Below are 57,671 nucleotides of genomic sequence, written 5' to 3' on the forward strand. Positions count from 1 at the left end.
TGATTCCATTGTAAGCCAAACAAGGGAAATTGTTCGCCCTGGCCGAAAGCATGAAAGAAAAAAACGCCCAAAGAAACTCTACTATATGAATTACAAACCTTTATAGCTTAAGTCAACGACATTGAATCTTATAGATAAAATATATACGTAAATAAATAATGTTTTAATAATAGTTGCTTGGAGTAGGAATAAATTTCAATTTTGGTATACGTTAATATTAACTACTATTTTTTAACCTAAAACTAACAAAACAATGAAAAAACTTTTTGCGATTCTTTTAATCGCTGGTATAGGCAGTTTTGTAATGAACTCCTGCCAGAAGTCTTCGGATGTTAAACTAACTAACAATCAAGAGGTAAGCACTCTTCATTCATTAGGCTGCAACCTTTTACCTGCTGATGAGTATGCCAAAATTCCAGTAGCAAAAGAACCAGATGGTATTGTTATAAAGGCCGCTGTTACCTTAAATATACCTTCAGTAGGTGATCAAGGTAGTGAAGGTTCATGTGTAGCTTGGGGAACAACCTATGCCGGCCGTAGCATTGCTTGGCAAGCAGGACATCCAGCAGCATGGAGTAATAGCGTAAACATTTTCAGCCCAGAGTATGTCTATAACCAAATTAAGGCTAGTAGCTCTTGTGGTTCTGGGTCTTATGTAAAAACTGGCTTGAATCTGCTAAAATCACAAGGTGTTTGCAGATGGTCAGTAATGCCATATACCGATGCTAGCTGTTCAACCTTACCTAATGCAACTCAAATAGCAGATGCTGCAAATTACAAAATTGCTGGTTATAGTGCAGTTACACGTTCTACCTCAGCTATAAAGGCTCAATTGGCAGCTGGTAAGGCAGTTATTGTTGCTGGTCCTGTAAGTAATGGTTTTATGTATTTAGCTAATGGTGCTGTTCTTACTACCTTTGTAGGTGGTTCATTGGGAGGGCATTGCTATTGCGTTGTTGGCTACGATGATACAAAAGGTGCTTTCAAATTTATGAACTCATGGGGAAAAAGTTGGGCATCATCAGGTTTTGGCTGGATTGCATATGGTTATGAAAGAACTTGGTGGTCAGAAGCATATGTGATTAATTAGTATATAGGTAATCATTGATTGAAGGCTCTTCTGTATTGAAGAGCCTTTTTTTATTATACATAAATTATATGGATTATATGGAAAATGAGATTGCGCCTAATTTTTTTACAAAATTACTCAGGACTAAGAGGGAAAAATATGTAGTCAATCTGATATTTATGTAAACATTATATTAATGTGATTAATACATGCAATAAAAATAATTAATATAGATTTATCTGTCATAAAAAAAGTATAATCATAAAAGTATCATAAATACAGCAATAAAAATAATAATATAGATAAAATATATATGAAAATAAAAAATGTTTTAAAAATAGTTGCTTAAAGTTTTAAAAAAAATCAATTTTGATATACGTTAATATTAACTATTATTTTACTTTAACCTAAAACTAACAAAACAATGAAAAAATTTTTTGCGATTCTATTAATCGCTGGAATGGGAAGTTTCGTTATGAACTCCTGCCAGAAATCAGCTGATGTTAAACTCAGCGACGATCAACAAGTTAGCACTCAGTATTCATTAGGTTGTAAACTTTTATCTGCTGAGGAGTATGCTAAAGTTCCATTAGCAAAAGAAGAAACTACTACTGCTCCTTTTAAGGCTGCTCTTACCCTATTTTGCCCTCCAGTAGGTAACCAAGGTGGTGAAGGTTCATGCGTAGCTTGGGGAACAACTTATGCTGCAAGAAGTATACTATGGGAAAAAGATCACCATGCAACTTCTTATAGCTACAGCGTAAACATTTTCAGCCCTGAGTATGTTTACAACCAAATTAAGGTTGGTAGCTGTGCTAGTGGTTCTTATGTAACTGATGCTTTGGCATTGCTTTACAATCAAGGTGCTTGCAGATGGTCATTAATGCCTTATACCGATGTTAGCTGCTCAACATTACCAAACACTACTCAAAAAAATGATGCTAGAATTTATTGGACAAATAGCTATGGTGCTGTTACCCGTTCAACTTCAGCTATTAAGGCTAAGTTAAACGCTGGTATCCCAGTTATCGTTGCTGGTCCAGTAAACAATGCATTTATGTATTTAGCTAATGGTGCAGTTCTTTCTACCTTCAGTGGTTCTTCACTAGGTGGACATTGCTATTGCGTTGTTGGTTATGATGATGCTAAAAATGCTTTCAAATTCATGAACTCATGGGGAACAGGTTGGGCATCAGCAGGTTTTGGCTGGATTAATTACAATAACATAACAACTTGGTGGACAGAAGCTTATGTAATGGGCAACTAATCATTACTAATTATTATAAAAGGGCTCTTCAGTTTTGAAGAGCCTTTTTTATATTCTTAGAGAAATAAACACCGGGGTTATTATGTTAAACTTATTATAATGAATGAACCCCAACCCCTTAAAATGGGATAACAGAGTAGTGCAGTAGTTTCCCCTCCTTTTAAGTTAATGTTATATTAAATGGATGTTTTTTTAGTAAATTATAGAATAGGTTTTGCCATAAAATCACAAAGACACGAAGTTCAGATAAGTTTATTTTTATGATTTTTTGTGGCTTTGAGTCTTAGTGGCGATATTTCTTTATTTTCCCACAACATCTTAAAACAGAACCTATTAAATTGGATTGCTATATTCTTGAATTGTAGTAATTTTTGCTTGGCTATTACCCAATTAAGGGTTTTGTAACTATTGAAATATTGATTTTTTTGATACGTATTATTTCTGCTTTGACAGATTAGCTTAGTACTTGATTTTTCGTGTGTTTTTCGAATCTATCAAAGTCGAATTATTTTAAAATATCTTCAATTACCTAATTAAAAACTAATAGATTATGAAAAACTATTTTGCTATTTTGGCCGTTGTGGTATTTGGATGTCTCTTTATGACTTCCTGCGATAAATCATCGCAAGATGCGATTAATCTTACAACAAACCAACCACAATTATTAAATGAGCATCATTCATTTAATTGTCAGTTTCTACCAGCAGCCGAGTATGCTAAAATTTCAGAGGCTAAAACTTCTAAATTTGATTTAACAAAAGTAATCGTAAACTTAAAAGTACCACCCATTGGGGATCAAGGCATGGGTTCAAGTGTAGCATGGGGAACTACCTATGAGGGGCGTAGTATCGATTGGCAGGCCAATCATCCTGCATCATGGAGTCCCAAAGTTAACATATTTAGCCCCGATTATACTGTTAAACTTAATGGCTGCACAAATCCATTATACGTAACAACTGCTTTAAACTTATTAATATCGCAAGGTGCTTGTGTAATTGCTTTGGTTACAAATCCTGATTGTGCTGTACCACCTACCGCAATTCAAATTGCAAATGCAGCTCAACATAGAATAAATGGGTATAACACTGTTCCTCGTACAACTGCTGCTATTAAGAGTATAATTGCATCTGGTAGACCTGTAATTGTTGCTGGTCCAGTTAATAACGCTTTTTTGTACTACACAAGTGGAGTGCTATCTACCTTTTCAGGTTCTTCACTGGGTGGGCATTGCTACTGTATTGTTGGTTATGATGATACAAAAGGTGCATTTAAATTTATGAACTCGTGGGGAACTACCTGGGGTATTTCAGGTTTTGGTTATATTGCTTATGGGTATGAAACAACTTGGTGGCAAGAGGCTTATGTAATTATTTAATTTATTAGATATTATATAGATTAACGTGAATTCGATGCAGACATAACATATAGATTTTAAATATAATACTAGATTGCTGTTTTGTCATGCTGAACGAAGTGAAATCCGAAGGATTTGCTGAAAGCAATCATTTGTTTTCTAGATAACTAGATCCTTCGCTTCGCTCAGAACCGAACTTGCGAACCGAACGTAGTGAGCTCAGCGGAGTTAATTCGGCAGCCAATGACACCTTACATCGAACTGACGTTAGATTAAGTTGTTTTGAGTTTGGTGAGAGTTCCGAGCTTTTTAAAAAGTTCGGAACTCTAGGATTTAACTTCTTTTCTGAGGGTTAAAGTTTTTGAGTAAACTTTAGGTACAACAGTTGATGCTTAGTCTGAATAAAGTTTATTATATAAAATAATACTTGTAAGTCATTGATCAAATTTTTTATTCACAAATTTAGGCTAAATGCTTGATCGAACGTTTGAAACAGAGACAATTGAAATATAGAAAAAACCCTATAATGAAAATTTGTAAATAAATAATTGGCAAAAAATAATATTAAATGCAAATTGTAATTGCATTAATGCTATATACTTTAATTTAACTTAACCTAAAAACAAAAAGAAATGAAAAAGTTTTTTGCGATTCTGTTAATCGCTGGAATGGGAAGTTTAGTTATGAACTCCTGCCAGAAATCTTCTGATGTTAAACTTACTAACGATCAAGAAGTAAGTGCTATTCATTCATTAGGCTGTAATTTTTTACCCGCTGATGAGTATGCTAAAATTCCAGTGGCTAAAAATCCAGAAGGTGTTGTTTCAAAGGCAGTTGTTAACCTAAATGTACCTCCAGTAGGTGATCAAGGCGGTGAAGGTTCATGCGTAGCTTGGGGAACTACCTATGCTGCTCGCAGCATTTTCTGGCAAGCAGGCCACCCAGCAGCTTGGAGTCAAAGTGTAAATATTTTCAGCCCTGAGTATGTTTACAACCAAATTAAGGTTAGGAAATCATGTGGTTCAGGTGCTTACGTAACAACTGGTTTGAACTTACTAAAAACACAGGGTGTTTGTAGATGGTCTTTAATGCCATATACCGATGTTAGCTGCACAGCAAAGCCTAATGCAACTCAAATCGCTGACGCTGCACTTTATAAAATTGCCAGCTATAGTACAGTTACTCGCACTACTGCTGCTATTAAAGCTCAATTAGATGCTGGTAAGCCAGTTGTTGTTGGTGGCCCTGTAAGTAGTGGATTTATGTATTTAGCTAATGGTGCAGTTCTTACTACCTTTGTTGGAGGTTCATTGGGTGGACATTGCTATTGCGTTGTTGGTTATGATGACACAAAGGGTGCTTTCAAATTCATGAATTCATGGGGAACTGGTTGGGCATCAGCAGGTTTTGGTTGGATTGCTTATGGTTACGAAGCAACTTGGTGGACAGAAGCATATGTTCTAAACTAGAACTATCTTTTTTACTTATATTAAGAAACCCTTCAATTTTGAAGGGTTTCTTTGTATAAAAGACTATTGGTGTGATTAGTATTCATTAATACCCACTAGCTTGTCCATCCTTTCTGGATTCTGATGCGCCAATGTATACCCCGTTCTTGGTATCAAGCATAATGGCTTGATATCCACCATACCCATCGAAGCTATAGCTGATTTTATGCCCTTTAGCAAGCAATTTACGTATTTCATTATAGTCAAAACCTGATTCAAGGAAAACTATTCCACCATCGCTCATCCTTTCATCAGTTGGTTCAGAACTGCCATCATGTTGAATTCTTGGAGCATCACCAGCCTCTTGAAGGTTCATTCCAAAATCAATTAGGTTAACAATTACTTGGGCATGACCTTGTGGCTGCATTGCACCACCCATAACACCAAAGCTAATCCATGGTTTTCCATCCTTTGTAATAAATCCGGGAATAATAGTGTGGAACGGACGTTTCCCCGGTTCAAAAACATTTGGATGACCTTCTATTAATGAAAACATTTCACCTCGATCCTGTAAAACAAAGCCAAGTCCTGTGGGAGTCATACCTGAACCCATTCCCCTATAATTACTCTGGATTAATGAAACCATGTTGCCATCCTTATCGGCTACTGTTAAATAAATTGTATTTCCAGTTTGGAGTTCACCAGCATCGTACTTATTCGCTGCTCGATTTAGGTTAATAAGTTTCATTCTCTCTTTTGCATATTCTTTTGAAATCAATTTTTTATAGGGGATATTTGAAAATGATGGATCTGCATAATAGCGAGCTCTATCCTCAAATGCAAGTTTCTTTGCTTCAATAAAGAGGTGCATATACTCGGCACTCCCAAAACCCATTTTGGCAATATCATAGTTTTCGAGAATATTCAAGATTTGTAGTGTTGCAATACCTTGTCCATTAGGGGGTAATTCCCAGACATCGTAACCTCGGTAAGATGATGAAACAGGTTCAACCCATTCGGATGAATGTGAAGCTAAATCTTCGTACGAAAGAAAACCTCCCTGTTTCTTCATGTAAGCATCAATTGTTTTTGCAATACTTCCTTTATAGAACTCATCTCTGCCATTCATTGCAATTTTCTCTAATGTGTTTGCCAAATATGGGTTCTTAAAGATTTCTCCTTTTGAAGGAGACTTGCCATTTGGCATATAGATTTCGGCAAAACCATCAAAATGTTTCAGCTTTTCAGCGTTACGTTGCCAGTAGTATGAGATTAATTCAGATAGTGGAAAACCTTCGCGAGCGTAGTTAATAGTGGGTTGAAGTATTTCTTCCATTTTTAACTTCCCAAATTTTTTATTTAGTTCAAACCAACCATCAACACAGCCGGGAACCGAAACAGGTAATGGGCCTATTGCAGGGATATGTTTAAGCCCTTTCTCCTTGAAGTAGGCAAGCGTTAACGATTTTGGGGAACGACCACTGGCATTTAAGCCATAGAGTTTCTGAGTTTTTGCATCCCACACAATTGCAAAAAGATCACCTCCAATCCCTGAACCTGTAGGCTCAACAAGTCCGAGCATTGCATCAGCAGCTATTGCTGCATCAACGGCAGATCCACCTTTTTTTAGAATGTCTAACGCAACTTGAGTTGCCAAGGGTTGACTTGTACAAGCCATTCCATTTTTTGCTATTACTTCCGAACGGGTTGCAAAGTTTAATCCAGTCATCCTATCCTGACCGTGGCTAATTAATGGCATAAGAAGGGATATGAATGCTATTATCTTTTTCATTTCTAATTGATTTTGTTAGAAAAGTATTTGTTTGTATGAAAAAGCCTCTTGTTTGGAGAGGCTTTTCTTTAGAAATTATTAGAATCCAAAAATATCTTCAAGTTTCAGTTTTGTAACTGGGCCATAAAGTTGTTCCAATTTTACAAAATCTAAATCAGATTCTTTTCCTAGGATAACATAAGTTTTAGGTTTTCCTTTTATATATTGTTCCTGAAATTTTTTGATATCAGCAAATGTAAAGGTTGGAATCTTTGAATAAAGATCCTTTCGAATATCCGTTTTCCTACCCATTTTCAGAGCATCAATATAGTTCCAGAGAAGATTCATTTTTGTGACTCTTTCGGTACGAATATCAGTTATTAAGGACTCCTTAGCAAGGTTAAAAGCATTGTCTGATTCAGGCATTTGGTTGAAAAGCTCGTTAAAAGCATTAAATGCGTCCACAATCTTATCGTTTTGGGTAGCAATAAAACTTGTGTTCATAAAAGGTTTATCGGGAGCATCAGGGATACTAAATGTAGAACGTGCAGAGTAGGCTAATCCTCGTTTTTCACGTAATTCTTGGAATACGATGGTGTTCATACCTCCGCCAAAGTAATTGTTATACATTTCAGTTATTGGCACTAGTTCTTGATTGTATGGAATGCTTCGAGATACTGTTTGAAGATATGATTGCTTGGCTTCGTAATGGGCAAAAACTATTCTATTGCTTGTTGTTTCTAATTCAGAGAATTTTTTCTCTAACGGATTAGGGTTAAATGTTTTTGGTAATTTATGGTATTGCGATAAAATTTTATTTAGGCTACCCGGTTTAAGTGGTCCATAGTAAACGATTTTGTGAATGTATTTTGACAAGTCTTTAATTTTATTGGTTAAATCCTCTGGCTTTAGATTTTTAAGTTGTTCATCTGTAAGGATGTTTGTAAATGATGAATTGGGGCCAAATGTTGCATAACTTACTAATCCCTCAAAAACAGACCGTTGAGTTAGTTTGCTGTCGTTTCGGGCTTTAAGAACATTTGCGATATAACTATCTAAAACAGCCTTGTCTGGTTTACAATCATTTAGCAGATTCTCCATTAATGAAATGGCTTTTTCAGTATTGTCGCTTAGTCCAGAAACTAAAATTATAGTCTCATCTTTATCAACGTAAATGTTAAATGTACAGGCTAACTTATAAAATTCTTGCCCAATTTCGTCAGCCGATTTTTTTGATGTTCCAAGTAGTTGTAAGTATTGAGTTGCCAAATTAAGAGAAGGATCGCTGTTGCTCCCGAATGGAAAGTAGTATGCAAGGTTAAAGATTTTATTTTCAACATTCTCCTTACTTAGAATTTCGATTTCTTTTGTAATCGATTTCTTTTGAATATCCTTTGTATAATCAATAAATACAGGTTCAACGGGAGTCACCTTGTTTGCTTTTATTCCTTTAAGGAAATCAGATTCTGAATCGCGGTTAATAAAAATAGGTGTTATTGCAGGCTTTTGAACTTTAGCAACATCCTCGGGTTTCCCCTTTCGTTTATAAACAACTACGTAGTTATTGTTTAAATTCTGCTTGGCAAAAGCAACAAGTTGATCTTTGGTAATTTTTTCGAGTTTTGATATATACGAGATGGCATCCTTCCATTCTATTTTGTTTAAATAGCTATTGTACATAGCCCTTGCACGACCTCCATTCGATTCGTACATACTCATTTCGCGAAGTTTAATGTTATTAATAGCCGCTTCTAGCATCCAATCAGGGAATTGTCCATTCTTTAAAAGTTCAATCTGATCGAGAATAAGTTTTTTAACTTCTTCGAGAGTTTGTCCACTTTTATTCCTTCCACTTAGGTTTAACATTGAGTAATCGGTTAACTTTTGATTACTAGCACGTGATCCAAGTGTTAGCTGTTTTTTGTTGATATTTAAATCAATCAAACCTGCTTTCCCATTTGAAAGGATGGCAGCAAGCATATCAACCATAATGACTTCACTTGAATTTGCACCAGGGAAACGGTATGCAATATTAATATTCTCGGCTTCGAGGCCAACCACCTCAAATTCTTTAGGTGACGTGATAGGCTCCTCTGGTTCAAATTTGAGTGTGGGAACATCTGATGGTTTTAATTTACTAAAGTATTTATCAATAACTTTTATTGCAACATCTGGATCGAAATCGCCAGACATTACAACAGCCATATTATTTGGAACGTAGTATTTTTCATAAAATTCTCTGATATTTTTCATCGAAGGATTTTTAAGATGTTCCGCTTCACCAAGAGTAGTTTGTTGTCCGTAGGGGTGGTTTGGAAATAGCCCTTTCATCATCATTTCACCTGCTTTTCTGCCATCGTTGGTTAACGACATGTTTTTTTCTTCATAAACAGTTTCTAACTCAGTATGAAAGATTCGAAGAACGGGTTGAGAGAAACGATCGGCTTCAATTATAGCCCAATTTTCAAGTTCATTGCTAGGGATATTCTCCATGAAGACGGTATAATCGTTGGATGTTCCTGCGTTACTGCCTTGTGAGCCAATTGCTGACATCAATTTGTCATACTCATTTGGAATTGCAAATTTTGAAGCTTTGTATGAAATGCTGTCTATGATATGGTAAATTGCATTACGTTTATCAGGATCGGTTTGAACTCTGTAAATTTCGAAAAGGGAATCAATTTTTTGTATTAGCGGTTTTTCTTGTGACCAATCCAGCGAACCAAAATTAGGAGTTCCTTTAAACATCATATGTTCAAAGTAATGAGCTAGCCCAGTTGTTTGTTTAGGATCGTTTTTACTTCCAACTCTAACGGCAATAAAAGTTTGAATACGTGGTTCTTCCTTGTAAACGGAGAGATAAACTTTTAATCCATTGCTTAAAGTATAAATTCTGGCTTTTAATGGATCTCCAGCAATGGATTCATATTTATAATCCTGGGCTTTTGATACAAGAATAAAAAGCAAAAACATAAAGAATAAAAGTATCCTTTGAAGGTTAATTCTACGCATAATTTTTGAGTTTAGGATTTTATAATTAATTTAGACAATTTAGTTAAAAATAGTTTAAACCAAATACTTATTTTAATATCAAATTTACAAAATAGTATGTAATTAAAACGTCCGAAAATCAATCAGAAAGGTGCGTGTGTTTTATAACTATACTATATGTTTTTTAAATAAGTACACTAAAATGATTGCTATTTTATAAAAATAGTATATGTTTAAAGTCTAAAAACTCTTTACATATGAAGATCAAGCTTAAGATTAGACAGAAAATACTCATTTACATTCTTTCTGTATCTGCTTTGCTTTATGTAGTAGCAATAGGTTATATTGTAATAAGTTCACGTTCAGTTATCTCGCGTGATGCAATTACTAAAGCACAATACTCAACAAGAGTTTCTGCTGATAAAATTGAAAAGGTTTTCGAGAGGGAACTCTCTTTGGTGAGAACCTTATCACAAGCTTTAACGATGTTTAAAGAGCTACCCCATGAGCAGTGGAAAAAACTTTTTCTTGATATGTACCTCCCTATCCTTAGGGAAAACCCTCAAATTTATTCTTTGTGGGATAGCTGGGAGTATAATAGTTATGTTCCCGGTTATGTTAAGGATCATGGTAGATTCGTAATTACAACCTGGCGAGAGAATAATCAGATTAAATTCTTATATGATGAAAGGAGTATGATTGTAGATCCTCCTTTGTATGGAAATTTTAAGAAAAATGGAGTTGAGTCTGTTTGGGAGCCTTATATTGATCAAGTTACCAAGGGTAAGGCTGAAGTTAAACTCATGGTAACATTTGGTTCACCAATTTATGTTGATGGTAAATTTGTTGGAATTATAGCTACTGATGTTGGCCTTGAAAGTTTACAAGATATTGTTTCCAAGGTAAAACCCGTAGAAGGAAGTTATGCCTTTTTAGTTTCAAACAAAGGAATAATTGCGGGTCATTCTAATAAAGAACTTCTTGACAAGAATATTAAAGATATTTTACCGGAAGTTTTTGAATCAGAGAAGATTCTTGATAGAATACAAAAAGGAACAGAATTTTACTTCATTAAAACAGATGAGCTTGGAAATAAACAATTAATGTGCTTTGCTCCAATTGTTGCTGGAAAGACTACAACTCCTTGGTCTCTTGTGTTATCAATACCATTAAACGTTATAACAAAAGAGGCGGATACAACATTATATGTTTCATTGGGGGTGGGTTTAGGAGGTTTACTACTAATAATAATTGTGCTGATTTTTGTGTCCGACAACCTCACAAAACCTATTAAACGTATTACTTCAAGCCTTAAGCGTTTAGCTCAGGGAGAGATATCAGACGATTTAATCATCGATATTAAAACTGGTGATGAGATAGAGGAGATGTCAAATGCTTTGAATATCTCAGTTGAAGGATTGAATAATAAGGCTCTTTCAGCAATAAATATTGGCAAAGGAACCTACGATTCTGAGATTACTCTTCTTAGCGATAAGGATATGTTAGGGAAGTCACTTATTGATATGAGGAATAGTTTGAAAAATGCTCATTTAGAGGAAGAAAAGCGTAAAATAGAAGATCAAAAGCGTACTTGGGCTAACGAGGGTTTTGCTAAGTTTGCAGATATCCTGCGCCAAAACAATAATGATTTTCAGGCTCTTTGCGATAGTGTTATTAGGAATTTGGTTAAATACTTACAGGCCAATCAAGGTGGAATATTTATGTGGAGCGATGAGGATAAAAACGACCCCCACTTTAACCTTGTTACTACCTTTGCTTGGGATCGAAAAAAGTATGTTACCAAACGGCTTGAAAAAGGAGAAGGTTTGGTTGGAGCCTGTGCAATGGAGAAGGAAACAATATACTTAACTGATGTGCCTGAGGATTATGTAGCTATTACATCTGGACTTGGTAGTGCTAACCCCCGATGCGTAATTCTAGTCCCCTTAAAGCATGAGGAGAAAGTTCTTGGAGTTATTGAAATGGCATCGTTTAAGGTGATAGAAAAACACCAAATTGATTTCCTTGAAAAAATAGGGGAGAGTATAGCATCCACTATATCAGCTGTGAGGATAAATGCCCGTACAAAGCAATTGCTTGAGCAGTCGCAGCAACAGGCCGAGGAGATGTTAGCACAGGAAGAAGAGGTGCGGCAGAATATGGAGGAATTAATGGCTACTCAAGAGGAAAATGCTCGTAAAACTAGTGAAATTGAAGGATTGCTTGCATCTCTTAATGCTGGTTCGTATATGGTTGAATATGATCTGAATGGAGTGATAACCAATGCTAATGATGCCTATTTAAGTAGATTAGGAATTTCTAGGAGTCAAATAATAGGTATTCATCATTCTGGAGGCCTAGCAATGACTGAGAGCCAAAAGAAGGAGTATGGCAAATTTTGGGATGATTTAAGGGCAGGCGTTACTAAAAAAGTGAAATCTGTAATGACCTACGAGAATAAAACGGTTTCACTTATAGAAACATACTTCCCTGTTACTGATGGAGAGGGGAATGTCATCAAAATAATGAAGATGTCCCACGAAATTGATGAGTTTAAAGATTAATTATAGTATAGGAAACTCAAATTTCAAGAAATTATATTACAGTTTAAAGGATATTTAAAGGTTTGCTGCAAAGCAAACCTTTAAATATTGTTATGTATTCAATCAACAGTTGGATAAAAGAGAATTTTATATACAACCCCATTTTATTGAGATTTCTACATTACTGGTATTAAGTTATTGCCAATAATTAATACTTAGGGTATCTTTTATTGCCTAAGGTGTCATTCCACGATTACCCGATTGCTTCCTGTTCATTAATATAACGCAAGTTCGATGTAAGTATAACATATTGATCCTAGCATAGTGTCAGATTGTTGCTTTGTCATGCTGAACAAAGTGAAATCCGAAGGATTCGCTGAAAGCAACCATCTGTTTTATAAACAATTAGATCCTTCGCTTCGCTCAGAACCGAGCTTGCGAACCGAACGTAGTGAGCTCAGCTAGTTCGGCGGAGCCAATGACACCTTACATCGAACTGACGTTAATATAGAAAAATCAGTAAAAACGATATTGCAATTCCACAAGTTAGTATCGTTTTATTTATCTAATAAAAAATTATTGAAATTTATTTTACCCTTTTATGATGCTGATTTGAGACTATTTTAATGATATCTTAAAGATTCCATAATCATGCCTGATATTTACAATCATTAGTAATAAATAAGAATGAATTTATTTATATTTCCGTAATATAGGTTGTTGTTTTTTAAAAAATAAAGTACTTTTAAAAGTCAAAAATTTGTGTTATGAAGATTAAATTAAAGATTAGACAAAAAATACTTCTTTATATCTTGTCTGTTTCAGCGTTATTGTACATTGTTGCTATTGGCTATATTGTTTTAGATTCTCGGAAGAATTTGTTGAATGAGTCAATGAATATTTCAAAACTTTCAACGAGACTTGCAGCAAGTGAAATAAAATTATTTTTTGAAAAGGATTTGTCCCTTACAAGAACTCTATCCAATGCTTTTTCAATTTACAGGAATATGCCACCAGAAAAATGGCAGCAGCTTTGGGTAGATATGTATATACCTGTATTAAAGGCCAATCCTCATATATACACTTTATGGGATAGTTGGGAGTATAAAGGATTTGTTCTGGGTTATGATAAGGATTATGGAAGAGTTGCGCATACTGTAACTAGGATATCAAATGAAATTAAAGTTAATAGAGAAAGCAGGAGTATGAATGGAGATCCTGCCTTATATGGTGGTTTTAAGAAGGATGCAATTGAAGCTCTATGGGAACCATATTATGACCAGTTTATTTTTGGTGACATGGAACGTAAATTACTTATTACGCTCGGTTCGCCTGTAAGTATTAATGGCAAATATGTTGGAATGGTTGGCGCTGATGTTGAGTTAGCTACTTTGCAGGAGAATATCTCTAAAATAAGTCCGTTTGAAGGAAGTTTTGCTTTTTTAGTTTCAAATAAAGCAGTGATAACTGCGCACCCTAATAAGAATTATATTTTCAAGAAATTGGAAAATTTGTATAAAAATGATTTTTTTAACGAGAAACTTGGAGATAGGATTGCAAAAGGGGAGGAGTTTTCTTATTACCATACTGATTCACTTGGAAAAGAATACTATGTGTGCTATTCTCCAGTAAAAGTTAGCAATATACCAACTCCTTGGGCTTTAGTAATATCAACTCCTTTAAAGGTATTAACACAAAAGGCAGATAGATCTCTATATGTTTCACTCTTTGTTGGATCTATCGGATTATTAGTTATTGTTATACTCTTAATATTCGTATCCGAAAATATTGCAAAACCTATCCGTAGTATCACCAAAAGCCTTAAACGTTTAGCCACTGGAGAGATATCGGACGATTTGTTAATTGATATTAGAACTGGTGACGAGATTGAAGAGATGTCTGAGGCACTGAATACTTCGGTTCAAGGTTTAAATAATAAGGCTCTATCCGCTATTGATATTGGTAAAGGCTTCTACGAATCCAATATTACTCTGTTAAGCGAAAAGGATATGCTTGGCAAATCACTTATCGATATGAGGGATAGCCTTATGAAGGCTCATCTTGAGGAAGAGAAGCGCAAGGAAGATGATAAAAAGCGAGCGTGGGCTAATGAGGGTTTTGCGAAGTTTGCTGATATTCTGCGTCAGAACAGTAACGATTTTCATGCTCTCTGTGATAGCGTTATCAAAAATTTAGTTAAATACTTAGATGCAAATCAGGGTGGAGTTTTTTTATGGAACGAGGAGGATAAGAACGATCCACACTTTGATCTTGTTTCTACTTTCGCATGGGATCGAAAGAAGTATATTAAAAAACGAATTGAAAAAGGAGAAGGAATGGTTGGGGCTTGTGCTCTGGAGAAAGAAACAATCTTTTTAACGGACGTCCCTGAGGATTATGTGGAAATTACATCAGGGCTTGGTAAAGCTAGCCCCAATTGCGTAATTCTTGTACCATTAATGCATGAGGAGCAAGTCTTAGGTGTTGTTGAGATGGCATCGTTTAGTGTTATTGAAAAGCACCAAATTGATTTCCTTGAGAAGATAGGGGAGAGCATAGCATCTACTATATCCTCTGTTAGGATTAATGTACGTACAAAAGATTTGCTTGAGCAGTCGCAACAGCAAGCCGAGGAGATGTCGGCACAAGAGGAAGAGGTGCGCCAAAACATAGAGGAACTCATGGCTACTCAGGAGGAAGCTACCCGTAAATCGAATGAAATAGAGGGATTGCTTTCTTCTCTTAATTCAGCTTCATACATGGTTGAGTACGACCTAACAGGGGTGATAACCAACGTGAATGATGCTTTTTTACAACAACTGGGGATGACAGAACAACAGATGATTGGAAGACATCATTCTGATAATATCGAGATGACTGAAAGACAGAAAAAAGGATACGGTAAGTTTTGGGAAGATCTTAGATCAGGCATAAGTAAAAAAGTTAAATCAAATATACACTGGGATGGCAAATCGGTAGCATTTATTGAAACGTACTTCCCAGTGAACGATGGTGAGGGTAAAATTAACAAGATAATGAAGATATCTCACCGACTCGAAGAGTTTAAGGAATAGAAAATAATAAAGAAAAGCACTTGAAAGGGTGCTTTTCTTATATCCCAATTAACCGTTTATCCATGTTATTCCCCTCGAAAAGCATTGATTCTGGTTTTTCTATCATTTGCTTCACTTTCAACAGAAAACCAACAGAATCTTTACCATCAATTATACGATGATCGTAGCTAAAGGCAACGTACATAATGGGTCGGATTTCAACCTTACTATTAATGGCAACTGGTCGGTCAACAATATTGTGCATTCCTAAAATACCCGATTGTGGAGGATTGAGTATTGGAGTTGATAGCATCGAGCCAAAAATTCCACCATTAGTAATTGTAAAAGTTCCGCCTGTTAGATCCTCTATTCCAATCCTTCCCGAACGCCCCTTTTCTGCTAGTGCTGCAATACCTTTTTCAATCTCGCCAAAGGTAAGCCTTTCAGCATTTTTTATTACCGGTACCATTAGCCCTTTAGGGGTTTGCACTGCAATACCAATATCAAAGTAGTTTGGGGTTACAATTTCATCTTTGTCTAAGAATGAGTTGACCAATGGATGCTGTTTAAGGGCTTCGACCACTGCTTTTGTGAAGAAAGACATTAATCCTAATTTTACTCCATATTTCTCCTGAAATGCTTGCTGATAGGTTTTTCTGATTTCCATAACCCTACTCATATCTACCTCATTAAAGGTGGTGAGCATTGCTGTTTGGTTTTTTACAGAGACTAGGCGTTCGCTTAATTTCTTTCGGAGTTGTGACATCTTAACCCGTTCCTCAACTCTTTCGCCCGAAATATGAGGTTGTGAGAATAGATTTTGATGCTTTACTAATTCAACCTCATGGGTTGATATTTTTTTCAATCCATTTAGAATATCATCAATTGAAAGATTTTCATCCTTCATCATTTTTTCGGCAAGAGGGGTGATTTTAACTTTTAGATCTTTGTTGTCAATATCTTTTTTCTCATCTATTTGCTTTGGTTTATCTTCCACTTTAACTTTTACAGGAATTTCCTCCTTTTTGGGAGGTATTGTATCAACTTTAGATTTTACTTCGGGTTTAGCACCAGACGTATCGATTGTACAAGCAATTTCATTAATCTTTATTGTTGTTCCTGCCTGAATAGCTATTTTAATTATACCGCTAGCCGCTGCAATTAATGGAAGTGTTGCTTTTTCGGACTCAACCTCAGCAACCTCCTGATCTTTATCTACCCAACTATTATCTTCAACCAGCCAACGTGCTAGTTCTACTTCGGATATTGATTCTCCTGGACTTGGTATACGGATTTCTATAATCATAAAATTATTTATTACAATTTCTAATATTTAGTAAGTTAATAGTGCTTAGAATTTTTAGAGTGCCTAAAGTAATGCTAATGGCAACTTTTTTAACTTTAGGCACTCTAAATACTTTAGTGCACTCTAAGTACTTTAGCACACTTTAAGTACTTTTTCTAATCAAGATACTCATGTTCAGGTTTTCTAGTAAATTTCCTTGAACCCACCATACATTGCAATCCGCAGTAAACATTCTTTAATTCACAATCGCATTTGCGAAATACTTTACCAATAATTTCGTTCTGCTCAATGGTGTGAATTTTACTTAACCCAACAGCGGGGCTTCCGCTAGCAGAGCGGCATACGGGTTCGAGTTTAATCTCATTAATTTGGTCGCGAATAAAATTCCATGCTCCCATATTCTCTGGCTCTTCCTGTACCCATAGCCATTTTATTGTATTCCGATATTTGGAAATAATATCAAGTATCTGTTTTTTAGGGAATGGGTAAAGCTGCTCAATCCTTACCAAAGCAATATCTCTTGCATTATATTCTTCTTTCTTTTGAAGTAAATCGTAGTAGATTTTACCACTACAAAAAACAACTCGCTTAACCTCGTTAACATCAACATTACTATCATCAATAACCTCTTTAAAACCACCTGTGGATAGCTCATTTAAATTGGAAACACACTTTGGATGTCGGAGTAAACTTTTTGGTGTGAAAACAACCAGTGGCACTCTGAAATCACGCTTTTGCTGACGTCGTAGTAGGTGAAAAATATTAGCAGGGGTAGTGCAATTTGATATCTGCATATTATTGTGGGCAGCAAGAGTGAGGAATCGTTCAATCCTAGCACTTGAGTGTTCAGGCCCTTGACCTTCGAATCCATGGGGGAGAAGTAGGGTTAATCCCGAACGTAGCCCCCATTTATCCTCAGCAGAGCTGATATACTGGTCGATAATTACCTGCGCAACATTAAAGAAATCGCCAAATTGAGCCTCCCAAATTGTAAGCCCTTTGGGAAGCGTAATGGAGTATCCATACTCAAAACCCATAACTCCGTACTCTGAAAGGAGGCTATTGTAAACATTAAAGGATGCCTGTTTTTCCGATAAATTCTTTAGTGGGTAATACTTTTCATCCGAATTTTCTACGTTGTATGCGGAGTGTCGATGAGAGAATGTCCCTCTTTCCGAATCCTGACCGCTAATTCGAACGGGATAACCCTCGGTGAGAAGCGAACCGTAAGCTAAAAGTTCAGCCATTGCCCAGTCAACCTGATTGTTTTTAACTATTTCGGTTCTATCCTCTAATAATTTTATTAATTTTTTGAAAAATGGCTTATTGGCTGGTAGCGTATTAATTTTATTGGCAATTTTGATTAACGTGTTCTTCTCCACACCTGTTTCTAGCGAATCATTAAAATCAGCAGGTTTAGAGTATCTCAAACCCTTCCAAGAATCTGCCATAAATCGCTGAACCTTTACACCTTTTTGATCCTTAGCCTCTTCTAACTTAGTATCAAGAAGTTTATCGAACTCTTGTTCTAAATTTTTTACCTCATCCGAAGTTATTATTCCCTGTTCGGTGAGTGTTTTAGAGTATAAATCACGAACATTGGGGTGATTTGCTATTGCATCGTATAGAGTTGGTTGGGTAAAGCGAGGTTCATCGCCCTCATTATGCCCATATCTGCGGTAGCATAATAGATCGATGAAAACATCGGTGTGAAATTTTTGCCGATACTCAACCGCAAGCCTAATGGTATGAATTAATGCTTCAGGATCATCCCCATTTACATGGAAAACAGGCGATAGGGTAACCTTGCCAATATCGGTACAGTAGGTGCTGCTTCTTGCATCGAGGTAGTTGGTTGTAAAACCAACTTGGTTATTTATGACGATGTGTATTGTTCCCCCCGTTTTATACCCTTCGAGCTGCGACATTTGTAGGGTTTCGTAAACAACGCCTTGAGCGGCAATTGCAGCATCGCCATGAATGATTATTGGGGCGAGTTTGTTAAAGTTGTGATTGTAGGTGTGTTCGATTCTTGCTCGTGCTATCCCTTGAGCAACCGGGGCAACGGTTTCCAGATGCGATGGGTTTGGTACAAGGCTTAAGTGTACGGAATGCCCATTATCAGTATTAATCGTGTTGTTGAAACTGAGGTGATACTTAACATCGCCAAGTGCGATATCTTCGGCATATTTTTCACCAATAAATTCACCAAAAATATCTTCATAGGGTTTTCCCATAATGTTCGAGAGTACATTGAGCCTACCCCTATGAGCCATACCTATTACAAACTCCTCGATTCCGAGCAATGCTCCATGTTCAATTATTGAGTCGAGGGCAGGCATTAGCGATTCTGCACCCTCGAGCGAGAATCGTTTTTGACCCACAAATTTTTTATGAATAAACTGCTCGAATCCAACGGCCAGTTTAAGATGGTGTAAGATATGCTTTTTCTGTTCGTTCGAAAAGTTGGTCTTATTTCTTGATCCTTCAATTTTCTCCTCAAGCCAACTTACAATTTCCGGATTACGGATATACATGAATTCAACGCCAATGCTGTGGCAATAAACATCATCAAGGAATTGGATAATATCTTTTAGTGTTGCTGGGCCAATGCCAATGCTTTTTCCAGCCTGAAAAATGGTGTTGAGATCCGATTCTGAAAGACCAAAATTCTCAAGGCTTAAATTTGGTAGATGTTTCCGTCTGGCTCTTACAGGATTTGTTTTGGTAAAAAGATGCCCACGCTTCCTGTAGCCATCAATAAGATTTAGCACTTTAAATTCAATATCCAAAATTCCAGAATCATTGGCGTTGAACTTTGCTCTTGCCAGTTCAAATCCCTCGAAAAATCTTTGCCATTCCTTATCTACTGAATTAGGATCCTTTTGCCAATCCTTAAAGATGGCCTCTAGGGCTTGAGAATCTATATTGCTTAAATATCTATTCATTACTATTATCTGTTTGATATTCGTTTGCTACCCGTAATTTTTTAAACTTTGAACTTTCTTCTTCCAACTTCTGACTTCGGTCTTCCAACTTTCATCTTCCGACTTTGGTCTTCTGACTTCCATCTTCTATCAAAACAAGTTTTTCGGTAAAATGTTGAACAGAGTTTGTTTGGAGGATATCTTTTCAAATTTTAAATCTTCCGTGTAATTAATAATTCGTAACTATTCATACACATAATTTAGTAGATATTCTTTTGAAAATAAACTGGAAGTGTCAATTACACATGCTATTCTCGCATTATAAGTTCTCGCAAAGTCGCCAAGTTCGCGAAGAAGAAAAAACTTTTAGTTTTTTCCCTTTGCGTACAAACCGTAGGATCAATTTGGTATGATCTTATCATAATATTTCAATTGAGTTAAACTTTATTCTTTATCCATCTTATGTTCTTTGCGGCTTAGCGACTTTGCGTGAGATGTTTTTATTGCTGAATAGTTACAATAGTTCTATTATCATTTCCATTGATTTAAATTCTGTATTAACAGGATAATTGGATGTAAAAGAGTTTTTTACTGTTTTGGCAAAATGTTTGTTAGGAAAGTGCTAGTTTTGATTCACGTTTTTTACAATATTTTCGATCTACTTAATAGAATATAGAACAAGTCAAAAAATAGCAATTTAATGTATAAAAAGTTAGCCTTACTATTAATTCCTTTATTCATTTCTAATTTCATTTTAGGACAATCAAAGTATTACGATTCTCTTGTTATTGAATTTGGAAAAAGTAAGATAAATAGTATCAATTTATTTGTAGATACCGTTATTGATGTTCGAAATACAAAACCCAGCTGTTTGGGTGTTTGGGAAAAGAAAAAGTATGTTTTTGTTCCTGTCGATAACTTTTTACAGATTCAAAAACCTTTGGCAACCGAAATCAAAGGGATGTTTCTAATATCTCCCAATACATCAACAAATAGTAAGTATAGATTGCAGATAGATGAGTTTGATGTTTTTGCCAATGAGAAGTTCTTCTCAAAAAACTTTACCTGTAATGCCTCAGTATCAGTATATTCTTTAAAAGAGGATAATAAGTACTACTACTCGGGAACACTTATGTACGAAACAACCTCAAAATCAAGAGTCAAAAAGAAAAATATAGGTTTAGGATACGAAGACATTATAGATAAGTGGAAGATAAATTTTATGCTAGATATTGATAAGATACGTGCTTGTAAAGCAAATGATTCATTGTGTGCGATTCCCAACTATAAAAGGTTTTCATTCCCTATCAAAAAGAATCTGTACACGAATTTGGAGTCGTTTATTGGTCAGAAGTCTTGGCTTATGGATGGGGAGATTATCTTTTCGAGGCCCGAAACGGAAAAGAAATTCTATCGACATGCCTACTGTATCCGCTATAGGAATGATGAGAAATACGAATCGTTTGAGACATCCGTTTACAACACACAGCAGAATATTCGAATATCAAATAAAATGGTTTTAATTCTTAAGAAGAAGCTGTTTTTCGGGTTAAATAGGTGGGTAGAGTCTGAGTATGCAAAGCATGGACTTGAGGATATCTTTCTAGTAGATTTTTCATTAAGCCAGAGTATAACATTTAACCAGTTATCAAAAAAAGGTGTAATTGCTGGTTTTGGTATAATGGGGAATGTTAATTATATATATTCTGAGGGCGCTTTGTTCCAACCATATTTGATTGTTCAACTTGGGATTAAACTTTGAGTAAATGTTTCACGCAAAGGTGCTTTGAGTAAATGCCTCACGCAAAGTCGCTAAGCCGCAAAGAGTATAAGATAGATGAGGAACATTGTTAGAATAGAACTACAGTTTGTGCGCAAAAGGAAAAAACTCAAAGTTTTTTCTTCTTCGCAAACTTTGCGACTTTGCGAGAACCATTAATGCGAGATTAGTATGGGTAATCGATATTTTTATTTTTAAAAGAAATTTATGCGCCTGTTTAGTTGCAATTTTAAAAATATGAGGAAGAAACTATATATTTTCCTACTCTTTCTATTTATATCTGCCACTGGATATTCCCAAACATATACTGTTTCTGGCTATGTAATTGATTCTAAAACTGGAGAAACGCTAATTGGCGTTACCGTAGTTTTAAAAAATACCCAGCAGGGCATTACAACCGATGGGAATGGCTTTTTTAGAATATCGAGTATAAAACCCGGTGAGTATATCTTACAATTCTCATACGTTGGCTATAAAAAGGTTGAGAAAACTGTAAGGGTAATAAATAAAAGCATTCTGCTGAATGAAACAGCGTTAGAGCAGGAGGTAATTGAGCTAAAAGATGTGATTATTACAGCAGCACGACCCGATACGGTAGGCGATAAGGAGATAGAAACCTCGCAGCTAAAACTTTCATCGCACACAATACTCAATATCCCATCGGCAAGTGGGGATATATTTAAGGCTGTGAAATATCTTCCGGGCATTGAGGCAACAGATCCATTCTCACCTTTATACACCGCTCGTGGCAGCGATCCATCTGGTAACCTAGTGCTTCTTGATGGTGTTGCAATTTACAATCCTTACCATTTTGCAAGCGGCGATGGGATTTTTAATATTCAATCCATTAAGAATATCGACCTACTTGTTGGTGGCTTTGGTTCTGAGTTTGGAGGTCGGAACTCATCCATTCTTTATATCACTACAAAAGATGGGAATCGTGATGGTTTGCATGGGGAGTTTGAACCTACTACAACCCATTCAAAGGTATTTGCCGAGTTTCCAGTTGGTAAAAGAGGATCGATGATGGTGGCTGCCCGTTACTTTTACGATATCCCCAGTTATTTTATCTACTCAAGCAGAAGCTATTTCTACGATTTTAATATTTCGTATACAAATAGGTTGAATGAGCGTAACCGAATCACCTTTAAACTTTTCAACTCGAAGGATGATATGAGGTTTGCACCAGACAGGTTGTTTGCATACATTGATAAATCTTTTAGCATGGATGTATATGAAGATACTCAAATGAAGCTTAATAACTCATGGTCAAATAGGGCAGGAACGGCAATTCTTAAAACAGTTATAAGCCCAAGTGTATTCCTTAAAACCCAGATTTATGGCTCATTTCATTCTTCCGATAATTTCTCATCCATGGATCTTACATTTAACCCCGATAGTACAAGCCAAGAGGTAAAACTATATTACAATACCAATTTCCGAAGTAAAATTAATGATCTGTGTGCTAAGTCGGTGCTAAACATTAAATCCGATTCAATAAACACTATTAAAATAGGCGCAGAGTTCAATAACTACTACTTTAGTAATGGTGCTCGGATAAACGATATCGATAAAGGTAATAATACCCGAAGCCCATTGCTTTTTGCTGGCTTTATAGAGGATAAGATAAAGCTAGGTAATTTCATTATCCGCCCCGGATTACGCGCATCCCGATACTCTTTTAGCAATGATTGGCAGTATGAACCTAGGCTCAATCTTAGCGCAAATCTTCCTTTTTATATTAAACTCCGAGCTGCATGGGGTATTTACTACCAGAATATTATCAGCATGAATACTCAGGAGTACGAAATCAACCAGTTTTTGGATTATTACTACCCTTTAAAAAATCGTAAACCAACAAAATCGATACACTATATTTTAGGCTTCGAAAAACCTCTGTTTAAAAACTCAAGCCTCTCCCTCGATATGTATTACATTGATATGCCCGTTACATACACCTTCGACCTTAACCAGAGTGAACTCGAAGCAAGAACATTCTCGGATAAGTTGCAACAAGGTACAGGAAAATCATACGGAATAGAGTTGATGTTTAAAGCTAACTTTGAAAAATTATCGGGTTGGATAAGCTATGGTATAAGCAGAAGTACACGTAGCTATCCTTACATAATGAGTGGGAAATCGTTCCTGTTCGATTTCGACAGAACTCATTCATTTAAGGCAATTGTTAATTATAAAATAGCACCACGGTTAACATACAATTTCAGCCTTATTGCTTTAAGTGGATTACCTAAAACAATAGAAACTACCCTACAAAGCTATTACTACTACGATCCTACAACGGGTTCCATTGGTTTTTACCCATTTGGCATATCCCCAACAAAGAATAATGCCCGTTTACCTGCGGTTATTGAGGTCGATATGGGAATTATTAAAAGGATAAGAGGTGGATTTGGTGCGGAATTGGCTGAGTTTTTAAGAGCCGATGAATCGTACTTTACGTTAACAATTGGTAATATTCTATTCCTTAGGAGAAATGTTATTTGGTATTTTCCCTATGGCGGCGATAAGTATATTCCAATAGGATTTAACTATTTTCCACGCATTACGGCTGGTTATATCATTAAATTTTAGTTTTATGAGATATAAAATACACTTAATTCTGAGTATTGCTTGTATGTTGATTATTACATCATGCAGCAAGGACGATTTTCTCGATTTCCTCATTGGCCCTCAGCCAAAATTTATTGATAATAACCAATTTGTACCCGGATTTAATATCCTAGGGGTAATCAGACCCGATTCCATCGGGAATCAAACCATGTCGATGGTTCATGTTGAGAGGGTACTACCCGCAATTGGTAGTGCGAGTGATTCTTTTGATGTAGCCGATGCCCGGGTAATGATTTATCGTATCGAAGATAATCAGGTTAAAGACTCAACGCAGTTTGATTATGTAAATAACGATAATTCCTATGCAACATATCAACCGTTAGTGTTTAGACCAAAAGCGGGGGAGCACTATAAAATTAAATGTACTGATTCAAGCCTACCTACATTAACTGCCGAAACAATTGTGCCAGATATCCCCGCTATTGTTGATGATAATGTTACTGTAAGTGGAAATACCATCACCCTCTCGATTCTGCATAACACCTCTGCCTCGATGTACGATGTTTACTTGTATACTGGAGGTAAAGTAATCCCTAACCGTATTATGCAACCCGAAAGCGGGGATACTCAAATTGAGATAAAAAACACTGGAACTATCACACCCGATGCAAAGCTGGTAATTTACGCCTACGACAAAAACCTAACAGAATACCTTACCGCATCCAACGTATTTATAAAACCCAATACCTACCGACCACCCTTTACCAACGTTACCAATGGTTACGGATGTTTTGGCTCGTTGAATTTGTTGGTTAGGAAGTTGTAAATTAATAACCGCAAAGTATTATAAGATTTCGCAAAGTTCGCCAAGGGTTTGTAATGTTTTTACTTGGTGTCTTTTGTGTCTCCTTTGAGTTCTTTGTGTTATACCTTCTTTTTTGATACTCACAAATTTTTAATGATAAACAGGAGTAATTAATCTGATTATCGCAAATTGCGATAGTTGAGATGCGGCATTATTTCATTCTAGGGTTTGAGAAAATTACGGTACTCTGTACCTATTCACCTGTATGGTATTGAAATATCTACAAATATTAAGGTGCTACGCACCCAGAGTAGGAGTTCGTAAGATTAAAGGCCTTCCAAGTGGCAGAGCCGCCTAATATTTGTAGCCCAATTATATAATTCTAGAAAAAGAGGTGCATCGCACCGTAATGTTAACCTTTGGTTTGGAGTTTGGAACTCTCTAAACAGTAATTGGCTATCGCAAATTGCGATAATTGAGATGCAGTGGTGTTTCATTCTAATTCAAATCCGCGCTAACGAAGGCTAAGGCTGTAGCCTGATAGAAAAAGTTCGGCCAAGGTAGAACCCATTGCCGAACTTCTTTAAATAGCCTTACCTAGTAGAGGGATGCAATAAATTGAGGTTTAATTATTCGCACCAACACTCCATTACAATTTGCATATTATCATCAACAGTTATCAACTTACTGTTGATACCACAAAAATAATAATCGCTACCATCAATAACGTAAGTACCCTCTTCGAGATAAAAGAAAATACCTTCCTGAGTTTCTTCTGGCATAAAAACCTCGTTTGTTGCAACGTTAATAGCACAAATTTGCCCGTAATAAGTCACTGGGTTGTGAGTATTTTGCTCAACAAATCCGGTTACAACAACTTCCCATTCGTCACCAGGAGAAGGAACTGCATTACATTTTGCAAAATCAGCTGCATTAACAGCAAAAGTTGTAGCAAATACTACAAATAGACTTAAGATTAATTTTTTCATGATAATAAAATTTAAATTTAAGGACGGATGAAACCCGCATGTGAATTATCATCCGTGTTTTTATATTTAACGAACATGCTCGTTTAATTTTAATATGTGTGTATACGCTTACATAACAAAATCTAACCATTTTGCTGTCATTCCTGCGAATGCAGGAACTGACCGAAGGGAACTCAACGGAGTTAATCCCCTTTTTTACATCCAGATTCCGGGACTTCGCCCGGAACCGAGTTTACGAGCTCGGCGGAGCCAATGACAGTTAAACTTGTTTATCGAAATAGTAATCTAAACGGATATTCATATTTAATAATTATTGGCTTAAAATCTTGTTTTTTAATACAATAATAGAACAATGTAACAATTAAAACATATACACAAGTATTGTTTGTTAGCAATATTTGTGTATAAATCTAAAAACAATTCTATAAAATAATGTTAACAGAACATAGAAATTATACTAGGAATAAATTTCACGCTCTCGTTCGGCTTAGGTTGTGTTCAAATCGATGCTATTCTGTTAGGTTGTAGCCTGTAATGATATGTTCAACTAAGATTCATTCTATCTTAGCCGAACTTCTTTAAATAGCATTAGTTTAACAGAGTTTCATGAAGAATACCGAGCCGTAGGGTTTTGTGCTTTGGCAATTCACGCAGGTGGAAAGCAAACTCTGATAGGTTCTTCGAATTCTATCAGGTTATGCTTCTAATCATGACCTTTCAGAGTCGATAGACCTGAAATAGTCTGTAAGATATTGCTAGCTAAACGACATTGTAAATTAATAGATCAAGATTAAAATGCTCGGCTTGGCAAAGTTTAGGCGATAGCCGTAACTTCGACGTTTTTAAATAGCGGTTTTTGACCGCATAAAATTCCTACTTAACGAAAGTCCGATGTAAGATGTCGTCCTGATGAATAGATGGACGGCGGCACAACTTATCCCGATGCTATTTATCGGGAGCCAACTGTCCAACCGAATGATTTTTGATTTGATTACTTACAGCCTCGTCTTAAAGGGGAGTTTGGTTCATTTTTTTTCAAATTGTTGACAATATTGAAAAGCCATTCTGTTTTGTAATAGGACGACTTAAACGCTATATTATTTTATGAAATTAGTATTATTGTACATCTCTTCATTAATTACAAAGGTGTATTTGTGGTAGTTTTCTTTTATCTCAATAAGGTCATAATTATTCTGGTTAAGTATATTAAAAGGGGATTCGGTGTATGGTAGAAAATTCAATATTTTAGTATTATCAAAAATCACTGAAACAGAATCTGCAAGAGCAATAATACCTGTTTTACTCCCAGAATCAAGGTCTATTTTTTGAACCCAAACGCTATCTTTAGGTATATTATAAGTGCTTTTATAATATCCATGGTCTATTCTATTAAACACCTCAATATCTATCTGATACTCGGTCTTGTTTATGAGATTATACTCTTCAATAAACGATCTATCAACTTTTTTACAGGATTGGAAACTACTTAGTATTCCAATAAGTAAAAGCTGCATCCAAATTGTTCTTTGTGCCATTGCTATATTTATTTTTAATATTATCTCTCCATCCATTCCAAGTTTTCTGACCTTGTAAAGCGTCTTCAATCTGCTTAAGTGTATAACCTGATACCAAGTCAGAATAAGATTTATAATATGCAGGTGAGCCCCATTTATCCAAACTATAATCCCACCAATTTGAAGTTCCTTTTATTCCAAATCCATCAATCATGTCCTGAACAATTCCAGTATAATTTAAACGACCATATGATATTTGATATGATGGGTAAGTTCTCCTAGTAAATTCCCATTGTACACCTCGTGCCCAACTTTCGGCAACTATATCTTGTAATGCTATTGAAAATGAATATCCTCCAACTAACTTCCAATGTGAAGCATGAGCTAATTCATGTATTGTTGTAGCATATATTTCTGTTGTAGTACGGCTTGGTTTAAAAATCCTAATTTCAGCCATACCAAACCATCTTTGCCATGGTCTTGTATCGCCGTTGGAATCAACCTGTTCCCAGTCAAAAGTACCTATAGACAATCTGTTATTATACCAGTAATTCTGTGGTGGGGATTGAATACCAAGGGTATTATTATAATAGTAATCATTTGCAGCCCGATGAATAATGGCATACATTCTGGACATTCCGCCTGTAATATTTAGATTCCAATCCCCTTTTTGTTTTGGCCCGTTATACCATGCTTGGAATATTCTTCCATTACGAATTTCAAAATCTGCTCTCTCCCATTTAATGGAGTAGTTAACCTCAAACCTAAACCGAGAGGTTTGAAAATACCCATTCGCATCGGTCAAATCCCTTTCAATACGAACAAACCAGCGGGCATGAACGCTAGCACCAACAAGAGGGGTATACTTACCTTGGGTGGTTGTAGCCACGGTGCGATACACTGCCTCTTGACATTGTGTTGGGTCGATTGGATCTACAGGGGCAATTTGCATTATTTGCTTTGCTGGATTTGCTTGCTGAGTGGGAGCAGCTTGGCTACAATCGTAGTACTCCCAGTGGTCAAAAACTTGAGTGTAGGTGGTTGTGGTTAAATTTTCATCCCAAACTTTGATAGTTCCTTTCGGTGTCCATTTGGATAAAGTACCCTTGGGCATATTCCCAGTTAAGTTTACCGATTCGGTTTCCATATCGAGCAAAAGCTGGCTCACCTCCGGTGAACCCTTTGAGTTTGGAATGTCATCATCAGGGATATATACCTCGTAGAGCAATTCATGCGGAACATTAGGAATGCTATGCTTAATGGGTATAACGCAGTACTGCCAGGTTATAGCCGTTTCGGGCAGTGATGGGTCGTGGTAGTATGTACCTGAAGTGGCAATTTCAAAGTTTAAGGGGTAATCATACAAAACCAATGAGGTATCGGATTTGAGTATACCCCATTCCTCCTCGGTACTGGGTAAAAAACGCAGGTATAGATGTGTTGGCTGAATATTAACATCCGGTAAGCTGGGATTGACAGCCTTTAAATTAGAATATGCTTTTTTCATGTTCTTTAGGGCATAAGGGTCTTCTAATTGATTACCTAATGCCATAAGCCCATCGCTTGGTTGAGCAATTGAATTCTTTTTAACGCGAGGTTCATTCGGATTATCAAAGGTGCAATCCTCCTTTTTACAGGCAAATAAAAGTAATGTAATGGCTAAAACTTCAAGTAATAAAAATTTCATAAACTTCATTCGATCTAATTTAAGGTTAAAGGTATTGTTTTTAAAGTAATTTTCATGGCTTGAGAAAGTTTGCTGAAAATAAATTTTTGCCGTTAGTTGTTATTTGGGAATACAGGAATAGTTAGCCTGTTTTGTTTGGATATGGCTTAGACTGTTGAGCGGAAGCAGGAGGGAATAGATGGACGGCGGCATAACTTGTCCCGTTGCTATTTATCGGGAGCCAACCGCCCATCCCATTTATTTTTGTTTTAGTTGCTTACAGCCTCAACTTAACGGGGGGGCAATGCATGTGTTGTTTGTTGCACCTATTCCGTCCATTTTATAACTTTATATTATTGTAATACGGTTATTGTAAATTTTATGGTCATTTAATGTTTCACTAATGCTATTGTCAAGTAACGAATTAGTTTGTCCAGCCCAATTTGGATATTGATTATTTATTTTGTCAATGATAGTTTTAATTGACATGATTTGTTGGTCAGTACTTGGATTTGAAGGATCATCTAATTTGCGTTGTTCTAAAACTCGTTTTGTTGCAATTAAACTCATCATAATCAGGATTAATTCACTGCACCCAATAGATACTAAATCAAATTCGTTCACTAAAGGGTTAATTGTAATTTTTGTTGTCATAGTAATTGATTTAATGTTTGTCGTTTTCAATTTTTTGAAAATAAATCAGATATTGTTTTTGTGGTTTTATGAAAATTTATCTATCCGTACATTGTAATATCGTTTTTAGTTCTATTCTCATATCCAGTTTAGTGAGAGAGTTTTATGCGGTCATGAGACCGCAGTTTAAAGACGACAAAATTAAACTCCGCTAAACTTCGTCGAGAGGGGGAGATTATTTTTCTCATTGTTCAATAGAAGAGTCTTTAATTGCACAAATTCGTTAAATACAGCAGAATATTTATCTTGTAATTCCTTAATTAATTCATCTATTATTCGCAGTGTATTTGACTTTTTTTCTTTTATGGATAATAACTTATTATCAGAGTAAAAATGTATTTTTTCAATTAATCTACTATTTACTCCTTGTGTGAAACTTATTACTGGTGAATCCTCAAAACCGTCTTCTCTGTCAGTGGTAAAATTAATCCCCATATATTGTTCAATAGCTCTTACAAACCTTTCTAATTTTCCACTTTTATCACAAGTAGCTAGAATTCCAAGTTTATGCCTTAGATTTTGTGATAATAAAGTTTCTGTTTTAATTGATTGAAAAATACTGTCTTTATGAAATGGGTTTTTCGATGAATTTACCAATTTTCTGGCACTCTTAAAAGTCTCAATATAACTTAAATGAACACTCTCGAATGTATCGAAAATTGGAAGCACAAAATCTTTATAGAAATCTCTATCAGAGGGCATGTGTAATTTTCCCTTTAGGATTAATTCATAATTTTTAATAAGTCCATCTAAATATATTGCGAATTGATTCTCATCAAATCCAAATGATTGATTAATGTTAATATCATTATTGTATTTGTTTTTCTTAACACTAATATTGTTAATAATTCGTTTGTTAAAATTTGAATCCTTATCATTTTTGAACTTTAATAAATTAAATAAAAAAGTAAAAATGCCTGAAATTATTAATACACCAATCCCACTAAAAATCCATTCTCTATTGTCCATTATTAATTTTAGAATATCGCTCATTTCATTCTATACTTTGTATAACATTTGCTACCATGTAATATGCAGGCAAAGCCTGCAAGAATAAATTGACGCAGGTACGCTTTGCTAACCTACGCCAAACAGAGTGACAACTACTTTTTGGTTATAGCCTCGAACTAACGGGGGACTCAACCGCCCATCCCATTTATTTTTGTTTTAGTTGCTTATAGCCTCGTCTTAACGAGGGGGTTAATAAACTGGTTGGTTTTGATCTCAGGCGCAGCCTGCCGCAATAGAACGACGGCGGTACGCTTTGCTAACCGCCGCCGAACTCAATCATTTTTGTTTTTTACTTACAGCCTCAGCCAAACGGGGGGGATCTGCATCCGACAAAATTTTAATAAGGAAGTTGGCTTTTTGTTTTTCATCATCACTTAATTCATCCCAAGCTATTGAAGCAATAATCATATGGGCTTCGTCGAACCAAGCCTTTGCATTGTGCGTTGACACAAATAGTATTACTATAAAAATCAATAATAGTTTCTTCATAATGTTGAGTGTTTAATTAATAAATTATTGAGTATCGATTATTTTTTTTGATTCGCATAGTACAGTTTCTTCTAAGCAAAAGTCATTCGGGTTCGAACGAAGGGATCTTTTATTAAGAATGCCTTGCTATATAAGAAAAGAGTTGCTTAATATTAGAAATCGTTCCTTCTTTAGCATAACCTCCTGTTAATTTTGAAATTGCTTCAAGATAGCCTAAATCTGCATCTTGACCATATGCAAATCCAAACATATTTATATTAGTACTTAATGCTCTAATTTTATTTATTAATTTATCATATGTTGTTGTTCTTGAGTGTCTTTCAAGTCCATCTGTCAATACTATTATTAATTTTATCCCATCATCCAAGAACTCAAGATGTGAGTCTATAGATAAATTTATTGCGTCTAATAATGCTGTACCACCGGAAGCAACAATATCGCGAACACTTCTTAATATACTATCTTCTCGGTTTGTAATGAAGTCAATTGGAGAGACAATTGTTGGGAAATTATTAAAACTTATAATACCAAGTTTGTCCCCTCTTTCTGAATTCAATAATGCTATAAATGTCCGAATGGCATCTTTAACTGAATCAATTTTATCGCCAGACATACTTCCTGAAGTATCAACAACTAAATAAATAGAGAGTGGTTTTTGTAGTGTATTATATCCAAAACCTGAATATTTGTTTAACAGAGTTAATCGCTCATTGACAAATATGGCAGATAAAGGAAGATCAACATTATAAGCCTTCGTTAAATAATCATTGTCTACTAATATTTCTTGAAATCGTTCAGGGATATTGTAATAACTGATGTTTTGATTGGAAACATATAATTCAATATCAATAGTATACCTTTCATCTAACTCTATTATGATTGGTGCAAAGTCATTAGGAATTATATCTAAGAATTCATTTAAAAAACTTTTTTTAATAAAGAAAGAATCAATTTCCCAATTATCCTCAATTTTAAAATATTCTAATAATTCTTGATCACTATTAAAGTATCTTTTAACTTTCTTTTCTGAAAGTTCAATAATTTCTTCAATATCATTAGTGATATTATTGTGTAAATATTTGTCAATATATTCAAGAATGAAACTATCAATCAACATTCCAAACTGAGTATCGCTTCTTGGACGAATAAATGAAAATTCTTTATTAAAAAGAAAATTCTCAAAAAAATGCCGAATCGCTTCATCTGGACTAGAGTTTAGATTTAAATTTCTTGATTTTTGAATCAATATAATCCTACTTGAACCTAAGTTGTTATATTTTTCATTATTTATTACAAAAGATTCATCTATTTTAAAAAAATCAATTGATTCTGGTATTACAATATCAAAAACTCTATTTAGAAATGCTAATTCTAATTCCGAATTTGTACAACCATAAGTTATTAACTGAGTATTAAATTCTTTGAAGAATGAATTATCTGAATTGATATAATTGTTTAGTTCTGATATAAATTCTACTTTGTCTATTGAACATCCAATTTTAATTAAACGAATATTTTCTTTATATTCATCTAAACTTACTGGTAAATTAATTGTGTTATTGTTTAATTTATAATTCTCATTATACCACTTATAGGTGAATTTTTCATTTACCCCAATTAATTGAATAATACACTTTCTAAAAGCATATTGGTTTAAAAATTTATCTCCAGTTGATTGTGATAAGTTTAATAATAAAAACGGATTGTAGTTGATGTATTTCTTCGTTTGTAATAATATTTCCAATAATTCATAATCTGTTTTATAATAAATGATATCATTTAGACTAAAAGCAAAAAAGGAATAATTTGAAAGATCAATTTTATCATATTTAAATAATTGATCATCATTCAATTTAATAAACTGAACAGAATCCTTTATTTCTAAATATTCGGGTGTTTCTTTATATCTGTATACTGCAAATAATTTGTCCTCGTTTATTATAATAGGGATAATTTTTGAAGGATAACAATGATAAGGATTATAGTAACCAATCAAGTACATTTTTATGGTTTTTGATATTTATATTTAAATATTTCTTTAGCCTTTTTAGCAATATGAGTGGCTAGATGAGCAGGGTTTTCATTTGTTTCAGTTGGATATGAATAATATTCAAAGGCATCACTTTTATCCCATAATATACTTGCCTTTTTTGTTAAAAAATCGGGAAAAGCTAACCATAATAAATTTGACTTTATATTTAATTCATCTTTATATATACATTCTATAGTTCTTTGTCTGTTATCAATTCCCTGACTCGAATAATTAGCCGATAAGTAGGTTATTATTTTTTCAATAATTATTCCTTTAGGAATGTTGTCTTTTCTAATAATACCTTTGAGATAATTTTCATTTGTCTTATAAAAACAAGAAACCAGTTTCTCAGGATTGCTATGTATACAAAAATCATTAGGAGGTTCAAAACCCTTTCCTGAAAGTCCACTGATTCTTGAAGAATAAATGCATCCTGTATCAAAAGGGAAATAATCAATAATATTCTTGAAAGCATCAATTTTAAAAATAAATGCTATAGGAAACTCAAGTGCATTTTCGGTTTGCATGTTTCTTGGTTTATAATAAGGTACGCCATATGAAAAGTACAATAACTTTTCCTTAAATATATCACATTCTCTTGGTACAAGTTTCCCTACCTTAACTAAGTTGTTAAAATATTTGCCAAAACTAACATGACAAAAATCCAATAGTTTTTTTTCACTAAATTCAGAATTTAGATTTATTTCATTTTCTAATTTACTTATAAAATGTCTTTTCATGGTTGCGCGTAACTCGTTTAGTGTATACCAAAAGCACATTTATGCACTTAAAACGAAATGTATTGTGTACCTTTTGATAATTTATATAAAAATAAGACTTTTTTTATAGGTTGTCAAGGGAATTTTTGGTTTTTTTCAACTCGGTGAGTTTTGTTTTCAGCGAATTTTGTTAAACAAAAACTGTTCATCAAAAGTAAAATATTTCCTAACAGTATAAAATAAATTTGTTTTAAGAACGTTCTTTTTACATGAGTTTTTTGTTTTTTGAGTTTTGGTACAGTAGTTGTATACATTTGACTGCTATTAGAGTACTATAAAGAGTTGCAATTTGTTCTTTGAATTGTTGAGGTAAATAACACAGCTTGCTAAACGCTTCCTGTTCCTGTAAAACTGAGGGTTGGTTTGGCAAATTGGAGGGTCAATTTGGAGAGTTTAAGTGGCGATTTGACGAATTGCAGGGTTGGTTTGATGAGTTGCAGAATTAATTTGATGAGGTAAAATGTTCATTTGGCGTATTGCAAAATTCATTTGGAGAGCTTAAGAGGTCATTTGGCGAATTGTCGAGTTCATTTAGCGAACTGAAAATTTCATTTGACATATTGCAAATTTCATTTGGCGAGCTAAAGGGTTCATTTAGCGTATTGCCAATTTCATTTGGCAAGCTTAAAAGGTCATTTGGTGTATTGCAATTTTCATTTGGCGAGCTTAAGAGTCCATTTGGCGAATTGCAGATTTGTACGAATTTGAGTGTATGGCTTTTATTATGTGATGTTTAGGGGTTAGTGTATAGGGTGTAGTGTTTTGTATATAGTGTTATGTGTTTATGGTTTAGTATGTGGTATATAATGTTATGTGTTTTGGAGTAAGTGTATAGTATATAGTGTTTAGTTTAAAGAGTTCTGTGTTTAGTTTTTAGTGTTTAGTAATTAGTGTTTATTTAAAATTAATTATTTCTTTTTTATGAAAAAGTTTTTAGAGAATAAGTTCGCGATGATCGGGACGGTTATTGCGTTGTTAAAGCAGAATGTTGCGCTATGGACAAGCTCAACAGTGTTTAAGGTTGCTGTTACGGATTTGGAGTCTGTAAAGGCTGATATTGATAATGTTAGGAATGGTGCTGAGCAGAAAACCAATGGTTCTACTACCACTAAGGGTGCTCACAGGGAGGAGTTGGAGAATAAGGTTTACGAGGTGATTTCGGTTGTTTACGCTATGGCTACACGCACAGGGAATAAGAACCTTCAGGCGGATATGAAACACTCGCTAAGCGATTTGCAGGGGATGCGTGATGGGAGACTGGTTGCTTTATCGGCACATGTGATTAGTATTATCCGTGAGAATGCTACTGCGCTTAAGGATTACTCGGTTACCGAGGAGAGCGCAACGATGCTGGATAGCTTGTGTAGTAGTTTTTCGAGTAGGTTATCAACTCCACGGGTTGTTGTTTCGGAGCGTAAGGCTGCGAATGAGTCGCTTGATGATTTGTTTGGTAAGGCGGACGATATTCTACAGAATGTTATTGATAAGCTAATGGTTCCATATAAAACGAGTAAGCCTGATTTTTACTCGGCATATAAGAGTGCCCGCAAGATTGTTAATTACGGGACAAGACACGAGAAGGAGGAGACTAAGAAAGAGGAGGAGGTTGAGAAGTAGGGGGGAGGAAGACGGAAGACGGGAGACCGAAGATGGAAGACCGAAGTCGGAAGTCGGAAGAGTGGAGGTATGGAAGATGGAAAGATGGAAGAAACAAGTTTTTGTTAATAATTAGTTCCGATGGGGTTGTTGGTGATTGTATGATTGTTTAACTCTGACAGGGTTTTGAACCCTGTTAGAGTTTTGTAAAGGGTTATAAGTTTAGCGAAGTACGCAAGAGGATATGGGTTTGCGTTCTTCGCTTTTTTATTGGCGAACTTGGTACTTATTGATTTATATTTTACGTGTATTTCATCCCTACGGGATTTGTTTTTAGGAATGGTTTTATGCTTTTACCGATATTTCGCCCCGATGGGGCTGTTGATATTTGGATGATTGTTTAACTCGGTGTTTTTAACTCTGACAGGGTTTTGAACCCTGTCAGAGTTTTGTAATGAGTTGTAAGTTTAGTGAAGTTTGCAATGTGTTTGTTTGTTATGCTTTTACTTCGTGTTTTTTGTGCCTCCTTTGAGTTTTTTGTGTTATATCTTCTCTTTTGATACTCGTATTTTTTTAATGGTAAACTGGGGTTGTGAATCTGATTATCGCAGTTTGCGATAATTGAGCTGCGGTGGTATCTCTTTGTAACGCATTTTACGATTTTGGGTTTGCGATAGGGTTTTGTGCTTTGGCAATTCACGCAGCGGGGAGGCAAACTCTGATAGGTTCTTCGAACTCTATCCGGTTATTCTTCTAGGCATGACCTTTCAACCTCTCCTTTTACTTTCCTACTCATGTACCTGTCCATCAAACAAGGCTAGGCCTCCTGTTGAGGTTTCGCGGTAAAGGCTTGGGATATCCTTTCCGGTTTGTTTCATGGTTTCAACTACTTTATCGAAGCTAATACGGTGTCTTCCATCCGAAAGTATTGCAAATACGTGATGGTTCAATGCTCTGCCTGCAGCAAAGGCGTTACGCTCAATACATGGTATTTGAACTAGCCCTGCAACGGGGTCGCAGGTTAGGCCTAAGTGATGCTCAAGTCCCATTTCGGCTGAGTACTCAATCTGGAATATTGTTCCGCCGTATAGCTGCGTTGTTGCTGCCGATGCCATTGCACATGCAACTCCAATTTCAGCCTGACATCCACACTCCGCACCCGATATTGATGCGTTTTTCTTAACTACATTTCCAATAAGACCAGCAGTTGCTAAGGCTTTTAGAATCTTTTTTTCGCTAAAGTTATGTTCGGTGTTTTGGTAGTATAAAACGGCAGGGATCACGCCGCATGAACCACAAGTGGGTGCTGTTACAATTCGTCCTCCCGAGGCATTCTCCTCACTTACGGCTAGTGCGTACGAGAATAGTAGTGCTCTTTTACGCAGAGTGCCCGTAAAACTTGAGGCTCTTACATGGTAACTCGATGCTTTGCGGGGTAGATTGAGTATGCCTGGCATAACACCTTCATTATCTAAGCCACGGAATATGGCCTCTTTCATTACCGTCCAAACCTCATTTAGATAGTCAAGGATATCCTTATCCTCATGCTCTTGCACAAACTCCCAGTAGGAGCGACCATGCTTGTTGCACCATTTAATGATATCGTTAAGGTTTGTGAATGGGTACACTTCAACGCTTTCGGTTTTTGAACTGTCATCTACAACAGCACCACCGCCAACGCTATAGGCTGTCCAATCGCCAAGAAGGTTCGATTGTTCATCGAAGGCTTCAAATTTCATCCCGTTTGGATGGCGGGGTAGAAATATCTCGGGCTGCCAAACAATATTTAAGTTTTTATCTTGAAAAACCTCTTTTATTGCTTTATCGGTTAGGTGTCCTTTCCCCGTAGCTGCAAGGCTACCATAAAGAGTTACTTGATATTTTGATGCGTCGTTAAATCGACCTAAGAATGTTTCAGCGGCTTTCCTTGGTCCCATGGTATGACTGCTTGATGGGCCATATCCTATTCGATAGATGTTACGAATGCTTTCCATTAATTTGTCTTATTTTAAACGCTAAGGCGCGAAGACGCTAAGAAACGAATAATAACTTTGCGCCTTAGAGACTTTGCGTTTAGATTTATATCTCCTTTGTTTTTTCCTTCAACCAATCTTTCTGCTCTTTGTTTAGAGATGGCGATAACCTTTCGAAAACCATTCTGTGATAGTTATTCAACCACTCTTTTTCATCGGGCAGTAGCATATCAGCCTTAATGGGTTTTGTGTCGATTGGACAGAGGGTAAGAGTTTCAAATTTCAGGAACTTACCAAACTCGTTTTCAATATCGGGGACGCAAGCTATCAAATTTTCGATTCTTATGCCGTATTTACCTTGTCGATACAATCCTGGCTCATCTGACATCACTTCACCAATTTCTATTGGTAAATGGTTGTCGGGACGAATTTGCATTGGCCCTTCGTGAACGTTCATAAAGCTACCCACACCATGTCCTGTTCCATGTCCGTAGTTGATATTCAATTTCCACATCGCCATACGGGCAAGCGTATCGAGCTGTGAACCCCTTGAGCCTGCTGGAAACTTAATCATGGCTAGCTGAATCGTGCCCTTTAGTACAAGGGTAAAGTCAATCTTCTCTTCCTCTGTAGGATCACTTAGATGGATTGTTCTTGTTATATCGGTTGTTCCATTTCTGTATTGTCCACCGGAATCAATAAGCAAGAAACCTTTGGGTTTAATTTCGTACTCGGTTTCCTTTGTTGCGCTATAGTGTACAATTGCTCCATGATCCGCATACCCAACAATTGATGAAAACGATTCGCTCACAAAATTATTCCTTTTACTCCTGAATTCAGCAAGTTTTTCACCAATAATAGTTTCAGTAATTGTTGTTTTACCCAAATTCAATTCCAACCAGTAGAAGAAATCGACTAAAGCAATCCCATCTTCCACCATTGCATTTCGAAATCCTTCGAGTTCAACGCTGTTTTTATGAGCCTTTATCTCAGTTACAATTCCCGTTGCTTCAATTATCTTTACTTTATCGGGGATTGATGTGTACAAATGGTAGTTTGTTTTAGATGGATCAACTAGTATTACATCGCTCTTATTCAGTTTTCCAATATGTCCATCTATTTTTTCATATGGCAATAATGTAACTCCCTGCTCTTTTAAATGGTTAGCAATATTTTCATCGATTTTTTCAGTATCAATAAAAAGTATTGCTTGTTTTGAATCGATAAAACCATAGCTAAGAACTACAGGGTTATAACTGATATCGTTACCACGAATATTAAAAGTCCAGCAAACCTCATCGAGAGCGCACAATAGGTATGCAGATGCTCCTTTTGTCAGCATTACTTTTCTTATCTCTTCAAGTTTTTCGCTAACGCTTTTCCCAGCATATTTAAGCTCCTGTATAAATGCTTTTCCTAGAGGCATTGCTGCCCTGTTCTCCCAGATTGGTGTGATTAAATCTAAACTGGATTTACATTCAATGCCACTTTTTTGTAATGTGTCAATTATGCTTTTTGCTTGGGTTGTTTGAAATATTTTTCCATCAAAGCCAACATTATCGCCTTTGCTAAGCAGTTTAGTAATCCAAGCCTCAAGCGATGGTGTTTCAGGTAATCCTAGTTTACATAGTTCGATACCAGAATCGGTAAGCTCTTTTTCAGCCTGAAGGAAATATCTTGAATCAGTCCACAGTGCAGCGGTTTTGGTGGTGACAACTACTGTTCCGGCAGAACCAGTGAATCCTGAAAGCCAACTACGTGATTTCCAGTAATCGGGTAAATACTCGCTGATATGGGGATCGCTACTTGGTATAATATATGCGCTAACACTATTTCTTTTCATTAAGCCTCTTAGTTGTTCAAGTTTTGCTTGTGTTTTCATGGTTGGAACGTTATTAGGTAAGCAATTCGCAAATATAATACGATTATTTCCAGAGAATGAAGTTTTTTTGAAATGGCAAAGTTAATTGGGTTGTGTTTATTAGAGGAATTTGATTCGAATCTTAGGATGTAAACATTTACAAGTGTCTAAAAAAGAAAGACAATTGGGAAATATTCAAAAATCATCTAAAATCGTATAGACAAAACCTCCTTTTTCCATTTTATCGTTTAAATTTGCTTATTATTTTTTCGAGTAATCAGTTTAATTAAAACCTTGAAGTATGAAGAGCATTCAGATATCAAAGAATCGGATTAAAGAATTTCTTGCAGAGAAACTTGCAAAAAATGTGCTTCAATCCGAGATAAGTGATTTGGTACTTGTTCTTCGTTTCAATGCATTGGGAGGTTTTGAATTTTTAAGCGATGAGGATTTGCTCGAAAACCTAATTGCGGCTTTTCCTGAACTTGAACTGGTTCACCTTGTTAAAAGCGATGATAATTATCTTTATTTAGGTGTGAAACCTCAGAATAAGGATGAGGAGGATAATATTTTGATTGATATTAAAAAAATCACACAACTTATTATTTAGTGTTTTTTTGTGTTGCTGTTTTGATGCGCTATATCTGGGATAAATTTTAATCCTTTCGTTTTTATTACCTAAATTGTAACTATTCAGCAATAAAAAAATACCTCACGCAAAGCCGCTAAGCCGCAAAGAATATAAGATAGATGAGGAGCAAAGTTAAACTCAATTGAAATATTATGATTAGATCACACCAAATTGAACCTAAAACTTATGCGTAAAGGGAAAAAACTTTTAGTTTTTTCTCCTTAGCGGACTTTGCGACTTTGCGAGAAACTTAAAAGACCGCATAGCCTTTTTAGTTTACAAACTAAATAATTACCAAAATATATACCTGAGTAGTTACCCTAAATTTAATTAGATATGAACAACTTCGATTATTATAATCCGGTAAAGATCCTTTTTGGAGAGGGAAAGATTGATCAACTTTCAAAAGAAATTCCAAAAGATGCAAAAATTTTATTTACATATGGGGGCGGAAGTATTAAGAAAAATGGAGTCTATGACAAGGTTAAATCAGGTTTAAAGGGTTTTAAAGTTTTTGAATTTGGTGGAATTGAACCAAACCCTCATTTCGAAACTTTGATGAAGGCTGTTGACATAGTAAAGACTGAAAAGATAGACTTTCTTCTTGCTGTTGGTGGTGGTTCTGTTTTAGATGGTACAAAGTTTATTGCAGCAGCATCTTTATTTGATGGAGATCCTTGGGATATACTTGAGAAGGGAGCTAAAGTGAATAATGCTCTGCCATTTGGTACCATTCTTACGTTACCGGCAACTGGCTCCGAGATGAATTCCGGTGGGGTTATTACCAAGGCTTCAACTAAGGTGAAATTACCTTTTGGTAGCCCGCTACTTTTCCCAAAATTCTCGATACTTGATCCTACAACAACTTATTCGTTGCCCGCAAAGCAAATTGCTAATGGCATTGTAGATGCTTTTATTCATACAACGGAGCAGTATTTAACGTACCCATCAAATTCACCAATACAGGATAGATTTGCCGAAGGAATTCTTAAAACGCTTATTGAAATTGGACCGCAGGCTATATCTAACCCAGAGGATTATCAAACTCGTGCCAATTTTATGTGGAGCTGTACAATGGCTCTAAATGGACTTATTGGAACAGGCGTGCCTTCGGATTGGGCCACTCATATGATTGGTCATGAGCTTACGGCTTTCTTTGGGTTGGATCATGGTGTTACATTGGCAATAGTTTTACCTGCATTACTTCGTGAGATGAAAGACGATAAGCGTGAAAAACTTCTTCAGTTTGGAAAAAATGTTTGGGGAATTGAATATGGTACTGAGGATAACCGAATTGATGAGGCAATAATTAGAACGGTATCATTCTTTAACTCACTTGGAGTTAAAACTAAACTTTCTGCATACGGGATAACCGTCGATCAGCTTGCTCCAATTTTTGAAAGATTCCAGAGTCGTCAATGGAAACTAGGGGAGCGAAAGAACATTACACCAAATAGAATTGAGGTGATACTAAAAAGTGCGCTATAATTTTTGATACACTTCCTATTCTTTATATTTTTTACTACTTTCGTTAGTGAAACTGTTATTCTTATGCCTTCATTAGAATAATCTCCTAAATCTGATAATATGATAAATGGTAACTTAAGGTATAAAATATTAGCTCCTATTTTCCTTTTCATATGTTTAAATGCGAATTCAGATCCTATTGACTCCTCGGTTTTTAACAATAACTACGAGATGAAAGTGCTTCTTAATTATATTTCCGTTAAGAAGGAGGAACCATTAAAATTATTTATAGCAATTAATTATAATGCAAAATCAGAAGATATAATAGAGAGATTGACTGTGTTTTATATGAATCTTGAGAAGAACGGAATAAGAAGTTTAAATAAGAAGAAGCAAATTAAGGAGATCTATAAAAAAGTACATTCAACCTTCTTTCAAAAATATGTCGAAGAAGTTTATTTCTCAGATATTTTTGCAAATGGTAATTATAATTGTTTAACGGCATCAGCCATATATGCTATGGTTTTCGAGCACTTTGATATTGATTATACGATTAAAAAAGCGCCTGAACATGTTTATCTAATTGCTGATCCAAATGGAGAGCAAATTGTTATTGAAACAACTTTGCCTGCAAATGGACTTTTTGTATATGACGATCGCTATAAGAAGGGTTATGTTGATTACTTAAGTGAGAATAAGTTGATTTCAGAGAATGAGTATAAAACAAAATCAATAGATGAACTTTTTGAACAAAATTATAACCAAAGAACATCAATTAATATATATCAGCTTGCCGCTTTACAGTACTATAATTTTGGAGTAACTTATTACAATTCTTTAAATTATAATGATGCTTTAAAATGCTTTGAAAAGGCGGAAATATTATACGATGATAAATCAATTACTTTTTTGAAAAGCGCTACACTTCAAAATATTCTAAACGAACAAAATAGTAAGAAAAAATACTCGGGTAAAACACTGGCAAGGTATTTAAATGTCAATAAAAAAAGTTCAACCACAATTGATTATGCAGATAACATTTTTAGGGTTGTGTCTAACGAATTAGTTATTAATCATCCGAATGTTAGTGAGTACAAGCAGTATTTTAACGATTTAATAACCTTACTTTCTGATTCAATTAATAAGAATGATTTTTACCATACCTATAATGAATTACTTGGTTATTATTATTATACGAGTTCCGATCTTCAGAAATCTTTATACTATTTTGGTAATGCATATAAGTTTAACTCCGAAAACATTCGTACTAGACAAGCAATAGCTGAAATAGTTAGTAAATACTTGATTTTTGATAATGATTATGAGAATAGAATAGATTCTCTTGATTTGTATATTCAGAAATTCCCTTTTGTCGCTTCAAATAGTATGGTACAACAATTTTTGGTCTATAGTTTTTCAAGGATTATCACCAATAACTTTGAAATGGGTAATATAGGTAAAGGAAAGCATTACCTTGAACGATTTGAAGTCTTTATTAAAGGTAATCTATTTAAAGATGCAAGCAGTGAGCATATTGGAGGGCTTTACAAGTCGATATATTCATATTATTACAGAATTCATAACTACATTAAGGCTGAGGAGTATTTGAAAAGGGGATTGGAATTGGTGCCAAATTCAAATGAATTGCAATCAACTTACACTTACTTCCAATCATCAAAGAAAGAATTATTGGAATGGGCTAGAAAGAATAACTATAGTACTAAGGATGAGTCTATGTCTTTAGACAATGAATCAGTTAGTGTCTTGAATAGTGTAGCAAAAACAAATAGAGAGAGTGTCAACTTTGTTGTCAATAAATATTTGAAAAAGAAACAGTGGAAACTTGAATCAGTCACCGTTGGTGATAAGATTCTTAAGTTTTCTGCGAAGGAGCAAGTAATATTTTCATTTACAACTGACAAAGATGTTAAAATAAAGGATGAAACAACATTGGATTCTGGTACTTGGAGTTATGATAAGAATGAAAGTTTGCTAAAGATTAAAAACAGTAAGGATTTGGGAATAATGTATATTATGATTTACGAGGCAGACAGTACAACAATCAAATCGGTTGTAAACACTGAAAAAGATGCGATTAAGGCGATAACAGTTTTTAAAGGATTTTAATCGAAGCATAATAATACAAAAAAGGCTGCATACATGCAGCCTTTTTTGTATTTAGTTAAATGGTTTAAGCGGTTAATACTTCTTGAAAAAGACTTGAAAGTCCTTCAAGTTGAAATTTTTAGAAAACCCTTCCTCAAGGCTAAAAACCCTGAAGTATGAGGCGTTTTCTTTAACCGGCGGAATGTAATCAAATTCATAGTAAGTATTGATCTTGAATTTCTGATCAACTTCTGCCGATTCTGGCGTTTTAACACATTTACACTTATTCATAGGTTTGGTATAAAGGCTTCTAATCAAAAATCTTTGACCACTCTTTAAAATTACGTTTCTTCCAATCCCCCTTATGGTACAAATAGCTGGCAATTAATGGTAATACGCTTGTAGCCTCGGCATAAACCATTTGTTCGTAAGTTGTATCAACTTTTCCCCATGATGAAGCTTCTTTTAAGGTAGAGCTGGAACAAGCACCATCACGAACATCGGCAACTGTAATTTGTATTGCATATTTATGCATTGGAACTTCATAGCCTAATATCTCGGCGCAGACAACGGTATCCTGTGCAAAATTCTTAGGTACACCGCCACCAATCATAAATAGACCAGTTACATTTGCTTTAACCTTTACCATTGTTAGTTCACGGAAATCTTTTACTGAATCGATTGATACGTGAGCCTTGGGATTTTCTACCTGATGTTTAACTAAACCAAAACCTGCACTGCTATCGCTGAAAGCTGGGCAGAAAATGGGAACATTATGCTCATAACAAACCTGAATTAATGAATCTTTCTTAACAGAATGCTTTACTAAATATTTCCCCATCTCTTTAATAAACTCACGAGAGCTATAAGCTCCAGGTTTCATTCCATCTGCAATAGTTTTGATTGTTCCATCGCAATTCTGTAACTCCTCTTCGTCAATAAATGTATCGTAAATTCTATCGATATATAAATCACGTAGGTGATTGTCGTCTATTGATTGTGATCCTTTGTAGTGTTTAAAACCAAGTGCCTCAAAGAAATCCATATCTACAATTGATGCTCCTGTTGCAACAATAACATCAATCATCTTATTTTTAACCATTTCAACGTATATCTGCATGCAACCACCAGCACTAGTACTACCTGCAAGGGTCAATATATTGGTGCATTCAGAATCGTTTATCATGCGGTTAAAAATATCCGATGCTACAGCAGTGTCTCTTGAGGTGAAAGACATTTCACGCATAGAATCAATAATAGGGGTAGCATCAAAAGATTTAATATCAATGTGCTTAATTGTATCCTTCAGCAGATCCTTTTTCTCCATTATGTCAAATTATTTTTTGCAAAAATAGCTAAATAGTTTTAAAAATTTACCTTACTGAATTTCTGAATTTATACGAGAGAAGCTTATAAATAAGTTTCGTTGCAAGGAAATCTGATGAACGTTCTTTTGGATTAGGGCAAAGCTCAACCACATCAAAACCCACTAAATTCTTACGTTCTATCAGTTTTTTAAGGAATTGAAGGGTTGGATACCATTGCAATCCCCCCGGCTCAGGAGTGCCTGTTGATGGCATAATTGATGGGTCGAAGCCATCGAGATCAATGGTTAAATAGACATTATCAGTTAAAAGATCAATTGCTTGATCCATCCAATCATCAGAATTTACAATTTTATGAGCCCAAAAAACCCTACTTGGATCTAAATTTTCCTTTTCACCAACATCCATACTACGAATACCAACCTGCACAATAGGGCAAATTTCTTTGGCGCGAGCCATTATACAAGCGTGATTGTTTTTGCTGCCTTCATAGCTTGAACGAAGGTCGGTATGTGCATCAATTTGAAGTACGCTTAGGTTAGAGAATTTTTTAGCATGTGCTTGAATTACCCCAATGCTTATTGAATGTTCGCCCCCTAATGTGACTAAAAATTTTTCTTTTTCAAGGAGTGATTCTGCTTTCTTTCGAACGGCTTCCACCATTGCCTCTGGGCTTTTGTTGACTTTTACTGCTGGTGCGGTATAGATACCAATTTTATAAACTTCACTATCGGTTTCGATATCGTAGAGTTCCATATTGGCCGAAGCTTCAAGCAGGGCCTCGGGCCCTTTATCTGCCCCTTTAATCCACGTGCTGGTGCCATCATAGGGAACAGGTAGTATTGCTACTTTTGCGGTTGATTCTTCGGTAAATTGCTTGGGTAAATCGCCGTAGTTATACATCTATGTTATTTGTTTAAGTTGGGTTTTATTGAGATACAATAATATACTGCTTCTGGAATTCAATTGTTTTGATTTTTCAACCATAAACACATCTTCCTCCAAATAAGTTGCAATTATAGAATATTTTTTTCTGAAAGGAATATGGTTGGGTGATTTTTAGACTTGGGTGTTGGAAAGTGATAATGGATTGATTAATATTTATAGTTCTATGGAAATTCTTACTTTACCACCATGACCTTTCTCTACAAATTCCAATAATGTACTTAAAGAGATGTTGCTATCATCATTCTCTACACGAGAGATATAAGTTCTCTTCTTTTCAATTATTTTTGTAAGATCTTCCTGCTATATACCACAACGTTTCTGCGGTAAAATTGTCTGTTAAAATAAAAAACAAAAAAACATTATTTCTTGGTATGTTCCTTCATTGCCTGATTAAGCTGTGCAGATTTAATACTCAAATAGTACATTAGTGCATTATTAATTAGCTCATCTTGATCGATTTTTAAATAGTCTGATAAAATTTTAATTCGTTTTAAAACTCTTGGATCTATCTGAAAGCTACCATTTGTTGAATTTTCAACCTTACCACTTTGGGTATTAACTTTTGTAATTTCTAAGGGTTTTTCAGGTTCAGCTTCCTTTATAAAATGAGTATTAGAAAGAAGTGCTTTCTGAATATCGTCAATTGTAAGTTTATTTCTTGCCATATTTATTAATCAATTCGTTTGCAAAATCCATGTAATCCTCAGCTCCCCTGCTCTTAGGGGCATACTCAAATATAGACTGCTTAAAGGCACCCGATTCCATTAAAGAAATATCCTGACGGATATATGTGCTAAACAGTTTGTCTTTAAAATGTTCATTGATCGTTAAGTTTGTAATTACAGCCTGACTAAACTTTGTACGAGTAGCCAATTTTACAAAAAGAATACCTGCAAGCTGCAATGAAGGGTTCATGCGTTTTTGAATCTTTTCGGATACAGACATAATTCTATCAAGACCAATAAATGCAAAATTTTCAGCCTGCATTGGCACAATAAAATAATCGGCTGCTACCAGCGAGTTTATTGATAAAGTCCCTAAGCTTGGTGGACAATCAATTAGAATATAATCATATTCATCCAAAATTTTCTCGAGTTTCTCTTTGAGTATGTACTCTCTACCAGGCTCACTGCTTATTAAAAATTCTGCTTCGAGAAGTTTATCGGAAGCGGGGAGTAAAAATATCTCTTCATGTTGTTTTACTGATTGATTTACTGAGCATTTGCCGAGAAATAAATCACATATAGTGTTCTCTGCACCCCATAATCCTAATGCGGATGTTAGATTACATTGGCTATCCAGATCAATAAGTAAAACTCTTTTTTTCTTTTTGGCTAACGCAGTTCCTAAATTAAGGACAGTAGTAGTTTTTCCTGTACCGCCCTTATTATTGAGAATAGAAAAGATTTTTGCCATAGAATCTTCTAATACAATTTAAGGTAATATAATAAAAAATTAAACAAGAAATTAACTGAGCTAATTTAATGAAAACAAGAATACAAATTTAGCATTTGTTGAGAACACCCGGGATTCACATAGTAAAAACCAATCCACTAATTGCGATACAGCACATTAGTCAACATAAAGAACTTGAGAACGAGTATTTAAGGAATTTTGTAGGGCACGTATTTAGTCATTTTGGAGAACTTAATACATTTAGAAATTACACTGATCATACTTGATAATTTTACTATGCAAGTGGGGAATCATGGGCGATGAACTGATGGGGATTGTTTTTAGAATGTTGAATAACTACCGATTAAAGAACGAGCGCTATTGTTTGAACGGTTGCTTCTAAATTGTCGGTTGGGAGCAAAGAACCGATTCTTTATCCTCCGATAAAAAGCAAACTAAGTTACTAAAAACATTGATATCAGCATATCAGCTCGTCTGAAATTTAGCGTGTGTTAGCGGCTATTATTTAAATTTTTCTAAAGTATTTTCTAGTCTTTTTATCAAATCATCATAAGTGATAATGTCCATAACATTGGCATATTTTCTCTTTATAATTTCTAAATCAAATAATTGACGTTTATGTAAATTATTGTCACGACCTAAAATTACAATGCCCTTTGGATTAGTTATTTGAATCTTCAAATTATTCGGTAACTCCGATTCATATTTAGTTGATAATTCTCTTTCTCCTTTTACTCCCCATTTATTTAAATGAAATAAATATTTTTCAACTTGCATTATTGTCCCTGATAATTCTTTTAAAGGAGTATAGTTATCTCGATAAGTATTAGATGTAATAACGCAATTGTCAAAAGGCTTCTTAATCTCAATAACATCAACATTTCCATTCGAATCAACTAACATTAAGTCAATATATCGGTTAGTAGTTTGTTCAATTTTAGTGTAAAAGTCTTTAATCATTACGTTTGAAAAACATCGAATATATTTTGGATAAAGTATCAAAATGATTTCCAATATTTGTGTTTGCCAATCACTCTCTGAATAACTATCGCTATTTTTAAGCATTTCTTTAAGAGTCTCGAGAATGAAAGTATATTTATCTAATTCATAACTTTTAATTGATGGTATTGTGCTTGTATTCGCAATTTTATTTCTTTTCTCTAGATATTTTTCAAAAGCTTTACCTGAATCTTTCACACCGTTTAAATATTGTGAAATTACATTGGTTATTCTGGAATCGGCATAATAGTTTAACTCAGTGTTTGTCGGGAATGAATTTATTACACGTTTAAATTCTGGTTCAGGGATCGCATTTTCTAATTCTCCACCAATAACTATTTGTTGTTTTGCAAGTTTTTCAAATTTTGACAATATTGAAACATTCTTGTTTACTATAAAATATTTGGTTGTTATTGAACAATTGATGTGGAACAATACATCATTGTCTGTCATAAGAATTTCCTTATATATTTTATAATAATCTCCTTCAGCATTTCCAATGATAAATTGCTTATTGTCATTATCAGATAAATTCTCTTCAGTTTGTACCAAATTCTCTTTGGATAGGCTAAATGTCCTTTTTATCGATATTTCTTCATCTTTATCAAAATCTTCATCAATCCAATCTGTTCCGTTATCTGGAGAATATTCTAATAAAATCTTATCTCCTTCCTTGTAAATAATTAATGACATAATTCAATTGTTAATTTCATTATAATTGCCTAACTCGTTTATAACCCAACCTTCTTTTGGGTTTATATATCAAAGTTAAATCTATTTTTTACATTTTATTAGAGGAGGTTTTAATTTTCTTGTTCGCTATTTGGAGTTAAGCGTTCCGAACTCTCCAAGAGTTCGGAACTCAATAAAGACAAATAAAAAAGGCCTTTGATTGCCAAAGACCTTTTCATCTTTTCCTTAAATGTTGGGCTATTTAATTCATTTGAAGGAATTTAATTATTTATGCATTTCTTGCATCATTTCATGATCTCTTTCCATGCGTTCCATGCCGGGATGTCTCATATGACCCCCTTTACCTCTCATCTCACGATGTGAGTTAAAGAATACTTTTTGCTCATCGGTTAAAAGGGAAGCAACATCCAACCTGTGATTAACCTTCATTTTCACAATCTTTCCTTGTAAAGTAGTTATCTCGTCAATGGTTTTATTGATAGCATCCCTGTCAACTTTTTCCATCGATTCTAGAGTTTTGAGGTGTGCTCTCTTCTCGTCAAGTTCATTCCTTAAAGGGGTTACCTCTTTGAGGTGTTTTGTCCTTAAGGTTTCAATTTTTGTTTTCTGATCGGCAGTTAGATTAGGAATCCGATGATCAATTCTTGCCGAATCCCTAAATTCTCTTGGTCCTCGTTGGGCGTAAGAATTTAAAGAGAATGATGTAATTAATACTGAAACCAACAGTACTAATAAACTTTTTGTAACAACTGTCTTTTTCATGTGTTTAAATTTTAATGTTAATTATATGACTATCCGTAATCATTACTATTCAAAATCAAACTACCAGTCATTTCTGCGAAAGCAGGAATCTATCCCTTTGATTAGATTCCGGGTCTTCGCCCGGAATGACAATGGATTGTGTTTTGCCTATTGGTATAAGAACGGATATGCGTATAATGATTGCTCTTGTTTGCTAGTGCTAAGTGTTTTGCATTCACTTAGGCTTGAATTGCGAATTCGCTGTTTTTTAGTTACTTTAATAGATTAGAAAAACACACGAAAAATCAACCTAATTTACCCCTATCCCTAAAGGGTGTAGGTTGATTTTTCTGCTTTCTCCCTTTGGGGTAAGGGGTGAAAAAGCAGAAAAATTAATTATAAAGTTAATCTATCAAAGTACAATTAATTAAAAATATCTACTCAATTTACTCCCTGCGTCTGCCTTCCCTATTACGATTTCTTTCACGTTCATTACGCTCATGCCTTTCCATGCGTTGAACTAATTTTTTGAAATTCATTTGCTGAGAGGTATTGCATTTGCTTCTAATTTCAAGGAGATGATCAATCATAACGTGCTTTTGCTCCTCCTGAAGTTTTCCAAATTTTGTTGCCAAATCTTTCAATTTGTCAATATCAGGTTTTTCTGATGTTATTTCGTCCATGATATTTTTGGAAATAACCCTTGATTCGTGCATTAATCGATCCGATTCTTTGTGAAAATTATGTCTTAAAGAATCGAATTGAATAATCTGCTCAGGTGTGAGCTGGAGCTGCTTTGCCACATATCTTCCCATTTGATTATTCTCTCGGGGTCTTTCTCTATACTCTCGCTCGAATCGGAAGAAATGGTAGCCCATAGTTCCAACAATGGCAAGAATAATGGCAGATTGAACTATAATAACAGCTACTAAGAATTTTGTTTTGCTAAAAAAGTTCATGGCTTTATGGGTGATTCGTTTGTAATAGTAACCAACTTGTATGGGTTGTTCTCAACCTCGGGCATATACTCATCCGCAAGTTGTTGATCCCATGTTTGTATTGTTGATGATAATTCGGTATAGCTGTTTTTATTATACAGTGTACCGATTAAAATCCCCAGTGCAATTCCCGCCGCAGCAAGGCTTACAATGGTTAGATATCTCAAAGATGCTCCTGCATTTGAGTTGCTTACTCGCTTGTTATCTATTTTAGCAAGAATTTTTGCTGACAAAAAGGGATTGCATTTGAATTCTGATTTCTCCAATTCTATTAAGTTGTAGGCATTCGATAGTTTATCCAAGGCCTCTCTGCAACCCTTACACCCATTTAAATGGTTGTTTAGCTCATTAGCCAACTCCTGATGGAGTTTTCCATCGAGAAGTAAAATAATTTGCTTTTGATAATCCTTGCAGCTCATATTCTGGCTATTTATTAGTTTGACAATTATCTTTATAAAAACTTGTGTCTTGTGGCATTATTTTTTATAGTAATTCGAAAGTAATTCTTGTAAGTTGACTTTTGCTCGGAATAGTAGCGATTCAACTGATGATATCGATAAATCCATTACTTCAGCAATTTCCTTGTATGATAAATCCTGATATTTACTTAGGATAAAAGCAATCTTTTGGTTTTTTGGGAGTTTATTAATTGCTGTTTTAAGCGTTTTATGTAACTCTGTTGTGTTTATTTTTCTATCGGCTTCATCTGAAATGCCTTGATCGGCTATTTCCAAGTTTTGAGGTTTGTCAGAACTTTCGAATATCGAGGCAAAGCTGCTAAAAATGTTTTCCCTTTTCTTCTTCCTAATATGGTTTAACGATTTATTTACTGCAATCCTATAAATCCATGTTGATAGTTTCGATTCGTGTCTAAATTCAGGTAGTGATTCAAAAAGTTCAATAAAAACCTCTTGAGTTAAATCTTCGGCATCAGCGTAATTGTTTACAAAACCTCTACACGTATTCACAACCAATTTCTGGTATTTATCCACGAGCAATGCGAATGCATTATGATCGTTGTGTTGGGTGATTTGTAGTATTAACTCCTGATCGCTCATTCCTGTTTTTTAAACGACTACTTTTACTTTTGACACATCTTTTAACCAATACTTGCGAATGCGTAGTAAAAAAGTGTTAAACAAGTAAACTCCTGACTTCTGTCTTCGGACTTCCATCTTCGGTCTTCTATCAATATCTTGCTTTATCCCTGCGCTCGAGCCATTTAATAAACATATAGTTGAGCGCGCCAATTATGATCATTCCTAGAAGGAAAAAAGGGTAGGAGAGTCGCCAGTTTTCGGGGTTGGTCATCATTGACCATTCGGACATGCCACCAATGCCTGCAAGTAGTGTTAGTGGCATAAAGATGGTTGATATCAATGTGAGGCGGCGAACGGATAAGTTTGTTTGGTTTGCACTTTTAGTTAGCCTGTTGTTCATCATGGAGACGTTCATTTCCAAAAGGCTCGAAACAATTTCACGGTAGGTTTCTGTTAGTTCAAAGAATTTTGATAGATGGTCGTATATATCACGGAAGTGATATATTGCACTATCGGAGATAAATGGGCAATCTTTTCGGCAAATCTTTACAAGTATTTCCCTTTCGTGGAAAAGGCTTTTGCGCAGGGTTAATAGGTGACGGCGCAACCGAATGGTTTCCGATGGGACAAAGGTTGCAGGGTCGTTAATGAGGTTTTCTTCTGCAGCATCGAGTTCTTCTTCCAGCGATTCAATGGCAACAAACATTTTATCTACTACGTGATCGAGGATGATTTGTAGTAAGTGGGATGGGCCAAGTTTGGCTTGGTTTATCTCCCTTTCAACCAATTTTTCTATTCCGATTAACGGGTTTCTGCCGTTTGAGTTGTATCCGCTAACTGTTATTAGGTAGTTTTTACCAATAATAAAGTCCACCTCATCAACCCAAAGTTCCCTTTCGATGTAGGAGTAGGAGTTAAAGATGATGAAGGTGTTGTTTGGGTATTCCTCAATTTTTGGGACTAGGTTTTCGTCGGTGCAATCCTCAACGGTGAGGGGGTGCAAGTCAAGGGGTTCAATAAGTGTAGTTAGCTCTTCGCGGGTTGGTTTGTAATAGTCTAACCAGTAGAATTCACCGTTTTTGTGGTTTGTGAATACTTCGCTGGCTGTGTTTAGGGTAGTTATTTTTCCTTTTGTGTTTATTGAGTAGAATCGACTTTGGGACATATGGTTGAGTTTAAGATGTTCTGTGGTTAAATACGGTTGCAATATACAAAAGAATGGGGGAAATGAGGTTTGTTTATCTCTGAGGAGGTTGTTGTTGGTTGTGGGGGAAGAGTATCGCAAAATGCGATAGTGGTTGGATGGGTTGGTTTGAATAGACTCACCGCCTAACCCCCTCTCTATTTTGCAATAAATAGTGAGTATTTGAAAATTGATAGGTTTTACTAATTACGAACGGTAGGATAGAGAGGGGAGAAAGATGGTGATTTAGCTAGATTGTTGGTTGCTTGGTTTCCTTCCCTCTTAGGTTCGCCATATTTTCAGGACGCTTGCTGTTTAAACAATGATTTTTGGGAATGGATTAAGGCTGGGAAGGAGGGGAGAGTGAAAGGTGTTTTGTTTTTTAGGGTTTCGTTGTTGGTGGTTGTGGCTTGGGTGTATGGAGAGATTATCGCAAAATGCGATAGTGGTTGGTTGGGTGGGTTGAAAGGACTCACCCCCTAACCCCCTCTCTATCTTGCAATAAATAGTGAGTGTTTGAAAATTGATGGGTTTTACTGTTTACAAACGGTAGGATAGAGAGGGGGGAAAGATGGTGATTTAGCTAGATTGTTGGTTGTTTGGTTCTCTTCCCTCTCAGGCTCGCCATATCTTAAGGCCGCCCGCTGATAAAACAGTGATTTTGGGTGATGGATTAGGGTTGGTACGGAGGGAAGAGTGAAATGTGTTTTGTTTTTGTTTCTTAGGCTTTCGCTTTTGGTGATTGTGGATTTGGGATGCACGATAAGGCTATTGCAAAATGCGATTATTGAGATGCAATGGGGTTTTGTTTTGACGCGGTTGACGATTGTTGTTTCGCAATAGGGTTTTGTGTTGTTGCAATTCACGATTGATTATGTGCAAAGAGGTTTTGTTGTTATTCAAATTGGTTTTGTTGGTCTGCAAAGAGTTTTTGATGTTCTGCAAAGAGTTTTTGATGTTCTGCAAAGTGGTTTTGATTGTCTTCAAAGAGGTTTTGATAACGTGCAATGGTATTTTGATTGACTGCAAAGTGGTTTTGATGGTTTGCAAAGTGGTTTTGATGGTTTGCAAATAGGTTTTGATTGGCTGCAATTGGATTTTGCTCTATTGCATTGGGATTTTGCCTTGTTTCATGCAAATATTACTGCGGTGCTATGGTCTGAAAAGCTGCAGAGCAGCTAAATATTTGTAGTGTGTGATTAATGAAACGAAATCGGAGCTGCAGAGCAGCGAAATATTATTAATCGTTCTAAGATAGATACCATTCAAAATATTATCGGATAACGATGTTTGGTTCTAAAAACATTGTATGATTATCCGTTTTATTAATTGTTTTATTGATGTTTTTAACGGGCTGAAAGACCAATTTAATCTAACCTTTCAGGGCGAATATAAAAATATACGTAATACCCAAGGCTACACTTCGCATGCTATTGATTAAGATAATATGGACTTACAACCCGTTAGGGTATATAAAGGACAACTGTAAAATAATGTTAAAATTTATCTACGAATTGATTTTTGGTATACAATTTGAAATAAGGGTTCTCGCAATTATTAACTTTTTAAATTAAATCGAATGAACATTCTTCAAAAAGTAAAACTTACCATGTACATGGTTGTTAAGGATTTTTTGAGGCTTAATGCAACCATTGTGGAGAACCTACCGAATTACAAGACGAATGCCACCGTACTAGATGGCAATATCCTCAAGATTCAGGGGGCTGCCGAGCTACAGGCGTTTAAAAAAACGGGGATTGCTGATGAGAAAAATCAGCTGCGAGCCTCGTTGATTGCACAAGCGGAAGATTTTTCGCTTAAATTGGTTGCTTATGCTGCCAATGTAGGGAATATGATACTACTTAAGGAGGTAAAGTACACGAAAAGTGAGATGATCCGTGCTGCGGATGCCGATTTGAAAAACATGGCACAGTGCATCTATAACCGTGCTCATGAGAATATTGACGCATTAGCTGCTTATGGGATTGCCGAGAGGATGGTTACCATGTTCCTTAATACGATAAATTCGTTTAACGAGGCAATTCCAACGGTTCGTGAAGGGGCTATGAGTAAGAAGCTTTATACAACGCAGCTGGAGGATTTGTACAAAGAAATGGATGCTGCGCTAAGCAATATTGATAGGATTGTTGAGATAGTTCGGTTATCGCACCCCGATTTTTATAGAGGTTACCAGAATAGCCGATTGGTTATTAAGAGAAGTGGTGGTTCGGTTGCGCTAAAGGGTGTGGTTACGGATGCCTCAAGTCATGAACCTTTAAGGGGTGTAACGCTTATTATTGCCCCAGTTGATGGTAATGGTGCAGCTATTGTAAAGAAAACCGCTGATAAGGGTGGTTTTATGGTTAAATCGTTATCAGAGGGGGTTTATAATGTAACCGTATCGAAGAGTGGCTATAAGGATCAGGTGGTAACTGTAGCTATTACGAATGGGGAGCTGAGCGTTTTGAATGTTGAGATGAATAAGAATTAGAAAAGAAGAGGGTGTCTCGGATTTTGAGATGTCCTCAATGTTATTAGTATAGTGAACCCTGCGAAGGCAGGGTTTTCTATTTGAATATTATATGGCAAGGCTTTAAAAGAATTTCAATAGTTATATGACTTGTACGAATGGAGTTCAATGAAATAACGATTGTTTACTCAATTAATCTTTTCGCTAAAGTAGTGTATTAATTATTTTATCGGATTAAAAATCAAAATTTATTGTCACATATTTCATTATATAGATTTATTTCATTAAATTTGATACAATTAGTATGTTTTAATTGTAAATGTTAATTTAAAATAATTAATAATCTATTTAAGGTGCAACTAATATTAAAATAAAATTTATTATAGTATCAGTATTTTATATGTTTTTTGTAATAAAATATGTGCATTTGATTATTATTAGGTTATTAGTTAATATGAAAAATAGAACTTTATTTAAACAAAAAAAGGCTAAATATTTCTTTAGTAGGATATTAAAATATAGATTACCACTTATCCTTAAAAAATTCATATTACACTATAGTTTTATGAATAAATCACCTCCACTATTTTGTTGTTTGTTAGAGTTAATCATAATATAAACTTAAAATTTTATTATAATGAAACAAATCCTTATTTTTTTATTGATAATTATTTCAAATATAGTGAAATCACAGACACCAGATAACGATCCTCATTTTGTATTAGACACATACGATAACTTCAATTCCCTTAACTCGAGTTTATGGAATAGTGTACCAAATGGAACTTGGGGACTTGAAACTTTTAATGCAAATAATGTCACTGCAACAGGCGGTGTTCTAACCCTTAAATGCGAAAAGATAAATGGTAACTATATTTCAGGAGGAATTGAAACTGTAAATAAAAAAACTTTTTCTTACGGATATTATGAGATTTATAGTCAGATACCCAAGGGTATGGGTTATTGGGGTGGTTTCTGGTTTCATATGGGAAGTAGTACATGTGCAAGACATGAAATTGATGTTTTAGAACCAAATGGTTGTGATTGTTCAATTGGAACTCAATTTCATTGTGGTCTAGGAAATTATAATACATCTTGCTATGGAGGATTTTTAGCTGAAACTGTAACAGGGTTAAATGATTTGACATTGGATTATAACAAATATTCCTTACAATGGACACCAAGTCTAGTTAAAATTTCAGTAAATGATAATTTAGTAAAAGAGTTTTCAGACCCTAAAATTGTATCAGATAACCCTATGTATATGTTTTTGACTTTCCAAATTGATCCGAATTGTACACCAAATAGTTCAACAGTTTTTCCCGCTTTTTGGAAATATAAATCTTTTAAATATTATAAATTAAAAACAGATTGTTCTAATGGTATTGTATCTAGTAATTTTGATTTTATAAATCATGAATACAAAGTACAGAAGTATTATTCATTGAGTAGTTCAACCATTCCAAGTAATTCAAGTATTATTCTTCGAGCTACTGACTATATTGAGTTGGATGAAGATTTTATAGTACCTTATGGAAGCGAATTTACAGCAATCACCCATTGTTTAACATGTCCTCAATAATAATTCTAATAACTTATAAAAATGAAAAAAATAATAAACTTTACCTTGATTTTAGGTATACTTTTTTTTGCCAATACAAACTATACATATTCTCAACTAAAAGTCCTAAGTAATGGAAGTGTTGAAATTAACTCATACGCACTTGATTATGGACGAGCTGTCAGAACTACAGTACATAATCCAAATGCTTGTGCTTACCACTTAACATATAATGGAGTTGATAAATTTTATGTTTCAGCATCAGGTTTTTTATGGTGTTCTCAGGGAGGATATTTTGGCTCTGATTTAAAATTAAAGCAAAACATCAATAAGATAAATTCTCCTTTATCTCTAGTTATGAAATTGAATGGAATCCAATTTGATTATAAAGAGGATAAAGGTGTGAAAAAAGAAAAAGGTCAAAGACTTGGATTTATCGCTCAAGATATTGAAAAGATTTTACCGGGTATTGTAAAAACTATGCCAGATAGTACAAAAGGTATTGCTTATACTGACTTAACGGCTTTGCTTGTTGAAGCTATTAAAGAACAACAGAATCAAATTGACGAACTAAAAAAATTAATAAACATTTCTTATTCTCAAAA

At 35.1% G+C, this 57,671-nt stretch carries 41 protein-coding genes (1 of these 41 running past the window's edge); 16 read left to right on the forward strand and 25 right to left on the reverse strand.

The features are described 5' to 3' along the window. The first annotated feature begins 253 nt into the window (after positions 1-253). From HOO91_06020 to HOO91_06035, 4 genes are all read left to right on the forward strand, one after another. Positions 254-1,090 (forward strand): C1 family peptidase, encoded by an 837-nt coding sequence (locus HOO91_06020; protein ID NOU17098.1) that lies wholly within the window; start codon positions 254-256, stop codon positions 1,088-1,090. Between the two features lie 403 nt (positions 1,091-1,493). Further along, a complete protein-coding gene (locus HOO91_06025) occupies positions 1,494-2,336 on the forward strand; it encodes a C1 family peptidase (protein ID NOU17099.1) in 843 nt (280 codons plus the stop codon). A gap of 550 nt (positions 2,337-2,886) precedes the next feature. Continuing rightward, positions 2,887-3,711 carry a C1 family peptidase gene (locus tag HOO91_06030; protein NOU17100.1) on the forward strand — a complete coding sequence of 275 codons (825 nt, stop codon included), beginning with the start codon at positions 2,887-2,889 and terminating at the stop codon, positions 3,709-3,711. Positions 3,712-4,322: 611 nt separating this feature from the next. Next, positions 4,323-5,159: a C1 family peptidase gene (locus tag HOO91_06035; GenBank protein ID NOU17101.1), complete on the forward strand. Its 837-nt coding sequence runs from the start codon at positions 4,323-4,325 to the stop codon at positions 5,157-5,159. 85 nt (positions 5,160-5,244) lie between these two features. Here the strand turns inward: HOO91_06035 and ggt are convergent, their stop codons facing one another. Both ggt and HOO91_06045 read right to left on the reverse strand, forming a co-directional pair. Then, complete coding sequence (gene ggt / locus HOO91_06040) at positions 5,245-6,930, reverse strand: gamma-glutamyltransferase (GenBank protein NOU17102.1); 1,686 nt, start codon at positions 6,928-6,930, stop codon at positions 5,245-5,247. A gap of 78 nt (positions 6,931-7,008) precedes the next feature. Beyond that, the gene (locus HOO91_06045; GenBank protein ID NOU17103.1) at positions 7,009-9,921 is read right to left on the reverse strand and encodes an insulinase family protein; all 2,913 of its coding nucleotides are present in this window, start codon (positions 9,919-9,921) and stop codon (positions 7,009-7,011) included. Between the two features lie 236 nt (positions 9,922-10,157). Here HOO91_06045 and HOO91_06050 point away from each other — a divergent pair, with 236 nt between their 5' ends. Next, positions 10,158-12,464, forward strand: coding sequence for a GAF domain-containing protein (locus HOO91_06050; GenBank protein ID NOU17104.1), 2,307 nt, complete (start codon positions 10,158-10,160; stop codon positions 12,462-12,464). Between the two features lie 746 nt (positions 12,465-13,210). Next, a complete protein-coding gene (locus HOO91_06055; GenBank protein ID NOU17105.1) occupies positions 13,211-15,517 on the forward strand; it encodes a GAF domain-containing protein in 2,307 nt (768 codons plus the stop codon). Positions 15,518-15,554: 37 nt separating this feature from the next. Here the strand turns inward: HOO91_06055 and odhB are convergent, their stop codons facing one another. Next, entirely contained in the window at positions 15,555-16,802 is a 1,248-nt protein-coding gene (odhB, locus tag HOO91_06060; GenBank protein ID NOU17106.1) for a 2-oxoglutarate dehydrogenase complex dihydrolipoyllysine-residue succinyltransferase, read from the reverse strand. A 155-nt stretch (positions 16,803-16,957) separates the two neighbouring features. After that, positions 16,958-19,750 carry a 2-oxoglutarate dehydrogenase E1 component gene (locus HOO91_06065; protein NOU17107.1) on the reverse strand — a complete coding sequence of 931 codons (2,793 nt, stop codon included), beginning with the start codon at positions 19,748-19,750 and terminating at the stop codon, positions 16,958-16,960. Positions 19,751-20,429: 679 nt separating this feature from the next. Between HOO91_06065 and HOO91_06070 the strand changes: the two genes are divergently transcribed. The 3 genes from HOO91_06070 to HOO91_06080 all read left to right on the forward strand — a co-directional run bounded on the left by HOO91_06070 (position 20,430) and on the right by HOO91_06080 (position 24,906). After that, positions 20,430-21,491 carry a hypothetical protein gene (locus HOO91_06070; protein NOU17108.1) on the forward strand — a complete coding sequence of 354 codons (1,062 nt, stop codon included), beginning with the start codon at positions 20,430-20,432 and terminating at the stop codon, positions 21,489-21,491. Positions 21,492-21,746: 255 nt separating this feature from the next. Next, complete coding sequence (locus HOO91_06075) at positions 21,747-24,101, forward strand: TonB-dependent receptor (GenBank protein NOU17109.1); 2,355 nt, start codon at positions 21,747-21,749, stop codon at positions 24,099-24,101. A 4-nt stretch (positions 24,102-24,105) separates the two neighbouring features. Further along, positions 24,106-24,906: a DUF4249 family protein gene (locus HOO91_06080; protein ID NOU17110.1), complete on the forward strand. Its 801-nt coding sequence runs from the start codon at positions 24,106-24,108 to the stop codon at positions 24,904-24,906. A 608-nt stretch (positions 24,907-25,514) separates the two neighbouring features. Here HOO91_06080 and HOO91_06085 read toward each other — a convergent pair. From HOO91_06085 to HOO91_06120, 8 genes are all read right to left on the reverse strand, one after another. Further along, the gene (locus HOO91_06085; GenBank protein ID NOU17111.1) at positions 25,515-25,874 is read right to left on the reverse strand and encodes a hypothetical protein; all 360 of its coding nucleotides are present in this window, start codon (positions 25,872-25,874) and stop codon (positions 25,515-25,517) included. Between the two features lie 1,097 nt (positions 25,875-26,971). Beyond that, positions 26,972-27,409 carry a hypothetical protein gene (locus HOO91_06090; GenBank protein NOU17112.1) on the reverse strand — a complete coding sequence of 146 codons (438 nt, stop codon included), beginning with the start codon at positions 27,407-27,409 and terminating at the stop codon, positions 26,972-26,974. Next, positions 27,357-29,084 carry a hypothetical protein gene (locus HOO91_06095; GenBank protein NOU17113.1) on the reverse strand — a complete coding sequence of 576 codons (1,728 nt, stop codon included), beginning with the start codon at positions 29,082-29,084 and terminating at the stop codon, positions 27,357-27,359. Before HOO91_06095 ends, HOO91_06090 begins: the two co-directional genes overlap by 53 nt. A 318-nt stretch (positions 29,085-29,402) precedes the next feature. Continuing rightward, on the reverse strand, positions 29,403-29,708 hold the full coding sequence (locus HOO91_06100; protein NOU17114.1) for a hypothetical protein: 306 nt from the start codon (positions 29,706-29,708) through the stop codon (positions 29,403-29,405). Positions 29,709-29,888: 180 nt separating this feature from the next. Continuing rightward, positions 29,889-30,740 (reverse strand): hypothetical protein, encoded by an 852-nt coding sequence (locus HOO91_06105; protein NOU17115.1) that lies wholly within the window; start codon positions 30,738-30,740, stop codon positions 29,889-29,891. A 294-nt stretch (positions 30,741-31,034) separates the two neighbouring features. Beyond that, positions 31,035-31,247, reverse strand: a complete 213-nt coding sequence (locus HOO91_06110) for a hypothetical protein (protein NOU17116.1) — start codon at positions 31,245-31,247, stop codon at positions 31,035-31,037. Positions 31,248-31,359: 112 nt separating this feature from the next. Then, positions 31,360-33,249, reverse strand: coding sequence for a VWA domain-containing protein (locus HOO91_06115; GenBank protein NOU17117.1), 1,890 nt, complete (start codon positions 33,247-33,249; stop codon positions 31,360-31,362). 2 nt (positions 33,250-33,251) lie between these two features. Then, the gene (locus tag HOO91_06120) at positions 33,252-34,019 is read right to left on the reverse strand and encodes a hypothetical protein (protein NOU17118.1); all 768 of its coding nucleotides are present in this window, start codon (positions 34,017-34,019) and stop codon (positions 33,252-33,254) included. Positions 34,020-34,979: 960 nt separating this feature from the next. Here HOO91_06120 and HOO91_06125 point away from each other — a divergent pair. Next, positions 34,980-35,675 (forward strand): hypothetical protein, encoded by a 696-nt coding sequence (locus tag HOO91_06125; GenBank protein NOU17119.1) that lies wholly within the window; start codon positions 34,980-34,982, stop codon positions 35,673-35,675. A 767-nt stretch (positions 35,676-36,442) separates the two neighbouring features. Here the strand turns inward: HOO91_06125 and HOO91_06130 are convergent. Both HOO91_06130 and HOO91_06135 read right to left on the reverse strand, forming a co-directional pair. Then, complete coding sequence (locus HOO91_06130; GenBank protein ID NOU17120.1) at positions 36,443-37,648, reverse strand: L-serine ammonia-lyase; 1,206 nt, start codon at positions 37,646-37,648, stop codon at positions 36,443-36,445. Positions 37,649-37,733: 85 nt separating this feature from the next. After that, positions 37,734-39,509: an aminopeptidase P family protein gene (locus tag HOO91_06135; GenBank protein ID NOU17121.1), complete on the reverse strand. Its 1,776-nt coding sequence runs from the start codon at positions 39,507-39,509 to the stop codon at positions 37,734-37,736. 280 nt (positions 39,510-39,789) lie between these two features. On the opposite strand from HOO91_06135, the gene HOO91_06140 reads away from it, so the two are divergent. From HOO91_06140 to HOO91_06150, 3 genes are all read left to right on the forward strand, one after another. After that, entirely contained in the window at positions 39,790-40,098 is a 309-nt protein-coding gene (locus HOO91_06140) for a hypothetical protein (GenBank protein ID NOU17122.1), read from the forward strand. Positions 40,099-40,455: 357 nt separating this feature from the next. Beyond that, on the forward strand, positions 40,456-41,607 hold the full coding sequence (locus HOO91_06145; GenBank protein NOU17123.1) for an iron-containing alcohol dehydrogenase: 1,152 nt from the start codon (positions 40,456-40,458) through the stop codon (positions 41,605-41,607). A gap of 99 nt (positions 41,608-41,706) precedes the next feature. Further along, positions 41,707-43,713 carry a hypothetical protein gene (locus tag HOO91_06150; GenBank protein NOU17124.1) on the forward strand — a complete coding sequence of 669 codons (2,007 nt, stop codon included), beginning with the start codon at positions 41,707-41,709 and terminating at the stop codon, positions 43,711-43,713. A gap of 72 nt (positions 43,714-43,785) precedes the next feature. Here HOO91_06150 and HOO91_06155 read toward each other — a convergent pair whose 3' ends face one another. From HOO91_06155 to HOO91_06205, 11 genes are all read right to left on the reverse strand, one after another. Next, on the reverse strand, positions 43,786-43,983 hold the full coding sequence (locus HOO91_06155) for a hypothetical protein (GenBank protein ID NOU17125.1): 198 nt from the start codon (positions 43,981-43,983) through the stop codon (positions 43,786-43,788). Positions 43,984-44,002: 19 nt separating this feature from the next. Next, complete coding sequence (locus HOO91_06160) at positions 44,003-45,019, reverse strand: deoxyhypusine synthase (protein ID NOU17126.1); 1,017 nt, start codon at positions 45,017-45,019, stop codon at positions 44,003-44,005. A gap of 46 nt (positions 45,020-45,065) precedes the next feature. Beyond that, entirely contained in the window at positions 45,066-45,920 is an 855-nt protein-coding gene (gene speB / locus HOO91_06165) for an agmatinase (protein NOU17127.1), read from the reverse strand. 404 nt (positions 45,921-46,324) lie between these two features. After that, positions 46,325-46,630, reverse strand: coding sequence for a hypothetical protein (locus HOO91_06170; protein NOU17128.1), 306 nt, complete (start codon positions 46,628-46,630; stop codon positions 46,325-46,327). Further along, positions 46,617-47,381 (reverse strand): ParA family protein, encoded by a 765-nt coding sequence (locus HOO91_06175; GenBank protein NOU17129.1) that lies wholly within the window; start codon positions 47,379-47,381, stop codon positions 46,617-46,619. Before HOO91_06175 ends, HOO91_06170 begins: the two co-directional genes overlap by 14 nt. Before the next feature lie 501 nt (positions 47,382-47,882). Continuing rightward, positions 47,883-49,073: a DUF4263 domain-containing protein gene (locus tag HOO91_06180; GenBank protein ID NOU17130.1), complete on the reverse strand. Its 1,191-nt coding sequence runs from the start codon at positions 49,071-49,073 to the stop codon at positions 47,883-47,885. 264 nt (positions 49,074-49,337) lie between these two features. Beyond that, the gene (locus HOO91_06185; protein ID NOU17131.1) at positions 49,338-49,835 is read right to left on the reverse strand and encodes a Spy/CpxP family protein refolding chaperone; all 498 of its coding nucleotides are present in this window, start codon (positions 49,833-49,835) and stop codon (positions 49,338-49,340) included. Positions 49,836-50,260: 425 nt separating this feature from the next. After that, a complete protein-coding gene (locus tag HOO91_06190; GenBank protein NOU17132.1) occupies positions 50,261-50,773 on the reverse strand; it encodes a periplasmic heavy metal sensor in 513 nt (170 codons plus the stop codon). Next, positions 50,770-51,231 carry a zf-HC2 domain-containing protein gene (locus HOO91_06195; GenBank protein NOU17133.1) on the reverse strand — a complete coding sequence of 154 codons (462 nt, stop codon included), beginning with the start codon at positions 51,229-51,231 and terminating at the stop codon, positions 50,770-50,772. The genes HOO91_06190 and HOO91_06195 overlap by 4 nt, the downstream gene beginning before the upstream one ends. A 57-nt stretch (positions 51,232-51,288) precedes the next feature. After that, positions 51,289-51,870: a sigma-70 family RNA polymerase sigma factor gene (locus HOO91_06200; protein NOU17134.1), complete on the reverse strand. Its 582-nt coding sequence runs from the start codon at positions 51,868-51,870 to the stop codon at positions 51,289-51,291. A gap of 130 nt (positions 51,871-52,000) precedes the next feature. Then, the gene (locus HOO91_06205; GenBank protein NOU17135.1) at positions 52,001-53,017 is read right to left on the reverse strand and encodes a magnesium transporter CorA family protein; all 1,017 of its coding nucleotides are present in this window, start codon (positions 53,015-53,017) and stop codon (positions 52,001-52,003) included. 1,597 nt (positions 53,018-54,614) lie between these two features. On the opposite strand from HOO91_06205, the gene HOO91_06210 reads away from it, so the two are divergent. From HOO91_06210 to HOO91_06220, 3 genes are all read left to right on the forward strand, one after another. Then, on the forward strand, positions 54,615-55,526 hold the full coding sequence (locus HOO91_06210; GenBank protein ID NOU17136.1) for a carboxypeptidase regulatory-like domain-containing protein: 912 nt from the start codon (positions 54,615-54,617) through the stop codon (positions 55,524-55,526). A gap of 616 nt (positions 55,527-56,142) precedes the next feature. Continuing rightward, on the forward strand, positions 56,143-57,087 hold the full coding sequence (locus HOO91_06215; GenBank protein ID NOU17137.1) for a family 16 glycosylhydrolase: 945 nt from the start codon (positions 56,143-56,145) through the stop codon (positions 57,085-57,087). A gap of 21 nt (positions 57,088-57,108) precedes the next feature. Then, positions 57,109-57,671, forward strand: partial view of a T9SS type A sorting domain-containing protein gene (locus HOO91_06220; protein ID NOU17138.1) — the 5' portion only. It continues 295 nt past the right edge of the window; the window shows 563 of its 858 coding nt (coding positions 1-563); it begins with the start codon at positions 57,109-57,111; its stop codon lies off the right edge, out of view.

The organism is Bacteroidales bacterium, assembly GCA_013141385.1.
Taxonomy (GTDB): Bacteria; Bacteroidota; Bacteroidia; order Bacteroidales; family Tenuifilaceae; genus UBA8529.

What these genes read in the sequence shown, in the direction of transcription:
- HOO91_06020 (NOU17098.1), top strand. Translation starts at nt 254, where the DNA reads ATGAAAAAACTTTTTGCGATTCTTTTAATCGCTGGTATAGGCAGTTTT.
- HOO91_06025 (NOU17099.1), top strand. Translation starts at nt 1,494, where the DNA reads ATGAAAAAATTTTTTGCGATTCTATTAATCGCTGGAATGGGAAGTTTC.
- HOO91_06030 (NOU17100.1), top strand. Translation starts at nt 2,887, where the DNA reads ATGAAAAACTATTTTGCTATTTTGGCCGTTGTGGTATTTGGATGTCTC.
- HOO91_06035 (NOU17101.1), top strand. Translation starts at nt 4,323, where the DNA reads ATGAAAAAGTTTTTTGCGATTCTGTTAATCGCTGGAATGGGAAGTTTA.
- ggt (NOU17102.1), bottom strand. Translation starts at nt 6,930, where the DNA reads ATGAAAAAGATAATAGCATTCATATCCCTTCTTATGCCATTAATTAGC.
- HOO91_06045 (NOU17103.1), bottom strand. Translation starts at nt 9,921, where the DNA reads ATGCGTAGAATTAACCTTCAAAGGATACTTTTATTCTTTATGTTTTTG.
- HOO91_06050 (NOU17104.1), top strand. Translation starts at nt 10,158, where the DNA reads ATGAAGATCAAGCTTAAGATTAGACAGAAAATACTCATTTACATTCTT.
- HOO91_06055 (NOU17105.1), top strand. Translation starts at nt 13,211, where the DNA reads ATGAAGATTAAATTAAAGATTAGACAAAAAATACTTCTTTATATCTTG.
- odhB (NOU17106.1), bottom strand. Translation starts at nt 16,802, where the DNA reads ATGATTATAGAAATCCGTATACCAAGTCCAGGAGAATCAATATCCGAA.
- HOO91_06065 (NOU17107.1), bottom strand. Translation starts at nt 19,750, where the DNA reads ATGAATAGATATTTAAGCAATATAGATTCTCAAGCCCTAGAGGCCATC.
- HOO91_06070 (NOU17108.1), top strand. Translation starts at nt 20,430, where the DNA reads ATGTATAAAAAGTTAGCCTTACTATTAATTCCTTTATTCATTTCTAAT.
- HOO91_06075 (NOU17109.1), top strand. Translation starts at nt 21,747, where the DNA reads ATGAGGAAGAAACTATATATTTTCCTACTCTTTCTATTTATATCTGCC.
- HOO91_06080 (NOU17110.1), top strand. Translation starts at nt 24,106, where the DNA reads ATGAGATATAAAATACACTTAATTCTGAGTATTGCTTGTATGTTGATT.
- HOO91_06085 (NOU17111.1), bottom strand. Translation starts at nt 25,874, where the DNA reads ATGAAAAAATTAATCTTAAGTCTATTTGTAGTATTTGCTACAACTTTT.
- HOO91_06090 (NOU17112.1), bottom strand. Translation starts at nt 27,409, where the DNA reads ATGGCACAAAGAACAATTTGGATGCAGCTTTTACTTATTGGAATACTA.
- HOO91_06095 (NOU17113.1), bottom strand. Translation starts at nt 29,084, where the DNA reads ATGAAGTTTATGAAATTTTTATTACTTGAAGTTTTAGCCATTACATTA.
- HOO91_06100 (NOU17114.1), bottom strand. Translation starts at nt 29,708, where the DNA reads ATGACAACAAAAATTACAATTAACCCTTTAGTGAACGAATTTGATTTA.
- HOO91_06105 (NOU17115.1), bottom strand. Translation starts at nt 30,740, where the DNA reads ATGAGCGATATTCTAAAATTAATAATGGACAATAGAGAATGGATTTTT.
- HOO91_06110 (NOU17116.1), bottom strand. Translation starts at nt 31,247, where the DNA reads ATGAAGAAACTATTATTGATTTTTATAGTAATACTATTTGTGTCAACG.
- HOO91_06115 (NOU17117.1), bottom strand. Translation starts at nt 33,249, where the DNA reads ATGTACTTGATTGGTTACTATAATCCTTATCATTGTTATCCTTCAAAA.
- HOO91_06120 (NOU17118.1), bottom strand. Translation starts at nt 34,019, where the DNA reads ATGAAAAGACATTTTATAAGTAAATTAGAAAATGAAATAAATCTAAAT.
- HOO91_06125 (NOU17119.1), top strand. Translation starts at nt 34,980, where the DNA reads ATGAAAAAGTTTTTAGAGAATAAGTTCGCGATGATCGGGACGGTTATT.
- HOO91_06130 (NOU17120.1), bottom strand. Translation starts at nt 37,648, where the DNA reads ATGGAAAGCATTCGTAACATCTATCGAATAGGATATGGCCCATCAAGC.
- HOO91_06135 (NOU17121.1), bottom strand. Translation starts at nt 39,509, where the DNA reads ATGAAAACACAAGCAAAACTTGAACAACTAAGAGGCTTAATGAAAAGA.
- HOO91_06140 (NOU17122.1), top strand. Translation starts at nt 39,790, where the DNA reads ATGAAGAGCATTCAGATATCAAAGAATCGGATTAAAGAATTTCTTGCA.
- HOO91_06145 (NOU17123.1), top strand. Translation starts at nt 40,456, where the DNA reads ATGAACAACTTCGATTATTATAATCCGGTAAAGATCCTTTTTGGAGAG.
- HOO91_06150 (NOU17124.1), top strand. Translation starts at nt 41,707, where the DNA reads ATGATAAATGGTAACTTAAGGTATAAAATATTAGCTCCTATTTTCCTT.
- HOO91_06155 (NOU17125.1), bottom strand. Translation starts at nt 43,983, where the DNA reads ATGAATAAGTGTAAATGTGTTAAAACGCCAGAATCGGCAGAAGTTGAT.
- HOO91_06160 (NOU17126.1), bottom strand. Translation starts at nt 45,019, where the DNA reads ATGGAGAAAAAGGATCTGCTGAAGGATACAATTAAGCACATTGATATT.
- speB (NOU17127.1), bottom strand. Translation starts at nt 45,920, where the DNA reads ATGTATAACTACGGCGATTTACCCAAGCAATTTACCGAAGAATCAACC.
- HOO91_06170 (NOU17128.1), bottom strand. Translation starts at nt 46,630, where the DNA reads ATGGCAAGAAATAAACTTACAATTGACGATATTCAGAAAGCACTTCTT.
- HOO91_06175 (NOU17129.1), bottom strand. Translation starts at nt 47,381, where the DNA reads ATGGCAAAAATCTTTTCTATTCTCAATAATAAGGGCGGTACAGGAAAA.
- HOO91_06180 (NOU17130.1), bottom strand. Translation starts at nt 49,073, where the DNA reads ATGTCATTAATTATTTACAAGGAAGGAGATAAGATTTTATTAGAATAT.
- HOO91_06185 (NOU17131.1), bottom strand. Translation starts at nt 49,835, where the DNA reads ATGAAAAAGACAGTTGTTACAAAAAGTTTATTAGTACTGTTGGTTTCA.
- HOO91_06190 (NOU17132.1), bottom strand. Translation starts at nt 50,773, where the DNA reads ATGAACTTTTTTAGCAAAACAAAATTCTTAGTAGCTGTTATTATAGTT.
- HOO91_06195 (NOU17133.1), bottom strand. Translation starts at nt 51,231, where the DNA reads ATGAGCTGCAAGGATTATCAAAAGCAAATTATTTTACTTCTCGATGGA.
- HOO91_06200 (NOU17134.1), bottom strand. Translation starts at nt 51,870, where the DNA reads ATGAGCGATCAGGAGTTAATACTACAAATCACCCAACACAACGATCAT.
- HOO91_06205 (NOU17135.1), bottom strand. Translation starts at nt 53,017, where the DNA reads ATGTCCCAAAGTCGATTCTACTCAATAAACACAAAAGGAAAAATAACT.
- HOO91_06210 (NOU17136.1), top strand. Translation starts at nt 54,615, where the DNA reads ATGAACATTCTTCAAAAAGTAAAACTTACCATGTACATGGTTGTTAAG.
- HOO91_06215 (NOU17137.1), top strand. Translation starts at nt 56,143, where the DNA reads ATGAAACAAATCCTTATTTTTTTATTGATAATTATTTCAAATATAGTG.